Annotated in this window: 47 protein-coding genes, 1 tRNA gene, 1 other RNA gene and 3 pseudogenes (2 of these 52 running past the window's edge); 11 read left to right on the plus strand and 41 right to left on the minus strand. The window is 40.3% G+C overall.

The annotated features are described in order from the left end of the window. From qoxB to ACCB35_RS18935, 4 genes are all read right to left on the minus strand, one after another. Nucleotides 1-472: the 5' portion of a cytochrome aa3 quinol oxidase subunit I gene (gene qoxB, locus ACCB35_RS18920; RefSeq protein WP_374054856.1), read on the minus strand. Its footprint begins 1,493 nt before the window's first position; 472 of the gene's 1,965 nt are visible here — the first part of the coding sequence; its start codon is at nt 470-472; its stop codon lies beyond the left edge, outside the window. Nucleotides 473-488: 16 nt separating this feature from the next. Beyond that, nucleotides 489-1,541 (minus strand): cytochrome aa3 quinol oxidase subunit II, encoded by a 1,053-nt coding sequence (qoxA, locus tag ACCB35_RS18925; RefSeq protein ID WP_374054857.1) that lies wholly within the window; start codon nt 1,539-1,541, stop codon nt 489-491. 363 nt (nt 1,542-1,904) lie between these two features. Next, nucleotides 1,905-2,732 carry a DUF2935 domain-containing protein gene (locus ACCB35_RS18930; RefSeq protein ID WP_374054858.1) on the minus strand — a complete coding sequence of 276 codons (828 nt, stop codon included), beginning with the start codon at nt 2,730-2,732 and terminating at the stop codon, nt 1,905-1,907. A gap of 757 nt (nt 2,733-3,489) precedes the next feature. After that, nucleotides 3,490-4,008: an undecaprenyl-diphosphatase gene (locus ACCB35_RS18935; protein WP_374054859.1), complete on the minus strand. Its 519-nt coding sequence runs from the start codon at nt 4,006-4,008 to the stop codon at nt 3,490-3,492. A 248-nt stretch (nt 4,009-4,256) separates the two neighbouring features. Here ACCB35_RS18935 and ACCB35_RS18940 point away from each other — a divergent pair, with 248 nt between their 5' ends. Continuing rightward, nucleotides 4,257-5,669, plus strand: coding sequence for a sorbosone dehydrogenase family protein (locus tag ACCB35_RS18940; protein WP_374054860.1), 1,413 nt, complete (start codon nt 4,257-4,259; stop codon nt 5,667-5,669). 2 nt (nt 5,670-5,671) lie between these two features. Here ACCB35_RS18940 and ACCB35_RS18945 read toward each other — a convergent pair whose 3' ends face one another. The 6 genes and pseudogenes from ACCB35_RS18945 to ACCB35_RS18970 all read right to left on the minus strand — a co-directional run. Then, nucleotides 5,672-6,232 carry a hypothetical protein gene (locus ACCB35_RS18945; RefSeq protein ID WP_374054861.1) on the minus strand — a complete coding sequence of 187 codons (561 nt, stop codon included), beginning with the start codon at nt 6,230-6,232 and terminating at the stop codon, nt 5,672-5,674. 204 nt (nt 6,233-6,436) lie between these two features. Continuing rightward, on the minus strand, nt 6,437-6,715 hold the full coding sequence (locus ACCB35_RS18950) for a glutaredoxin family protein (RefSeq protein ID WP_374054862.1): 279 nt from the start codon (nt 6,713-6,715) through the stop codon (nt 6,437-6,439). A 28-nt stretch (nt 6,716-6,743) separates the two neighbouring features. Further along, nucleotides 6,744-9,200, minus strand: a complete 2,457-nt coding sequence (locus tag ACCB35_RS18955; RefSeq protein ID WP_374054863.1) for a heavy metal translocating P-type ATPase — start codon at nt 9,198-9,200, stop codon at nt 6,744-6,746. Nucleotides 9,201-9,218: 18 nt separating this feature from the next. Continuing rightward, the gene (locus tag ACCB35_RS18960; RefSeq protein WP_044338265.1) at nt 9,219-9,434 is read right to left on the minus strand and encodes a heavy-metal-associated domain-containing protein; all 216 of its coding nucleotides are present in this window, start codon (nt 9,432-9,434) and stop codon (nt 9,219-9,221) included. A gap of 2 nt (nt 9,435-9,436) precedes the next feature. Continuing rightward, nucleotides 9,437-9,919 carry a CopY/TcrY family copper transport repressor gene (locus ACCB35_RS18965; protein ID WP_374054864.1) on the minus strand — a complete coding sequence of 161 codons (483 nt, stop codon included), beginning with the start codon at nt 9,917-9,919 and terminating at the stop codon, nt 9,437-9,439. A 221-nt stretch (nt 9,920-10,140) separates the two neighbouring features. Continuing rightward, nucleotides 10,141-10,257, minus strand: a pseudogene (locus ACCB35_RS18970) (DUF1541 domain-containing protein); the annotation flags it as partial. A 149-nt stretch (nt 10,258-10,406) separates the two neighbouring features. Between ACCB35_RS18970 and ACCB35_RS18975 the strand changes: the two are divergent. Both ACCB35_RS18975 and ACCB35_RS18980 read left to right on the plus strand, forming a co-directional pair. Further along, nucleotides 10,407-10,525 (plus strand): annotated as a pseudogene (locus tag ACCB35_RS18975) (DNA-binding response regulator); the annotation flags it as partial. A 17-nt stretch (nt 10,526-10,542) separates the two neighbouring features. Next, complete coding sequence (locus ACCB35_RS18980; protein ID WP_374054865.1) at nt 10,543-11,463, plus strand: F510_1955 family glycosylhydrolase; 921 nt, start codon at nt 10,543-10,545, stop codon at nt 11,461-11,463. A 51-nt stretch (nt 11,464-11,514) separates the two neighbouring features. Here ACCB35_RS18980 and ACCB35_RS18985 read toward each other — a convergent pair. The 18 genes and pseudogenes from ACCB35_RS18985 to ACCB35_RS19070 all read right to left on the minus strand — a co-directional run. Continuing rightward, nucleotides 11,515-11,740 (minus strand): annotated as a pseudogene (locus ACCB35_RS18985) (four-helix bundle copper-binding protein); the annotation flags it as partial. Nucleotides 11,741-11,877: 137 nt separating this feature from the next. Beyond that, entirely contained in the window at nt 11,878-13,356 is a 1,479-nt protein-coding gene (locus ACCB35_RS18990) for an MATE family efflux transporter (protein WP_374054866.1), read from the minus strand. Between the two features lie 368 nt (nt 13,357-13,724). Then, nucleotides 13,725-14,088: a transfer-messenger RNA gene (gene ssrA / locus ACCB35_RS18995) on the minus strand. A 150-nt stretch (nt 14,089-14,238) separates the two neighbouring features. Continuing rightward, nucleotides 14,239-14,709: an SsrA-binding protein SmpB gene (smpB, locus tag ACCB35_RS19000; RefSeq protein WP_044338267.1), complete on the minus strand. Its 471-nt coding sequence runs from the start codon at nt 14,707-14,709 to the stop codon at nt 14,239-14,241. Between the two features lie 120 nt (nt 14,710-14,829). Beyond that, nucleotides 14,830-17,175 (minus strand): ribonuclease R, encoded by a 2,346-nt coding sequence (gene rnr, locus ACCB35_RS19005; RefSeq protein WP_374054867.1) that lies wholly within the window; start codon nt 17,173-17,175, stop codon nt 14,830-14,832. Between the two features lie 27 nt (nt 17,176-17,202). Further along, entirely contained in the window at nt 17,203-17,949 is a 747-nt protein-coding gene (locus ACCB35_RS19010) for a carboxylesterase (protein WP_044338269.1), read from the minus strand. A gap of 363 nt (nt 17,950-18,312) precedes the next feature. After that, nucleotides 18,313-18,540 (minus strand): preprotein translocase subunit SecG, encoded by a 228-nt coding sequence (gene secG / locus ACCB35_RS19015; protein WP_044338270.1) that lies wholly within the window; start codon nt 18,538-18,540, stop codon nt 18,313-18,315. A 521-nt stretch (nt 18,541-19,061) separates the two neighbouring features. After that, the gene (gene eno / locus ACCB35_RS19020; RefSeq protein WP_044338271.1) at nt 19,062-20,354 is read right to left on the minus strand and encodes a phosphopyruvate hydratase; all 1,293 of its coding nucleotides are present in this window, start codon (nt 20,352-20,354) and stop codon (nt 19,062-19,064) included. Between the two features lie 13 nt (nt 20,355-20,367). Next, nucleotides 20,368-21,903 carry a 2,3-bisphosphoglycerate-independent phosphoglycerate mutase gene (gene gpmI / locus ACCB35_RS19025; protein WP_374054868.1) on the minus strand — a complete coding sequence of 512 codons (1,536 nt, stop codon included), beginning with the start codon at nt 21,901-21,903 and terminating at the stop codon, nt 20,368-20,370. Beyond that, nucleotides 21,896-22,660 carry a triose-phosphate isomerase gene (gene tpiA, locus ACCB35_RS19030; RefSeq protein WP_044338273.1) on the minus strand — a complete coding sequence of 255 codons (765 nt, stop codon included), beginning with the start codon at nt 22,658-22,660 and terminating at the stop codon, nt 21,896-21,898. The genes gpmI and tpiA overlap by 8 nt, the downstream gene beginning before the upstream one ends. A gap of 63 nt (nt 22,661-22,723) precedes the next feature. Continuing rightward, on the minus strand, nt 22,724-23,908 hold the full coding sequence (pgk, locus tag ACCB35_RS19035) for a phosphoglycerate kinase (RefSeq protein ID WP_044338274.1): 1,185 nt from the start codon (nt 23,906-23,908) through the stop codon (nt 22,724-22,726). A gap of 182 nt (nt 23,909-24,090) precedes the next feature. Further along, the gene (gene gap, locus ACCB35_RS19040; protein WP_044338275.1) at nt 24,091-25,098 is read right to left on the minus strand and encodes a type I glyceraldehyde-3-phosphate dehydrogenase; all 1,008 of its coding nucleotides are present in this window, start codon (nt 25,096-25,098) and stop codon (nt 24,091-24,093) included. Between the two features lie 55 nt (nt 25,099-25,153). After that, nucleotides 25,154-26,173 (minus strand): sugar-binding transcriptional regulator, encoded by a 1,020-nt coding sequence (locus ACCB35_RS19045; protein WP_374054869.1) that lies wholly within the window; start codon nt 26,171-26,173, stop codon nt 25,154-25,156. A 149-nt stretch (nt 26,174-26,322) separates the two neighbouring features. Then, nucleotides 26,323-26,568 carry a glutaredoxin family protein gene (locus ACCB35_RS19050; RefSeq protein WP_374054870.1) on the minus strand — a complete coding sequence of 82 codons (246 nt, stop codon included), beginning with the start codon at nt 26,566-26,568 and terminating at the stop codon, nt 26,323-26,325. Nucleotides 26,569-26,689: 121 nt separating this feature from the next. Continuing rightward, the gene (rpoN, locus tag ACCB35_RS19055) at nt 26,690-28,030 is read right to left on the minus strand and encodes an RNA polymerase factor sigma-54 (protein ID WP_374054871.1); all 1,341 of its coding nucleotides are present in this window, start codon (nt 28,028-28,030) and stop codon (nt 26,690-26,692) included. Between the two features lie 611 nt (nt 28,031-28,641). Beyond that, nucleotides 28,642-29,397, minus strand: a complete 756-nt coding sequence (locus tag ACCB35_RS19060) for a zinc-ribbon domain-containing protein (RefSeq protein ID WP_374054872.1) — start codon at nt 29,395-29,397, stop codon at nt 28,642-28,644. Nucleotides 29,398-29,478: 81 nt separating this feature from the next. Beyond that, nucleotides 29,479-29,982, minus strand: coding sequence for a hypothetical protein (locus ACCB35_RS19065; RefSeq protein ID WP_374054873.1), 504 nt, complete (start codon nt 29,980-29,982; stop codon nt 29,479-29,481). Between the two features lie 136 nt (nt 29,983-30,118). After that, complete coding sequence (locus ACCB35_RS19070; protein ID WP_374054874.1) at nt 30,119-30,943, minus strand: winged helix-turn-helix domain-containing protein; 825 nt, start codon at nt 30,941-30,943, stop codon at nt 30,119-30,121. 288 nt (nt 30,944-31,231) lie between these two features. Between ACCB35_RS19070 and ACCB35_RS19075 the strand changes: the two genes are divergently transcribed. Then, on the plus strand, nt 31,232-32,356 hold the full coding sequence (locus tag ACCB35_RS19075; protein ID WP_374054875.1) for a protein kinase family protein: 1,125 nt from the start codon (nt 31,232-31,234) through the stop codon (nt 32,354-32,356). A gap of 121 nt (nt 32,357-32,477) precedes the next feature. Here the strand turns inward: ACCB35_RS19075 and ACCB35_RS19080 are convergent, their stop codons facing one another. From ACCB35_RS19080 to hsdR, 3 genes are all read right to left on the minus strand, one after another. Further along, a complete protein-coding gene (locus ACCB35_RS19080) occupies nt 32,478-33,947 on the minus strand; it encodes a restriction endonuclease subunit S (RefSeq protein WP_374054876.1) in 1,470 nt (489 codons plus the stop codon). A gap of 20 nt (nt 33,948-33,967) precedes the next feature. After that, on the minus strand, nt 33,968-35,398 hold the full coding sequence (locus ACCB35_RS19085; protein WP_374054877.1) for an N-6 DNA methylase: 1,431 nt from the start codon (nt 35,396-35,398) through the stop codon (nt 33,968-33,970). An 84-nt stretch (nt 35,399-35,482) separates the two neighbouring features. Beyond that, a complete protein-coding gene (gene hsdR / locus ACCB35_RS19090; RefSeq protein WP_374054878.1) occupies nt 35,483-38,689 on the minus strand; it encodes a type I restriction-modification system endonuclease in 3,207 nt (1,068 codons plus the stop codon). A gap of 906 nt (nt 38,690-39,595) precedes the next feature. Here hsdR and ACCB35_RS19095 point away from each other — a divergent pair. Next, a complete protein-coding gene (locus ACCB35_RS19095; protein ID WP_374054879.1) occupies nt 39,596-40,912 on the plus strand; it encodes a hypothetical protein in 1,317 nt (438 codons plus the stop codon). Between the two features lie 46 nt (nt 40,913-40,958). Here the strand turns inward: ACCB35_RS19095 and ACCB35_RS19100 are convergent, their stop codons facing one another. Beyond that, entirely contained in the window at nt 40,959-42,434 is a 1,476-nt protein-coding gene (locus ACCB35_RS19100) for a DNA/RNA helicase domain-containing protein (RefSeq protein WP_374054880.1), read from the minus strand. Nucleotides 42,435-42,786: 352 nt separating this feature from the next. Between ACCB35_RS19100 and ACCB35_RS19105 the strand changes: the two genes are divergently transcribed. The 5 genes from ACCB35_RS19105 to ACCB35_RS19125 all read left to right on the plus strand — a co-directional run bounded on the left by ACCB35_RS19105 (nt 42,787) and on the right by ACCB35_RS19125 (nt 44,273). Next, nucleotides 42,787-43,023 carry a hypothetical protein gene (locus ACCB35_RS19105; protein ID WP_374054881.1) on the plus strand — a complete coding sequence of 79 codons (237 nt, stop codon included), beginning with the start codon at nt 42,787-42,789 and terminating at the stop codon, nt 43,021-43,023. Nucleotides 43,024-43,050: 27 nt separating this feature from the next. Beyond that, complete coding sequence (locus tag ACCB35_RS19110) at nt 43,051-43,236, plus strand: hypothetical protein (RefSeq protein ID WP_374054882.1); 186 nt, start codon at nt 43,051-43,053, stop codon at nt 43,234-43,236. 16 nt (nt 43,237-43,252) lie between these two features. Then, nucleotides 43,253-43,393, plus strand: a complete 141-nt coding sequence (locus tag ACCB35_RS19115) for a hypothetical protein (protein WP_374054883.1) — start codon at nt 43,253-43,255, stop codon at nt 43,391-43,393. 114 nt (nt 43,394-43,507) lie between these two features. Further along, nucleotides 43,508-43,777: a hypothetical protein gene (locus ACCB35_RS19120; RefSeq protein WP_374054884.1), complete on the plus strand. Its 270-nt coding sequence runs from the start codon at nt 43,508-43,510 to the stop codon at nt 43,775-43,777. Nucleotides 43,778-44,048: 271 nt separating this feature from the next. Next, nucleotides 44,049-44,273 (plus strand): hypothetical protein, encoded by a 225-nt coding sequence (locus ACCB35_RS19125; RefSeq protein WP_374054885.1) that lies wholly within the window; start codon nt 44,049-44,051, stop codon nt 44,271-44,273. Between the two features lie 148 nt (nt 44,274-44,421). Here ACCB35_RS19125 and ACCB35_RS19130 read toward each other — a convergent pair whose 3' ends face one another. From ACCB35_RS19130 to ACCB35_RS19140, 3 genes are all read right to left on the minus strand, one after another. Next, on the minus strand, nt 44,422-45,132 hold the full coding sequence (locus ACCB35_RS19130) for a hypothetical protein (protein WP_374054886.1): 711 nt from the start codon (nt 45,130-45,132) through the stop codon (nt 44,422-44,424). A gap of 177 nt (nt 45,133-45,309) precedes the next feature. Continuing rightward, entirely contained in the window at nt 45,310-46,245 is a 936-nt protein-coding gene (locus tag ACCB35_RS19135) for a tyrosine-type recombinase/integrase (protein ID WP_374054887.1), read from the minus strand. Between the two features lie 174 nt (nt 46,246-46,419). Continuing rightward, nucleotides 46,420-46,491: transfer RNA gene (locus ACCB35_RS19140), tRNA-Arg, on the minus strand. Nucleotides 46,492-47,092: 601 nt separating this feature from the next. Between ACCB35_RS19140 and clpP the strand changes: the two genes are divergently transcribed. Then, nucleotides 47,093-47,689: an ATP-dependent Clp endopeptidase proteolytic subunit ClpP gene (clpP, locus tag ACCB35_RS19145; RefSeq protein ID WP_098352025.1), complete on the plus strand. Its 597-nt coding sequence runs from the start codon at nt 47,093-47,095 to the stop codon at nt 47,687-47,689. Between the two features lie 103 nt (nt 47,690-47,792). Here the strand turns inward: clpP and ACCB35_RS19150 are convergent, their stop codons facing one another. The 6 genes in view from ACCB35_RS19150 to ACCB35_RS19175 are tightly spaced (at most 26 nt apart) and all read right to left on the minus strand, a layout consistent with a single transcriptional unit that may run on beyond the window. Continuing rightward, complete coding sequence (locus ACCB35_RS19150) at nt 47,793-50,669, minus strand: ATP-binding protein (RefSeq protein WP_374054888.1); 2,877 nt, start codon at nt 50,667-50,669, stop codon at nt 47,793-47,795. Continuing rightward, the gene (locus tag ACCB35_RS19155) at nt 50,653-51,027 is read right to left on the minus strand and encodes a response regulator transcription factor (protein WP_374054889.1); all 375 of its coding nucleotides are present in this window, start codon (nt 51,025-51,027) and stop codon (nt 50,653-50,655) included. The genes ACCB35_RS19150 and ACCB35_RS19155 overlap by 17 nt, the downstream gene beginning before the upstream one ends. A 3-nt stretch (nt 51,028-51,030) precedes the next feature. Beyond that, a complete protein-coding gene (locus ACCB35_RS19160) occupies nt 51,031-54,264 on the minus strand; it encodes a hypothetical protein (protein WP_374054890.1) in 3,234 nt (1,077 codons plus the stop codon). After that, nucleotides 54,261-55,643, minus strand: coding sequence for a glycosyltransferase (locus ACCB35_RS19165; protein ID WP_374057076.1), 1,383 nt, complete (start codon nt 55,641-55,643; stop codon nt 54,261-54,263). Before ACCB35_RS19165 ends, ACCB35_RS19160 begins: the two co-directional genes overlap by 4 nt. A 26-nt stretch (nt 55,644-55,669) precedes the next feature. Further along, entirely contained in the window at nt 55,670-56,713 is a 1,044-nt protein-coding gene (locus ACCB35_RS19170; protein ID WP_374054891.1) for a HEAT repeat domain-containing protein, read from the minus strand. Further along, nucleotides 56,714-57,671 carry the 3' portion of a diguanylate cyclase gene (locus ACCB35_RS19175; RefSeq protein WP_374054892.1) on the minus strand. Its footprint extends 644 nt past the window's final position, so 958 of the gene's 1,602 nt are visible here — the last part of the coding sequence; its start codon lies off the right edge, out of view — the gene reads right to left on this strand; its stop codon occupies nt 56,714-56,716.

Below are 57,671 nucleotides of genomic sequence, written 5' to 3' on the forward strand. Positions count from 1 at the left end.
ATACGAAAGACATATTGAAGAGGATCGCCCCAAACATGAATGACCAGAAGCTCAGGTTATTCAAGAATGGGAATGCAACGTCCCTTGCACCGATTTGTAGAGGGACTACGACGTTCATTAGTCCAAGTAAAAATGGCATCGCCATGAATAAAATCATGATCGTACCATGAGTCGTGAAAATTTCATTATAGTGCTGTGATGATAAAAATTCATTATTAGGCACCGTCAATTGCGCCCTCATTAAAAGCGCGTCCACTCCTCCGCGGAAGAGCATGATCAATGCAGCAATGATATACATGATCCCGATTTTTTTATGATCAACACTCGTGATCCAGTCATTCCACAGCCATTTCCATTTTTTAAAGTACGTAAGGGTCGCAACGATCCCAATAACGGTGAAAACGATGGAAATGTTGGCTCCAAGAATCAACGGATCATTGAGTATTAAATTATCTTTAATAAAATCAAACATCTAGTGTCCTCCTTTCTTAGTGCTCATGTCCTGCGTTATTTTCATGGTCTTTATGCTCTTCTTCGTCATGGTCTTCATGATCTTTCATTCCATCATGGTCTTCATGGTTATCATGATCATCCATGTCTCCGTGATCACCATGATTTCCATGACTTGACTCAGCATTTTTATCCGCACCATGTGAAGATGCCTCCACACCATATTTCTCTCTGATCGCCATGGCATATTCAGAGTTCTTTCCATGGTCAACAAAGGCTAAATGAGTGGATGAAAAGGTCATTTTATCAACCGTGTCAGGCAGCATTAGTTTTTCATATGTTTCTTCGGTTAATTTTGGCTCATTCTCCTGAGCATCTTGAACCCACTCTTCATACTTCTCTTCTTCTAACGCAACAAAATCAAACTTTTGGTGTGTCATTCCTTCACCAGTGAAGTTTGAGTTTCTTCCATCATAAGTACCCGGCTCATCAGCCTGTAAGTATAAATCATTCACCATTCCAGGCATCCCATAAATCTGTCCGCCGATTTGCGGCACCCAGAAGGAAGCCATGGAATCTGCAGCCGTCACCTTGAACAAAATGGGATGATCTTCCGGTACATTGACATAATTCACTGTCTCAATACCTTCCTCTGGATAACTGAAGATCCATTTCCAATCGGCAGCAGTCGCATGGATCACAATCGGATCTTTATGAGCAGTTGCTTTAGGAGCTTCCTTTAGTTCATATAATGCCTTTGTATTTGGGATAGACAAGGCGATAACAATCAGTACAGGAATAAGCGTCCATATAATTTCTAATTTCGTACTCCCGTGCATTTCGGGCTTGTAATCACTATCCTTTTTACTGCTTCGATATTTTAGGAGAATAACAGTAAAGAAGGAAAGAACGACAACCATGATGCCAAGCATATAGTAGATTGACAGCATGATCAGATCTTTCTGCAAGGCCCCAACCGGCCCTTTCGGATCGAGAATGATCATTTCACTACCCGAACTGAATATAATGATGAAAAATAATGAAACCAGACTGATCAAGACAATCAAGTATGGCTTGAATTTATTGAACATAGGGAAATCACCCTCCTTTATGTCGGATTTATCACTGTAGACCTATACTATCAAATTCTATTAAAAGGTACCCTTGTTTCACTAAACTTTAAACAGATTTTCGAAATTTCGTCGAAGTTTATTCACAGAACGGTAACAATGTTGGAAAGAATTGCTCGGGAGACAAAAAAATAACTCTCAAAATTATTCAACAATAATTTTGAGAGCGTTTTATGGACTGATTATTTAGAAAAATAACGTTTTACCCGATTATTCCTACTGCCATTCACCTTCCATTAATTCATTCGTATCCATGAACCTTTCCCGCTAAACATGAATGAATTCCTTTATACCGATAAACTTTCAAGTATCCCCTGCCATCTATTATAAATAGGCGGCTCTTTTTAATGAGCAAGTCCCTGCTGCCTCCTTGAGCTTTGGAGAATAATAGCTGAGCTTTTTAATAAAATAACAGGTTTCTGGAAAATGATGCTCTAAAAAACGGAGAGTGGTTTTATTCAGCAGTTTTTTCTTATTGTATTTCATGACCATCCCAGAGATATACTGACTCATTTCCAATGTCGTTTGACCAACTTCATAGGCAAATTCCCTCTGCCTGGCGAAGCCAGGTTGCTTAAATCTGAGATATCCTTTCAGATGCCGGTTTTGAATGATATATGCTTGATATTGGTTAATATAAGCCTCCGCCTGCCTGCTCGCGTTAATTTCAATGGGATCGAGTACGTTTTGAAATAACACGGCGTGCCCCAGCTGATCTTCAAGCCATAAATCCATCAAATCCACCAACGGAAGCGGCTCCGGCTCTTCCGCCTTCTTCAGATACTCTAAAAGCCGCAAGTATTCCTGGTTTTCTGCAAGCGTGCCATTTAGGTAGGTAGGGGATAAATTAAGATTCACTTTATTATCGATCCTTAACGATTGCAGCATGCCTTCAAAATCAAAATAGCCTTTGGCCACTGGCCAAACTTTATTTGAAAACCGGACCATGGTTTCATCCCGATGGTCTGCTGTACGCGGCACACGGTTCAATAGGTCGATTAGCCCCCCAAATAGTTGTATATACTGCTGTGAAACATCCACATACTCTGCTTCAGCTGCAGATAAGTGGTCCCTGATGAAATAAGCATGGTCCTGTAATACTTCAAGCCAGAATAAGTGCTCCTCCCATGTCGTGATCATTAGATTAGCCACATCTTTACCTCCTTTTTATTATTTATATATTTAATCAGGAGTTAAAAAAGAAGGACTTCATATAGATTAAAGAACGCGCACGAAGATACATAAGTTTTTCATAAAAAAGGAAGAATATTTACCACTATGATGTAAAGGATGTCCTTCTATGAAGAATAGGAAACAAATGATTACGTTAATGACCTTGCTCCCCTGGCTGTCCCTTCCACTTCTGCGCAAAAAAACGTTAAAAAGATTTCTACCCGGCACACTATTTATGTGCGTATATTTAGTAGCAGAGGGCATATTAGCTACCCGGAGGAAATGGTGGTGGTTCCCTTTTTCCATAAAACCGAATGTATTGGCTGAACTGCCATTGATTCTAGGTCCCTTTTTTGTTGGATCATTTTGGATTTTCAAATACACCTACGGGAAGTTCATGTTCTATTTTCTAGTTAATTTGATTGTTGTTTCTTTCTTCACCATCTTCATGTTGAATTGGTTCAAGAGAATCGGATATGTCACCCTGATCAGGTTTACAAGGATACAACTGTCCTTACTCTTTTTATTAAAATCGGTATTGATGTATGGATTTCAGTATTTTTATGAAAAAGTTTTTTCAAAGAGGAGGAAAAAGGAGGACCAAGTGGAAGTTTATAGGTCACCCTGTGGTCCCCGCAGGAAAAAAACCTCTCAACGTAAGAGAACGATGAGAGGTTTTTTCTGCCGTTGCTATTTTCGTATATTTTATTTTCACGCCATTGAAATGAATCTACACTCAGTGCTGTATTCTTTCATCCATAAATTTTCCAGTAGTTTTACCCACAACCATGCTGGTCATGGAGGCCATAATGGCACTTCCGATAATATCAGATGGATAATGATGTCCCAGCCAAATGCGGGAAAAACCTGTCAACACAGATAATACCCACATGATCGAACCAAGGAAACGATCATAAAGAATAATGGACATAGAAACGGCACATGCCAGCAAGGTATGCTTACTTGGAAATGAAGAATCCGTTTTTGAGGGAATTAGTATGCCGACCCTTCGTTTGGCAAATGGACGCGGTTTAAAGTAGAATATATTAACCAAAGTGTGAAGAAACAAAGTAATCCCCGAAGATACCACGGCATTCCAAGACACCCTTCTATAATGTTCATTTCGAAACCACATGAGTATCAAAACAAGTATAAACACATAACGAATCTTTTTTGATAAAAAGATCATCAGCACATCAACCGGGGCCGAGCGTCCAGAAAGCAGGTTGATTGCCCTGAATAGTTTATAGTCCATAAGTATACCTCCATTTATAGATACCAATACAATTCCCTTTTAAATCGTGATGTATGTAATAATCCGTATATGAATTCATTTTTATTGATTTAAAACCAATTCATAAAGACAGTAGTCAATACCTGTTCACAGCATCACCAGTAAACATGTGTTGTAAACCGCTCCAAATGCCTCCTGATTTTGTACTAATAGACGGTCCAAATCATATTCTTATAATAAGAAAACAATAATAAGGAGGGCAAAGTCAGTTGATAAAAGTAAAAGTTGGTTTACAGCCCATCGTAAGTAAGATCAATTTACCCACTGTTTTGAAAACGGCTATACTCCCGGGTGACTCAAAGGAAAGACTATTTATCGCAACCCAGGTTGGGGAAATCTTTTACATAAGAAATGGAGTGATCAGGACCTTTATAGATATACGCTCACGAATTCTAAAATTGGGTGTTTCCGGGCGTGGATATGATGAACGGGGATTACTGGGGCTGGCGTTTCATCCAGATTTTACTTATAACGGTCTCTTTTATCTTCATTATTCAGCCGCCGGAACAGAGGGATCAGGTGCTCTTTCTGATTCTTTTAAGCCTGACCCGTGTGATTCTGCAACATTAAACCTAAGGTGGAGAAACAGAGAAAAGCAATATGATCATATTGATACGATCGAAGAATGGATGTTACAGTCGAATGGAAAACACAGGAAACGTCGGACATTGCTTAATTTAAGAAGACCATTTTATAATCATAATGGGTTCAATAGTTTAAATTTCTCACCCGAAACAGGTAAACTTGTTTTAACAACCGGAGATGGCGGGTCTGGTTATGATCCATTTAACTTAAGCCAGGGCAACCTGGAAATAGCTGGTAAAATAATTGAAATTGATGTAAGTAAGGATACACCCATCAATGAACCGCCCATTGTCACTCGTTTCAATGAACTTCCTACATCTATTCAGGAAACGCTAACTGTAATGGCCAAGGGGGTTCGCAATATACCAGGTATTTCCTTTCAAAGATATTATAATCAATATATTAAATATGCGGGAAATGTCGGACAGAATCTGGTCGAGTCGATTTTCTCATTTGTTCATTATCAACCACTACAGGTTACTCAGCTAGTTCAAGCGTCTTCCATGAACTTCAAATATGACAAAGAAGGTTTTATTAACTTTGGCTGGCGGGGCTGGGAAGGTGATTTTCCTGCTTCGATTATAGGAGCCTGCCCACAAAATCCTGACTTGGATGAGAAAACCATTGCCTTTTACAATGAAGCTGTAACACTTTCAGGGAACCGACTTCATCCATTGACTAGTTATTTTCATAAAGACACCAGACCCGATACGTTTGAAGGAACCGCACTTACAGGAGTCCAGCCTTATATGGGGAAACGAATCCCTGGGTTAACAGGAAGCGTTGTGTTCACCGATCTTGCCCGGAAAGGTTCCACCCCTCAGGTTAGAGGGGCTTTAGCTTACACCACTGTAAGGCGAAATGGTAAACCAAATGAGTTTAGTGTGATACAGACCGATTATGAGTTTGGGTCTCAATCCGCCTATTATGTTAATTTGGGGACGAATCTGAAGCAAACAAGATTATATTTAGGGGTTTATCGCTCTACGAATGTGACTGACCTTAACCAAGGCACTGTTTTTGAAATCATTCCATAATCCTAAATAATCATCCTCTTTAATCTTTTATAAAGGATTAAAGCCAATTCAACCCATAACCAACTATAAAGAAAAGCAAATAAAAATATAATTCCCGTTGTAAGAAATGAAAAGGAACCAGGGGATGCCGGCCCTAATACGGGGAAGCCAAGAATAAATAGCAGACTCATAATTCCTACCATTAAAAGAATGGCACCTGTAGCAACGATACTTATTCTCTCCCCAAAAAAGTGAAAAGCCCCCCCTATACCTATTCCTAATAATCCTGTTGTAAAAGGGTATACAATTAGTTCAGTTGGCTGCAGGATGAATAACAACATCATTGTTAGAAAATAGGATATCATCCCAAATGGAATGGAAAAAATGGAACACAACAGAATAGGTGCAGTGGCAAGCGGACTTATTAAATATCCTATACCTGGTAAAATGCCGCCAGCAGCCTGCAGGATAGCAGCAATACAGGAAAAAATAGACACTAAACTGAACTTCATCGTTTTTTTATGATTTTTGAATATTCGTTGAGATGAACGAACGTCATCAGAAACAGGTTTAAAATCATTCACCTTTCCACCCCACTCAAATTGGTATCAGTTACCCTACATACTATTTACCATTTATTAGAGGCGGAACTATTATTAATGATCTATCTATTTCTCATCTTAGCATCGGTTTGTGGAGGAAAAAAGCTGTTACGTAATAATAATTTGATTTCCTTTGCAAAAAAAAAGCCAGGCCATATTGGCCCGCTTTATAGTTGACTATTATTTTCATTTTCCTAACCATTTCTTGATTTCCTCTTTATTGTTTTCAAATCCAATAAAATTCTTTACAAGCTTTTTCTTACCGAATAGTCCTCTCTTGTAAAAGGCAAAGGATGGAACCACCCTTGAGCCAGAAATCTCTCTAAGGTCTTTTTCAAACCTTTCCTCTTCGCCTACATTTTTATGAACATAGTCAATGTTATGTCCGCTCAAGTATTCTTTAGCAGCTTGACAATCAGAACAGGTCGGACGGGTATAAAGCTCTAATATAAGGTTGTTACCCATTTGTATCCTCTGCTCCTTTCTTATAGAACTAAACTCCTGATGGTTTGAAGCCTTTCAGGCGAAGGGCGTTCAGCAACACGGATACGGAGCTGAAGCTCATCGCTGCTCCTGCGATCATAGGATTTAGTAAGGGGCCTCCAAACAGATACAGGATTCCCATCGCAATTGGAATACCTAGGATATTATAACCAAACGCCCAGAAAAGGTTCTGCTTGATGTTCTTTATGGTCGCTTTACTTAGTTCGACGGCTGTCGGTACGTCCATGAGGTCACTTCTCATCAGGACGATGTCTGCCGACTCCATCGCCACGTCTGTACCTGAGCCGATGGCAATCCCGATATCAGCTTGCGCAAGGGCGGGTGCATCGTTTATTCCGTCTCCGACCATCGCCACTTTCCTGCCCTCTCCCTGAAGCTTCTTGACTTCATTGGCTTTGTCTTCAGGCAGTACTTCACTCAGCACGCGGTCGATTCCGACTTCTCTCGCAATGGCTTCCGCGGTCCGCTTATTGTCTCCCGTGATCATTGCCACCTGGAGTCCCATTCTGTGAAGCTTTTCAATCGCTTGAACACTTGTTTCTTTCACCGTATCGGCTACTGCAATGATGCCCGCGATTTCCTCTTCGATGGCGATGTACATCGGTGTTTTACCCTCGGCAGCGAGCCGGTCCGATACTTCTGCCAATTCACCGACTTCGACTCCATTTTCATCCATCAGCTTGCGGTTTCCAAGCAACAGATCGTCTCCGTCTACCGTCACTTCGATTCCCTGGCCCGTAATGGCATCAAAAAAGTCAGTCTTGCGGAGGGAGAGTCCTCTTTCCTCTGCCTCCCGGACAATCGCTTCTCCAAGAGGATGCTCAGATCCTTTTTCAGCTGAAGCAGCAAGAATCAGGAGTTCTTCTTCTGAAATGAATTCTGACGTGACGATATCCGTCACCACCGGCTTTCCTTCTGTAATGGTGCCGGTTTTATCGAATACGATGGTTTCGATTTTATGTGTCGTTTCAAGGGCACCACCGCTTTTAATCAACACGCCATTTTCCGCACCTTTCCCTGTACCGACCATAATCGCCGTTGGTGTCGCGAGTCCCAGCGCACAAGGACAGGCGATGACGAGAATAGAAATCGCGATCGTAAAGGCGAAAAGACCTGATTCCCCTGCTATATACCAGGCGAGTCCGGAAAGAATGGAAAGAACGATGACGATAGGAACAAAATAACCTGAAATGATATCCGCCATTTTGGCAATCGGGGCTTTTGAACCCTGAGCCTCTTCGACCAGCTTGATGATTTGTGATAATGCCGTATCCTTACCGACTTTGGTTGCCTCGTATCGGATGGTGCCATTTTTATTAATGCTTGCACCGATGACGTTCGAGCCACTCGTTTTCTCAACAGGGATACTTTCCCCTGTCAGCATCGCTTCATCGACGGAGGTCTTTCCTTCAGTCACCACTCCATCGACGGGGATTTTTTCACCCGGCTTTACGATGATGTTGTCTCCGACTGCCACTTCTTCCACCGAAATCTCGACTTCTTCTCCATCTCTTACGACAGTCGCTGTTTTAGGGGCGAGCCCCATCAGCTTCTTGATGGCTTCAGACGTTTTCCCTTTCGATAGAGCCTCAAAATATTTCCCCAATGTAATGAGGGTGAGGATGACGGCTGCCGATTCGAAATAGAGGTTCTCTGCATAGCCTTCACTGCCTGCTATGATCATGATGGTAGCGAATAAGCTGTAAAAAAAGGCAGCCCCTGTCCCCAGTGCAACCAGTGAATCCATATTGGGATGTCGTTTGACAAGTGTCTTAAAGCCAACGCTGAAAAAAGGTTTTCCCATCATCATGACGGGAACCGTAAGAACCAGTTGAAGTAAGGCAAATCCAGACGGGTTAACCATCGGATCGATGGCCTCGGGTAGAGGCATCCCAAACATATGCCCCATGGAAACCAGCAGCAGGGGAACTGTGAAGACGGCTGAAACCCAGAAGCGTTTCCACATCGTCTTGATGTGCTGCTCTTTCTTATCCCTGTCTTCGTCCACTGTATCTTCTGCGTCAGCGTCCTCGTGCGCTTCGTACCCGGCATCTGAGACCGCACCCTTGATATCGGACACGGTGACGACGGCAGGATCGTACTCAATGACCATTTTCTCTGTCGCCATATTGACATTCGATTCTTTGACTCCATCGAGCTTTCTTGTTGCCTTTTCCACGGATTGCACACAGGATGCACAGGTCATGCCAGTCACGCTGAACGTCTTTTTTTCCATTTCAGAGACCGCTTTGTAACCTGCATCATCCACTGCTTTCTTGATCTCTTCAAGTGAAAGTTCATTTTCATCATAGGTGATATTCAATTTCTCCGTTGCAAGGTTTACGCTTGCTTGTTGAACACCGGGCAATTTCTTTGTTGCTTTCTCAACGGCCTGGGAACATGAGGCACAGGTCATCCCTTCGATGCTTACTGTTTTGTCCGTCATTGTGCCAACCACCTTTTATTATTTACTTGGTTGTGTTGCATATCCCGCATCGGAAACGGCTTTACTCAAGCTCTCAGGAGATTGCTTCGATTCATCATACTTCACCTTTGCCGCTCCATTTTCGAGATCCACTTTTGCTTTTTCCACTCCATCCAGACCATTCAGGACCGTTTCTACCTTTTTTACACAATTTCCACATGTCATTCCAGATACGTTCAATAAAGTTTTTTCCATTGTTAAAACACTCCTCTATTTTTTAAATGATGGCATTTCATGCCGGGATCTTTCTTGCATGTACACTGTCCGGGTACGCAATTGCATGCGATCTCATCAACAGCATCTTTTTTCTTCGTTTGTAGAACTTGTTGGAGCAAGGCAATGTCATCATGACTCAGCGTTGCTTCTTCAATCAAATCGGCAATCGTTTTGCCGACTGCCCTGCTGCATATATGAGTGAATAATCCTGACTTCAGTGTCTTTAGGCTTTCTTCCTCACTGACTCCCGCCCTGTAAATGAACCGGTTGCCGATTTTCTCAGTTGTCAGCATTCCTTTTTTGACCAGACGCCCAATAAAGGTTTTCGTCGTTGCCGGCTTCCACTCTTTCTTTTCCCGCAGGACGGCGCTTATTTCCTTACTGGTCACTTCTTTGAGCGTCCAGACGACTCTCATGACTTCCCATTCAGAATCCGTGATTTCCGGTTTTTCTTCTTCGGGCAATGAACCCCCCTCCTATCTGTTTACATTTGTAATCGATTTACATTTACAGTTTACAACTGTAATCGTTTTTGGTCAACTGATTTGTTCTGTATTTTTTAAAATGGGCAGTTATTGGACGATTAGATAACATTTTTATTCTGTACCACTTGTTAAATTCTATAAACGTATTTACCTGTTGGCCGTTATAAAAAAGAGATGAGCCTATTGCCATCTCTTTTTTATTATGCAATTGGTGATAATTCGCTTTCTGTGGCCCACTTATGGTTCTTTATTTTTTCTCCTCCTGTGGGTAAAGTGAAGTCCACCATATAGGCGTCCATTTCTTCTACTGTATGAATCTACGGAGAACATAAGGATAAATGTCATATTTTCGTGACATATACAAAAACTAAATCCTGTCTTGATTCTGTCCCGTCAAATCAGTCATTATGCACACATTTTTCATATTTTCCCGTTACACTGGTAATAGAAATCATAAATTTCTGGAGACCATTTCTTCGACTCCCATATCAGCAATCTGAGGGATAAATTGAAAAAGCCGGATTCCCGATCGAACATCATTTAAAAACCATACGGGGGATTGGGTATCAGTGGAAAATATATTGAAGAAAGCAGGAGAAACAATGAAACAGATCAAAACATTTTTACTAGTATCTTTATTAGGCATCATGGTATCTGGCTGCTCTGCATCAATTGAGGAATATTCCTACGTCAAATCGGAAGATGCGACCATCGACCACATCCACGGAATCGGGTACCCAAATAATAAAGGCGAATTGGTGATTGCTACTCATGATGGGCTAATGAAATACAAAGATTCCACTTGGTACGAAACCAATATCAATAAACACGATTATATGGGCTTCCAGCCGTATAAAGATGGATTTTATTCCAGCGGACACCCGGAAGAGGGGTCAAAACTAAAAAACCCACTGGGATTGGTCAAAAGTACGGATGGCGGCAAGTCATTAAACAAGTTGGCATTCTATGGCGAAACCGACTTTCATTATCTCGGTGCAGGTTACCAGTCCCAGGCCCTTTATGCGATTAACCAAGAGCCTAATTCGGAGATGGATACAGGGCTTTACCGCACCATGAATGATGGGGAAAATTGGGAAAAGGCCGATATGAAAGGGTTTGACTCTACTTCAATCGGAAATATTGCGGTTCACCCTTCAAAGAAAGAGATGCTGGCCATCTCCAGTAAGGATGGGGTATTTGTATCACAAGATGGCGGAGACTCCTTTATAAAAGTGGAGAATACTCAAACGACAACCAGCATCTACTTAACTGAAAAGGCAGGGCTTTTCTCCAGTATTGCAGAAGGAAAGATACAATTATATAAGCTGGATCTTGACTCAAACAAAATTCAACTCTACCCCACTCCAGAACTATCTCAAGATAATCCGATCATGTATATCTCATCTAACCCTGAACGCTCTGATGAGTGGACGGTCGTGACCTATAACAATGATATCTACCAAACGACTAATAATGGGGAGACATGGGATGAAGTTGTAGATGAAGGAAAGGTTACAAAGTAGGATATTTCATAAGGAGTGGAGACCATTCGAATTGTTTCCACTCCTTTTTGTTTACGCGATTTTCATACACTCTTCTGCACAATTGAAACATGCATCGGCACATTTCTGGCAGTGATTATCGTGATCATGTTTCTTTCATTCTTCCCCCCATGTTTCACAAATAAATACCAGCACACACCTGGGCGATTTCCGCTACAAAGGGGGTTCCCCTTACTAAGGATTGTTCTAAGTATGCACATATATCTGCACATTCGCAGTCCAAACGGATACACACTTTAATCATGTTGAAATCATAAACACAGGGTATACATAGAAAATTTAAAGTGCAGGACGAATTGTACATTTTAGATGGCGAAGGACATCACTAAATCCTGAAATAGAAAAAAGATGGAGAGAAAAATTGCTCCATCTTTTTTAGTAGTTATTCACACAACCTGACATACTTTCCTTCGTCGTTTGAGGATGGCAATGAGATTCTGGATCTTCCTCCGGCTCTACTTTCACCACAATCCACTTGTCACGATGAAATTGTACGGTTAGTACGACGGCTCGAAAAGCAATATCCAGACCTATGGCTATCCAGACACCAAGCAGCCCCCACTCCAACTGTACCCCTAACACATAAACAAGTAACGTTCGGATAGCCCACATACCGATTCCTGTTAAATACATCGGAAATTTTGTATTATTCGCTCCTTGAAATGCACCTGTTAAAATAAGGACAACCGCCAAAAATGGCTGAAACACTCCTGAGACCTTCAATGCTGTTCCAATGTTCCCAATCACTACTTTGTCTTCTGTAAATAAACTGCCAGCCGATCCGCCTAAGCTAAATAATATGATCCCGAAGACCGTCATACTTCCTATCGCTAAATACATACACAATTTTGCATATGTTTTCGCATCATCAAATCTTCCGGCTCCCACCTGCTGACCAACCAGAATCGTTGCTGCTGTGGCAAACCCAAACCCGATCATGTAAGAAAAGACTTCGATATTACCTGCAATCTGATGGGCTGCGAATACATTTGTCCCAAGAGCGACAACAAATCCAAAGTAAACAATTTGACCTGCCCTCATGATCAATCGCTCTCCTGCTGCGGGAGTCCCTAGGATGAACAGTTCTTTTAGATGAACAGAATCTACTTTCCAATACTCTTTTTTGAACGTTAATGAAGTATTTTTTTGAATATAACCGAATAGGATAAAGGTTCCCAGAACACGGGCAAGGACAGTAGCACTTGCTGCTCCGATTATCCCCATTTCAGGTATAAACCAAAACCCAAAGATTAACACATAATCCAGTACCGCATTCACTATGTTGATGACAATACTCGTTTTCATCGGTGACTTTGTGTCGCCCGCCCCCCTGAGAATGGCACTCAAAACGAACATAAGCGCCATAAATACAGATGGGATCGCAACAATCCTAAAATATGTCACCCCCGCATCCAGTACATTGTTATCAATCCCCATTAATTTAAGCAATGGCTCTGCAAACAAAATGGTAATGATTCCTGTGATTAGACCAATTACTATCGTAACAATGATCGATTGCTGAGCAATGTGTCGGGCTTTCTCTATTTTTTGGGCACCTATAAAGTTAGCAATATATACATTAGCAGCTACGCCAAGTGCCATGAATAGAGCAAAATAGATGGCCAGTATAGCATTTGTTACCCCTACAGCCGAAACTTGTATTAACCCCAACTTAGAAACAAAGTACGTATCTACAAAACCTAAAATAGTCTGGAAAAAGTTCTCCACAACTGCGGGCAGTGCGAGTAGAAGAATCAGCTTTATCTTTTTTCCAGTAGTATCTGCTTCATCAACATTTTTACCTTTAATATGTGTTGTCAGTATCGTCCCTCCTAGCATCTTTATATACGACACTTATATCTTTCCCGAAAAATATGAAGAAATTATGCAAACAAAAAGACGCTCATATTTATTGATGAGCGCCCTCTTGAAAATTGTATATTTTAGTTTGGCTGGCCCCCAATAGGACATGCCCATGCCTAGGTCCATCGGGTAACGATTTTAAACGGAAAGTACAGTCCAGATCACTTAAAACAAAAGGTATTGAAGAAGAGTTTTTCAAAATTATAATATTTAAAGATAATTCCTTCTGACTAATAATGAAATAAAAAAACCATGTTTTATGCTAAAAAGCAAAAACATGGTTACACTTGTATTACAAAGAGGATACATACAAGGATCCTCATATGATTTTATAAAATAAAAACCACCAAATATGTATTTGGTGGAGACGGTGGGAATCGAACCCACGTCCAGAAACATCGCCACTTAAGCGTCTACGAGCGTAGTCGATATATTCGCAAGTTCACTGCAGCTTCTGCCTATCGACGGGCGTCCGTGCAGCTAGTCTGATTAGTCTCTTCCTTTGTCCTCAGACGGTGGACTCCGGCGTAGCCTACTAAGAGTGAGTCCCTTACCCTACCACATAGGCGATGGAGGGAGGAACAGCTAAAGCGCTATTACGCAGCTAAAGCTAAGTTATTGTTAGTTTTGCCAGTTATTATTGGCTTTGACGTTTTATCGTGGACGATCCCCACGGCTCGCAACCTAAGCTCGAACTATCCCTGTCGAATCCGTAACGTCCCCATGATAGAAAGGGAAGAACGGGAAAGAATAAGTTCAGCGTGTAAGTCACTTATTCAATTGTTCTTACAGCCACAAAATTACCTCGCGACATCTACTAGTATAACAAATCCTGAGATAATTGCAAATGCCAGATTCCGGAAATCTGTATAGTTACATTCCTTTTTGGCGCTGAGCCAGTTCTCTCTGGATAGAGCGGTTGGCTTCTTTTCGTTTTAAATCTTCACGTTTATCATACTTCTTCTTACCACGGGCAAGGCCGATCAGAAGCTTAGCTACACCATTTTTGATGTATAGCTTTAATGGAACGATACTATATCCTGCTTCCTTCGAATCACCGATTAATTTATTTATTTGCTTTTTATGGAGCAGCAGCTTACGTGTTCTGAGAGGTTCGTGATTAAATCGATTTCCCTGTTCATAAGGACTGATATGCATATTGTGAACGAAAATCTCTCCATTTTGAACACGGGCAAAGGAATCCTTCAAATTCACGCGGCCGCCCCGGATCGCTTTAATCTCGGTCCCTTGCAGTACTAGACCCGCCTCATATGTTTCTTCTACGGCATAGTCATGACGGGCTTTCTTATTTTGGGCAATGAGCTTGCCTTCTCCCTTTGGCATTGGAATCCCCTCTTTTTCTTTCTAGCGTTTAATGTTTATTATCTCATAACTCCAGGAAAAATTGTACCGAAACACTTGGAAAAGAAGAGGAGCAAAGGATATCCCATTGCTCCTGAACCTTTATTTCTTCTTTTTACGTTTGCTTCGAGGCGCGTTTTCAAAATGTTTCTTATTCGTCTTTTTCTTCTTGTTGTTTTTCGGTGGACGCGTTGACCACTCTCCGTCTTTTTTACGGTTTGAGGATCGATTCGATTTAGAGCGGTCTGAAGATTTCCCATTGTCTGTTCTGAATGAGCGGACACGGTCTTCGCGCTCCTTACGATTGTTCTTCATGCCTACGATTTCAAAGTCGATGGAACGCTCATCCTTATTGACGCTCACGACACGAACAGTAATCTCATCTCCAATTCGGAATACGTTTGCCGTTCTTTCACCGATCATGGCGAGATGACGTTCATCAAATCGGTAGTAGTCATCGGTCATATAACTCACATGAACAAGACCTTCAATCGTGTTAGGTAATTCGACAAACAGTCCGAAGTTCGTAACGGAACTGATGATACCGTCGTATTCCTCTCCCACTTTGTCTTCCATGTATTCTGCTTTTTTCAGTTCATCGGTTTCACGCTCTGCATCCACTGCACGACGCTCACGACTTGATGTGTGCTCAGCGATGTGGCCCATTTGAGCGCCCCATTTTTCACGGGTTGCCTGATCAAGTTTTCCTTCGATCAAATAGGTTCTGATCAAACGGTGGACAATTAAGTCAGGATAACGACGGATCGGTGATGTGAAATGAGTGTAGAACTCTGTCGCCAGTCCGAAGTGGCCCAGACTTTCAGGGTCATATTTCGCCTGCTGCATGGAACGAAGCATCATTGTTGATACAACCATTTCCTCAGGTTCACCCTGTACGTCTTCGACAATCTCCTGAAGGGCACGAGGATGGATGGAATTGGCTGTTCCTTTTACGATTAAACCGAAATTGGTAATGAACTCGAAAAAACGCTGAAGCTTATCTTCTTTGGGATCTTCATGGATACGATAGATGAACGGCACTTCCATCCAGTGGAAATGTTCGGCAACCGTTTCATTTGCCACCAGCATGAACTCTTCGATCAGCTTTTCTGCGACCGAACGTTCACGAAGCACCACATCCGTCGGTTCTCCTTCTTCATTGACAAGCACTTTCGCTTCTTTAAAATCGAAGTCGATGGCTCCACGCTTCATGCGTTTCGTACGAAGAACCTGTGCCAAATCTTCCATTTCCTCGAACATCGGTACCAAAGGCTCGTATTTTTTACGAAGTTCTTCATCTTTATCGACAAGGATTTTGTTTACATCTGAATACGTCATTCGTTCTGTCGTTTTTATGACGCTTTGGAAGATTTCGTGTTTCACGACATCGCCATCAGGTGAAATTTCCATATCACAGGATAAAGTTAATCGATCGACCTTGGGATTAAGTGAGCAGATACCATTCGATAATCGGTGAGGGATCATTGGGATGACCCGGTCTACCAAGTATACAGATGTACCTCTATCAAAAGCTTCCTGATCAATCGGAGAGCTTTCTTTTACATAGTACGTTACGTCCGCAATATGTACCCCAAGCTTATAGTTTCCATTATCAAGCTTTGTTACCGTTACCGCATCATCAAGATCCTTGGCATCAGCACCATCGATGGTGACGATTGTCTGATCCCGCAGGTCTTTTCGGTTTGGAATTTCTGATTCGTCTATTTCACTTGGCACATTATTCGCCTGATCCATGACTTCTTCAGGAAACTCAACGTCAATTCCATGTTTATGGATGATCGAAAGAATATCGACTCCCGGATCATTTTTGTGACCCAGGATTTCAATGACTTCACCCTCTGCACTCTTGCGCCCTTCAGGATAGGAAGTTAATTTCACTACTACTTTATGTCCTTCCGTTGCACCCATTTGAGCAGATTTCGGGATAAAGATATCACTCGCAAACTTCTTATCATCCGGAATGACGAATCCGAAATGTTTACTTTCCGTAAACGTACCAACCATTTGATCCACACCGCGCTCTACGATTCTCACGACGGTTCCTTCTCTTCGGGAACCTGAAGAAGAAGTAGACACTCTTACTAACACAATATCACCATGCATGGCGTTATTCGTTTCATTAGGAGGGATAAAGATATCGTCCATACCTGATTCTTCCGGTATCACAAACGCAAATCCTTTTGCATGAGCGGATACTTTCCCTCTTACCAGATTCATTTTGTCGGGCAGGCCATAACGGTTGCTTCTAGTGCGAACGACTAACCCTTTCTCTTCCATTACGACAAGAGCTTTTACGAAATCCTTGAAGTTCGTGGACCCTTCTATTCCGAATGCTTCTTCAAGCTCCTGTACCGTCAATGGCTTGTATGCTTCTTCCTTCATGTAGGAAAGGAGCCTATCCACATGCTCTTTAATATTTTCGTCCATGACAATCCCTCCTGATCATCGAATTCATCAAACCGTCCAGTCCAATTTCTCTAAGAAACCGTAGACGTCTTCATGAAGCTGTTCTTTTTCTTTATCTAATGTAATGACATGACCGGACTCTTCGTACCACTTGATATCTTTCTCATCCGACTCCACGTTGTCATAGATGATATTCGCAGAATCTGTATTGATCATATGGTCATGCCTTGCCTGTACTACAAACGTCGGTGAATAGATCATATCCACGTTTTCACGCACATCTGCAATCAACTCCTGCAGGGCCTTCAATGTATTCATCGGCGTTTTCTTGAACTCTTCTATTTCTTTTTCAATTTGTTCTTCCGGTTTTCCTTCAAATTTCTTAAATTCACGGGCGTATTCCACTACCCCTTTATACATCACGTCTTCACTTTTTATATACATTGGCGCACACATAGGGACAATACCCTTTACAGGTACAGTGTAACCTAATTTAAGAGAAAATACCCCTCCGAGCGAAAGGCCCGCGACGGCAATCTCTTCGTACCCTTTGCTCTTTAAATGTTCGTATCCGTCCATGACGTCCTTCCACCAATCTTCTGGACCCGTGTGGACCAGTTCTTCAGGGGGAACACCATGTCCCTTATAGTGAGGGGCGTGGGAAGAATATCCTTTCTTTTCTAAATAACGTCCAAGCATTCGTACATCGGCGGAATTTCCGGTGAATCCGTGAAGCAATAGTACGGCACGGGGACCTGCTTCAAAAGTGAATGGTTTTGGTAATGCGGTTTTCATGACTAATAACTCCTTTTATCTCATTTTAAACAAACGTTTGATTAGTTGTTAAAAACCTTGGTTTCAAGGTCCTCAGCATGTTAAACGGTTGTTTAAATGATTTCTTTATGTAATCAGATTTTAGTGGTTTTTTTATTAAACAAACGTTTGATTAGTAGCTGGAAAGCTTGATTTCATAGGCTTCGTTCAGTTAAACGATCGTTTAGTCCACTCTTCTTCTCTATTTTTAGCAAACATTGGACAGACAATCCAATAATTCGCTTGAAAACTAAGTTTCTTTTCACGCATAGAGGGATCACTCCGCTACACCACTTGCATGATAAATAAAAAAACCTGACCTTAATGATCAGGTTTTTGTACGTATTAGATAGCTACGATGGCAATGGTTAGTACGAAGAATAGTACTGATAATACGATTGTGATTCTGTGTAGTACTAAGTCGATACCACGAGCTTTTTGTTTTCCGAAAAGTTGTTCTGCACCACCAGAGATGGCCCCTGAAAGTCCAGCACTTTTACCTGACTGAAGTAATACAATGGCGATAAGTGCGATTGATACGATAATAAGTAAAGTGACGAGTATTGTGTGCATGAGTCCCACCTCCTGATACGAACATAACATTACTACTAGTTTACCATAGGGATTATGCAGTGGACAAGGTAATATTGTTTGAATTGTGGGAAAGAGTTGGTTAGGGATGAAAGTGCGCGTCGATGTGTATAGAGACGCGATGTACATTTTTCATTTAGAATTAACTGTTAATTTGCCGGATTTTAGGCTATTTCGGCCGGATTATTATCGAAAACGGCTGGATTCTTTCACATTTCGGCTGGATTTTAAGCCAAATCGGCCGGATTATTGCCAAAACCGGCTGGATCTTCATTGTCAAAGCACCTCAAAAAGTCCCTGAGGCCGGTCTTATCCGTAAAAAATCATTTAAAACCGAGTACGTCACCACTGCAACTTTCTTTTCTGCTTGTCACACCCCTTTTTAGCTAAAAACCCTTTAATCGTAACGCGAATTGGCAAACAGGGTATTTATAAAAATGAGAAGTCATACCAAAAAAGCAGCCCCATCCAAAGACGGGGCTGCCTTTCTTCAATCACTTCAATTAGCGATTAACGTTATAGAATGTTTTCGCTCCAAGATATTGAGCTGTGTGAGCCAATTGATCTTCGATGCGAAGAAGTTGGTTGTATTTCGCTACGCGGTCTGTACGTGATGGAGCACCCGTTTTGATTTGACCAGCGTTTGTTGCTACTGCGATGTCAGCAATTGTGCTGTCTTCTGTTTCACCAGAACGGTGAGAGATGACTGCTGTGTAACCAGCGCGCTTCGCCATTTCGATTGCATCGAATGTTTCAGTCAGTGTACCGATTTGGTTCACTTTGATCAGGATTGAGTTACCGATACCTTGCTCGATACCTTGAGAAAGCTTAGTCGTGTTTGTAACGAATAAGTCATCCCCAACTAGTTGAACTTTCTTACCGATACGCTCAGTCAGAAGTTTGAAACCATCCCAGTCGTTTTCGTCAAGACCGTCTTCGATTGAAACGATTGGATATTTGTTACACATTTCTTCATACCAATCAACCATTTCTGCAGATGAACGAACAACGCCTTCTCCAGAAAGGTGGTATTTACCGTCTTCTTTGTTGTAGATTTCAGAAGCTGCAACGTCCATAGCAAGAAGAACTTCTTCTCCTGGCTTGTAACCAGCTTTTTCGATTGCTTCAATAATTGTAGAAAGTGCTTCTTCGTTAGACTTAAGGTTTGGAGCGAATCCACCTTCGTCACCTACTGCAGTGTTGTAGCCTTTACCTTTAAGAACTGATTTCAGGCTGTGGAAGATTTCAGTACCCATGCGCAGACCTTCTTTAAATGTAGAAGCTCCTACAGGCATGATCATGAATTCCTGGATGTCTACGTTGTTGTCAGCGTGCTCTCCACCGTTAACGATGTTCATCATTGGCACTGGAAGCTGCTTCGCGTTGAATCCACCAAGGTATTGGTATAATTCCACTCCGAAGAAGTCAGCAGCTGCACGAGCTACAGCCATGGATACACCAAGGATAGCATTTGCACCTAGTTTACCTTTGTTTTCTGTACCGTCAAGAGCGATCATTGCCTGGTCGATTGCTACTTGCTCAGTGATGTCATAACCGATCAGTTCTTCAGCGATTTCGTTGTTTACGTTATCAACTGCTTTTTGTACCCCTTTACCAAGGTAGCGGCCTTTTTCACCGTCACGAAGTTCAACTGCTTCGTATTCACCTGTTGAAGCTCCAGATGGAACTAGTGCGCGTCCGAAAGCACCTGATTGTGTGTAAACTTCTACTTCAATTGTTGGGTTACCGCGTGAATCCAATACTTCACGAGCGTATACGTCTGTAATAAATGGCATTTAGAATCTCTCCTTATTTTTTAATTAGTGATTTTCCAGTCATTTCAGCTGGTTGATTGACATTTAATAAATCTAGCATGGTTGGAGCAAGGTCTCCCAGTATTCCTCCGTCACGAAGTTCGATTCCTTCTTTCGTAACGATGACAGGGACAGGGTTCGTAGTGTGTGCCGTCATAGGGGTGCCCTCTTCGGTCAAAACTTCATCTGCATTCCCGTGGTCCGCTGTGATGATGGCCGTTCCACCTTTTTCAGTGATGAGGTCAATAATCTTCCCTAGACACTCATCCACTGTTTCCACGGCTTTGATCGTTGGCTCAAGCATTCCTGAGTGTCCAACCATATCCGGGTTTGCGAAGTTCAGGATAATTGCATCCTGACGGTCTTCACGGATTTCTTCAAGTAAAGCATCCGTTACTTCATAGGCACTCATTTCAGGTTTTAAGTCATACGTTGCCACTTTAGGAGAATCGATGAGAATTCGTTTTTCTCCCGGGAATTCATCTTCACGGCCACCGCTCATAAAGAAGGTGACGTGAGGATACTTCTCCGTCTCGGCGATACGCAATTGTTTCAGTCCGTTTTGAGAAAGGACTTCCCCTAATGTATTATCAAGATTTGTCGGTTTGAATGCAACAAATCCATCAACTGTTTCACTGAATCGTGTTAAACAGACAAAGTGAAGATTCTTCGGATGCTTCTCTCCACGCTCAAAAGAACGGAAGTCTGCATTCGCAAATGTATTTGAGATTTGGATTGCACGGTCCGGACGGAAGTTGTAAAAGATGACAGCATCCTCGTCTTTGATTGTTGCTACCGGCTCTCCGTTTTCTTTTGTCATAACAGATGGAATGACGAATTCATCGTAGATTCCATTTTCGTAAGAATCGTTCACAAGTTCCATCGGATCATGATAGCTTGGGCCTTCACCGTACACCATGGCACGGTAAGATTTTTCTACACGTTCCCAGCGCTTGTCACGGTCCATGGAATAGTAACGACCAGAAATCGTCGCAAATTGACCCACGCCGATTTCTTTCATTTTGGCTTCAGCATCCTGGATGTATCCTTTCGCTGTTTGCGGTCCAACGTCACGTCCATCAAGGAAAGCATGAACATATACATTTTTAATGCCTTCTTTTGCTGCTAAACCAAGAAGAGCATAAAGATGTTCAATGTGACTATGGACCCCTCCATCAGAAAGAAGTCCAAAGATATGAAGATTCGTTCCTTTTGCTTTCGCATGGTTGATCGCATCCAGGAAAGTGGCATTGGTTTCAAATTCACCTTCACGAATCGCTAAATTCACACGTGTTAAGCTTTGGTACACGATACGTCCGGCACCAATATTTAAGTGACCCACTTCGGAGTTCCCCATTTGTCCTTCAGGTAGTCCTACCGCTTCGCCACTTGCAGTTAATTGATTATGAGGGTACTGATTCCACAAACGATCAAAGTTCGGCTTGTTCGCTTGGGCAACAGCGTTTCCTTCTTTTGTGTTACGGCAAGCAAAACCATCTAAGATGATTAACGCTACTGGTGACTTACTCATGTGTGCTTGCCCCTTCTAAAAGCTGCAAGAAGCTTTGTGGTTCAAGGCTTGCTCCACCCACAAGGGCTCCATCGATATCCGATTGGGCCATGTATTCTTTGATGTTGCCAGGTTTTACGCTACCGCCGTATTGAATTCTCACTGCGTCTGCTGCTTCTTGAGAAAATTCTCCTGAAACCACTTGACGGATATGAGCACATACTTCGTTCGCATCTTCCGCTGTAGATGATTTACCTGTTCCGATTGCCCAAATTGGTTCATAAGCAATGACAGTATGTTTCACTTGATCTGCCGATAGGCCGGCAAGTGCTTTTTTCACTTGGTTACCAACAAGTTCTTTTGTTTCATTATTTTCACGTTGCTCTAATGTTTCACCTACACAAACGATCGGCGTTAATCCATGTTTGAAAGCAGCAAGTGTCTTCTGATTCACAGACTCGTCTGTTTCATTGAACATTTCACGACGCTCAGAGTGTCCAAGGATGACATATTGTACGCCTAAGTCAGTAAGGGCTACAGGACTCACTTCTCCTGTGAACGCTCCGTTTTCTTCAAAGTGCATGTTTTGAGCACCAATTGCCACTTTTGAATCCTTTGTTAAATGGACCAGGCTTTCTAAAAATAGGGCTGGTGAACAAATGACAGAATCAACCACTTCTTGATCAGGTACAAGTCCTTTTACTTCTTCAGTAAAGGATTTAGCTTCTCCAAGCGTTTTGTTCATTTTCCAGTTACCTGCAATAATCGGTTTACGCATTGTACTCATCCTTTCTGTTCTTTTAAATCGTTTCAGCAAAATTGTTGGTCTTTGATGAAGCGATTATTTATCGTTAAGAGCCACTACTCCAGGAAGTTCTTTTCCTTCCATGAATTCGAGTGATGCTCCACCACCTGTAGAAATATGACTCATCTTGTCAGCATAACCGAATTTCTCAACGGCTGCTGCCGAGTCACCGCCACCGATAACAGAATATGTATCTGTTGCATCGGCTAACGCCTCCGCTACGGCTTTCGTTCCGTTTGCAAATGTTTCTAATTCGAATACACCCATCGGTCCGTTCCAGATAACAAGCTTAGAGCTTTTGATCGTATCCTGGAATAACGCTCTAGTCTTAGGTCCGATATCAAGTGCTTCCCAATCAGAAGGAATCGAGTCGATATCCACTTCCTTCGTATTTGCATCATTTGAGAAGTCATCAGCAACGACTACATCAACAGGCATAAGGAATTTAACACCTTTATCTTCTGCTTTTTTCATGAATTGCTTGGCTAAATCAATTTTATCTTCTTCAAGAAGGGATTTTCCTACCTCATGGCCTTGGGCTTTCACGAATGTGTAAGCAAGTCCTCCACCAATGATCAGGTTGTCCACTTTGTCTAATAGGTTGTCAATGACACCGATTTTGTCTTTTACTTTTGCTCCACCGACGATGGCTGTGAATGGGCGTTCAGGGTTGGATAGAGCCTTTCCTAATACATCCAGCTCTTTCTCCATCAGTAGGCCTGCTACAGCCGGAAGGTGCTTTGCCACTCCTTCAGTAGAAGCATGTGCACGGTGGGCAGCACCGAATGCATCGTTCACATAAAGGTCTGCAAGGGCTGCGAATTCTTTCGCAAGCTCAGGATCATTCTTTGTTTCCCCAGGGTAGAAGCGAACGTTTTCCAGTACAAGAACGTCACCTTCAGACATGTCGCCGATCTTTGATTGAACAGCTTCACCATACGCTTCATCTGCTTTGGCTACGTTTTTCCCAAGAAGTTCGGAAAGTCGTTCAGCCACAGGTGTTAAACGCAGCTCTTCCACCACTTCACCTTTCGGACGGCCTAAGTGACTAGCCAGAATGACCTTCGCTCCGCCATCTACTAAGTACTTGATTGTAGGGAGAGCAGCTTGAATACGGGTTTCATCTGTGATCTTGCCTTCTGACATCGGTACGTTGAAGTCCACACGGCAAAATACGCGTTTCCCTCTTACATCGACATCTTTAATCGACTTTTTGTTCATCGTAAAAGGCCTCCTTTAGTTTTCAATTTCTACATCTTTTTCAAAAAAATAGAAATAGCAATAAGAAAAGGGAGAGGGGAATCTTCCCCGCTCCCCTTCACCACATCTTCATTATAGATGGTGGGACAAAATTTATCCATCAATCACCATGCTAATGATGTCAATTTACAAAACTTTATGGATTAAAGTCCTTTTGAAGCGATATAACCAGCTAGGTCTACTACACGGTTAGAGTATCCGCTCTCGTTATCGTACCAAGAGATCACTTTTACCATGTTGTCTTCTAGAACCATTGTAGAAAGTGCATCGATTGTAGAAGAAGCCGGGCTACCGTTGTAGTCAGTTGATACTAAAGGCTCTTCGCTGTAAGCAAGGATTCCTTTAAGATCGCCTTCAGCAGCTTCTTTAAGTGCTGCATTCACATCTTCAGCCGTTACGTTCTTATCAAGTTCAGCAACCAAGTCTACTAGAGAAACGTTTGGAGTTGGAACACGAACCGCTCCACCGTTCAGTTTCCCTTTAAGCTCAGGAAGAACTAGAGATACAGCCTTCGCAGCACCAGTAGTTGTTGGAATCATGTTCTCAGCAGCTGCACGTGCACGACGGTAATCTTTATGTGGTAAGTCTAAGATTTGTTGGTCGTTTGTGTAAGAGTGGATTGTTGTCATCATTCCACGCTTGATTCCGAATTTATCGTTAAGAACTTTCGCGAATGGCGCTAAGCAGTTCGTTGTACAAGATGCGTTTGAGATAACATCGTGGCTAGCCGCGTCGTATTTATCTTCGTTAACACCCATAACCACTGTGATATCTTCATCAGATGCAGGAGCAGAGATGATGACTTTCTTCGCACCAGCTTCGATGTGTTTCGCAGCGTCAGCACGCTTTGTGAAACGTCCAGTAGATTCAACAACGATATCTACACCAAGATCTCCCCAACCAAGTTGAGCAGGATCGCGCTCAGCGAGTACCTTTACTTTTTTACCGCCGACTACAAGGTAGTCACCGTCAACAGTTACTTTCTCTTGAAGAGTTCCGTGAACTGTATCATATTGTAAAAGGTGAGCAAGCATGTTTGCATCAGTTAAGTCATTAACTGCCACTACCTCTACGTCGTTATTTTTAAGTGCTGCACGGAATACATTACGTCCGATACGTCCAAATCCGTTAATACCAATTTTTGTTGCCATGAATAATTTCCTCCTTTAGATAGTTAAGGATGATTTTTTTATATTTCAAAAGGGCTTACCCTTTTAAAAGCTCTCTTGCTGCTCCCTCATCCGTGATGAGCACGGTTTTCTTAGGAGCACTCTTCATATACGCCCGAATCGCTTTCGCTTTCGAGCTGCCGCCAGCGACGGCGATGACGCTTTCGATGTGACTTAAATCTTCTAATTGCAAGCCGATCGTTGGCACCTTATGTACCACTTCACCCGCTTCGTTAAAATAATAACCAAATGCCTCACCGACAGCATGACCATCTGTGATCTTCTCAAAGTCTTCATCAGTGGTCTTTCGTCTTTCAGCCATCGTGATAGCATCTCCAATCCCATGGAGAACCATGTTAGCCGATTTGATCAAATTCAAAACTTCTTTGATCATCGGTTCTTTCAAGAAGGATTTGTATACTTCTTTACTAACCTGATCCGGCACATATAAAACACGATGTCGCGTTCTCGTATGCTCAGCCATCTTGGCACATATGGTGTTAGCCTGGTTTTTAACATCTTCCCCGATTCCACCCCGAGCAGGAACAAACAAGGTTTCTTCAGAGAAATCAGGTGTCAGCCTTTCTGCCACGGCTGCCATCGTCGAACCTCCAGTCACAGCGATGATAGTATTTCCTTTCAGGCGACGTTTCATACTAGAAGCTGATGCACGCCCTAATTCTTCTTTTACCCAAGGAGACTCATCACTATTCCCAGGAACGATTACAATTTCATGAAGATTAAGTAAAGATTTTAATTCCCGCTCCATTACGTTGATTCCAGAAACCTCTCTCATCATGCTTTCCAGGTTCTCCAAAAGCTGAATACCATCCTCCGTCATGATCATGCCAGAGGTCTTGATATCAATGAGATCTTGGTTGTTAAGGAACTCCACTTCGCTTCTCAGTACACGTTCGGTCAGGCCCATGTTCTGAGCAAGACTTCTGCGTCCGACAGGCTGCATGAACCGGATGGAACGAAGAATTTGATGCCTTTTTTGCATAACTTCAAGCAGGTCAGGTAATAATCGCTTTTGTATGTCAATTAAAGATTCCATAGATAAAAGCTCCTTCAAATGAAGTGCGTGGTTATGTTGGACTACAAAAGTCCCGCATAGACATATTATGTCCCACTACCTCCAAAAAAAATTCATCCCTGCTTTCAAAGTTCATTTTATCAGGGTATGAATCGTAATTCAACTAGAAACTATCGGGTTTTTTCATGTAAACGCTTGCTGAGCGTAAAATAATCAATTTGCCCATACTGGAGGATTTCCCCGCCCAGTTCCACGACAGGGATCATGAGTCCGAAACGTTCTGTCAGTTCATCACTTTCCTCGATGTCGATCTCATTCATCTCGAAGCCCAGTTCATCCTGGAGGAGCTTTAAGGTGATTTTTGCGTCTTCGCATAATCCGCATTGGGTGCGTGTGTAGAAAATGACTTGGTTCATGTACTTCCCTCACTTTATACTAGGTTGTGTTGGTGGGTCCGGTCAGTGATTTTGTCCGGTGCCATTGTCCGGTGCCAGGCACCAAACTCACTTTTAGTGCCTGGCACCAACAGAAACCGTTTTATTCATACCTCTTCCTCATCGTCGAAGAAGTGATGCCCATTTGATCACGGTATTTGGCAATTGTCCTTCTAGACACATCGTAGCCTTTATCCAATAGTATATTGACAATTTTCTGGTCTGATAGCGGCTTTTTCTTGTCTTCTTCATCAATCAGCTTTTGTAGCTCATTTTTCACCGTCCGCGCGGAAGCCGCTTCGGAATCCTCGAGACGTACCGATTTAATTGCCGAAGTGAAGAAATACTTCAATTCGAAGATTCCATACGGCGTCTGCATATACTTCCCCTTCACGGCGCGGCTAATGGTGGATTCATGAACATCGATTTCATCGGCCACCTGCTTTAATGTCAAAGGCTGGATGGCCGATGGACCTTTTTGAAAGAAGGCCTTCTGCTTTTCAACGAGCATCTTCCCCACCTTGAGGATCGTTTGCTTTCGCTGTCTTAAACTCTGCAACAACCACTGGAAGTCCTGCTCCTTTTCCTGGAGATAGGACTGGACTTCCTTATCAGGGTGATGCTTCAAGAAATCCGTGTACTCTTCATTATATGAGACGTTGACGGTTGTGCCATCATACAACGACACGGTCACGGTATTCCCATCGATCACATTCACGACCAGTTCAGGAATAATGTATTCAGCGATTTGCTGAGAATATTTTGAGCCGGGTCTCGGATTGCAATGCTGGATGAAATCAGCCGCCTGCTGGATGTCTTTCAGCTCAACCCCAAGTTCCTTTGCGATTGCTTTCCACTTCTTTTCGGCAAAAGCTTGAAAATGGTTGTCTACAATCATGGTAACCAGAGAGGGAACATCTGCCTTCTTCTGCAGCTGAAGGGAAAGACACTCCTGCAGACTCCTTGCTCCTATCCCTGCCGGTTCCAATTCCTGCAATCTATTAATATAGTGATCAAGTTGAGCCCTTTCCAGACCATGTGTTTGAAGGAAAGATTCTTCGTCCACCCTCAAATATCCATTGTCATCCAGGCTGTATATTAATTCTTCCATTACCTTTCGATCAAAGGAAGTAAGCGATTTCAAATTTAATTGAACAGATAACGCATCCGCAAGAGTCCTCTTCGGCACGGATACATATTCATACCAATCCACCGTATCTTCATGATTGCCTGAATTTCGTTTATAAGTATAAGGTTCTCGTTGATGGAGGGGGTCTAGCTTAGGCGGTTCTAATTGTATAAGGGGATTCTCTAATTGCTTAGCTTCTAAATAAGCATTCAGTTCCATCGTAGAATATTGGAGGATGGTGATGGCTTGAGAAAGCTGTTGCGTCATTTGAAGTTTCAGTTGTTGATTTTGAAATAGTCCTGCTTTCAAATTCATGATTATTAACCTCCCATTTATCTATTCTACAATAAAATCGGTTGTTCGTTAATGGGAATTCGCTGGTAGTTGGTGGATGTGTACAATTATATAATTCTTTCCTTCATAACTTTACGGAGAGAGCGGTAGTTGATTTCCGCTGCAGGTGCTCGCTTTCCGCGGGGCGGGCGGTGAGCCTCCTCGGCTGCGCCTGCGGGGTCTCACCTGTCCCGCTATTCCCGCAGGAGTCGAGCACCTTCCGCTCCAATCAACGGTCGTGGTGTAGATCTTCTTACATCATAATAACAACTCTTATTAATATTATTCACAGTTTATAATCAGTAGAATTAATAGAATCCACAAAAAAAGACCTCATGCCTGCTGATAACTCAACAAACACAAGGTCTCTGGTACGCCCTCGGAGGGAATCGAACCCCCATTTTAAGAACCGGAATCTTACGTGCTATCCGTTGCACCGTTGAGCAGAATAAACATCTGTATCCATTGGCACATAAGGGCTGAAGGGCATTCATCTGAAATTCATTGCGTGTTATTTACCTCAAATACGAACCTATGTTGCACCCATAATAAGAAATATCATGTTCTTTGTCAATAGAAAAAGAAGTAGCAAATCACACTACTTCTTTGTACTTTCTCCATTCGATTAAAAATCTTTGTACTGCAATTACAGGATCATGTTCACGATAATCCACCAAAATATAATATCCATTTGCTTCAGCATATCTTTGCTTACATTGATCTATCTTCTTTTGATCATCAACAGATCGAGTGAAAGCATCCTGAAAGTGTTGTTTACCATGAACCTCGATATACACGTTGTATTTAGGTAGGTAAAAGTCAAACCTGCGTATTTTTCCATTAAGACTTACAGGGTATTCTGCTAGATATTTGACTTTCATCTTCCTCAAGATATTCCCAATTGCCTTTTCCCCTGTTGAACTCGTACACTCAGGACAACTCGTTTGATTAGTTGTACGAGTATTTATTGACGTTTGCCATTTATGACCTTGTTCACATTCCCAATACGCTTTATACCTGCTGCCTTTTTTATAATCACTTGGTGATCCTTCATTTCTTTCATAATCCCATTCAGATGCTATCTCTGGATATTTCTCTGCCAATGAATTGCAATACGTACATTCAAAATTTTTATGAAAACCATTTTTATTGTTATTTAGTTTCGTGTAACTGTTGGCAGATTTTACTTCTTTATCGCTTTGTAATTTTCCGCATTCACAACAACGCAAATAAATTTTTGTTTTTGATCCATATGAAATTTTCTTCATAGGCAAATTAGCGTTATCCCCTTCATTATAATAACGTCCCAAATCTGGTCTTACTTTTAGTAATGAAGTAATTTTCTTCACTATACTAACCCCTTTTTCATTTGAAAAATCGCAAGTAATAAAATAAACCGCCAACGTTAATGCTGACGGTAATTATCTTAATCACAAGAAATTCACTATTTTATTTTCATCAAACTTCAATTTGTCGTATTCAATTTCGCTGATTAAATCATATTTAGACATAAAAAAATCTAACTCACTATCTGATAATGGTTCCACAAATTTTCGCCTCTTTACCGCAAGTTCTTGTGTTGCGTATGCTAAAAATTCATTTGCTTTCTTTATTTTTCGGATTGATTCTTTTATTTCTAATATTGCATCCATGGGATTTTCAAAGGCTTTACCTGATCCAATATTATAATTGCTTTTTTTTCTGCGTTTATGACACATGAAACTAATATTTTTATAAAGTGGTGTCAATTTGAAGGTATAACGATCTGTTTCATCTTCAAAATTTGTATAAAAGGCTAATTTATCAGAATCAATTGAAACTCCATAAGAGCCCTCTTCAAACTCGATATTAAAACATGCTGCTAATTCGTTATATTTTTTTGTCACTACTTGTTGATGTTCTTTAATTGCATTTTCAATTTTTTTGTTTAACATAATAATTCCTCCATTTTCTTATGATTACAAGGTTATTATATTGAGAAATATAAAAAAGTAAGGAGGAAAATAGAAGTTATTCAAATATACTGATTACATAAAAAAAGACCGTTATTAACGGTCTTTTTACATTGTTTTATTTAGCGTTTAGGTTAATGCAATTTTTCACAATTTCATTTTCGAGATTATATTTTAAAAGGAGATCCACAAGTGTATCTCCATCTATCAGTTCTATATTGATATCTATTTTCAGACTCTTTAATTTATTAACAGCACGGATAACATCGCCCGTATATCTGGTAGTTGTAAAATAATACCCCTGTTTCGATTCCCTTAAAACGAGCGCTCCTATAAAATCACGTAAATTACCTACTGCTACAGGTCTACTCATTTTGCATTTGGATTCGAAGCAAATTGTTTCATCATTAATTCCTAACTTGATAAAACCGTCTATGCCTCCATCGTTATTCTGAGGTGTAAATACAACCTTTTTAAAATCCACTTTTAGTATGTTGGATAAAACCAACCCTGAAATATATTCAAAAAAGTTTGGATCATTTTCATTTATTTCTCGTATTTTGTGTAAATACTCTTCTGTTGTGTATGGTGATCCTTGAACTATCTTTTCTTTTCCAAGCTTGCCATTCTTTTTAAGGTCGTTTATTAAGCTGTTTGAGATTTTCTTGGGATTTAATTCTAATAACTCTTTCGCCAATTCAGTCGTTTTATACGGGCTAACTTTTGCAAAGATCAATCCAGCCTCAATTAATCTTTTCTTTGAAAAACTTACTTGTGAATAGAACTTATTAGATCCACTAGGAACTCGTTCATTCATGGCTTCTTCAGTCAAATTAAATTCCTGACTCAATGCTTCCACCGCATCTTTCACTCGATAAACTGAACCGCTATTGATTAGTTTTAAAAACGGTAAGTGTATCTCATCATACATAGGTAATCTCATCTACAACATCCTTCCGATTTTTTTATTTTGAAATCGAAGTTTATTGTGTAATTGTCATAAGTATACCCCATTAAAAGTTTCTCAGATACACATAAAAAGATAAAAATATCCAAACAGATCGGACAGAATAGTTACTTATAAAATCAGTATTTTATTATCCATAACTTTAAGTACGAGCATGTTGAAAACAAATGTAGAAACGGTATTTGCTATATTAATCTACTTTTCTACAAATCGAGGAATTTATGTTAAAATAATACAAAAAGATTAGAATGGAAGGGTAGATAAATGGTCAAACCAGGTACCGTAGTTGAATTTGATAAGAAAAAGCAATTTGTGCATGTTAAGGATCTTGGTCAAGGAGGAACTGGGGATACGCATCTCTTTAAAGATGAAACTACTGACATGTTTTTTGCATTTAAAAAGTACGCACCGAAAGACCCTAACCACAAAGATGAACATTATAAACGTTTTGTCGATGAGATAAAAATATTATTTACATTATCTCACCCTAACATTGTAAGAGTTTATAACTACTATTTATACCCTGAAAGTAAATTAGGATATCTTCAAATGGAGTTTATTGACGGGGTTTCAATTGATGAATTTGATCCTTTTTGGAGAGACTGGTCAGAAATTTTCACTGAGACAATACTTGCATTTGAATATCTAGAATCTAATAACATATTGCATAGGGATATAAGACCTGCAAACATTATGATAGATAAATATGAGAATGTTAAAGTCATTGATTTTGGTTTTGGGAAAAAATTGTTAGGCCAAGATAAGGATGGGCGAAGTGTCTTTTTAAACTGGCCTGTAACACAGTTACCAAACGAAACTGCTGATGAAGGCATATACAACCATCAAAGTGAGATTTACTTTTTGGGGAAATTGTTTAGTAACATTATTGGGGATAATATTCCAAATTTTAAATTTAAGCATATAATTGATAAGATGATTCAATTAGATCCTAGTGAAAGATATGCAAAGTTTGAGGATATTTCTGTTGATATTTCCCAAGGAGTACTCGCAATAAACTTTACAGAAGAAGAGAAAAATTTATATAGGAGTTTTGCAGAAGTACTTTCAAGGTATATAGTAAGCCATACAAATGAATACGAGCCTGTTAGAGATCCAAGTATAATAATAAATCGATTATCTACCCTTGTACGAAATAGTTTTCTGGAAGCATATATCCAGGATAATCAACAACTAATAAATTGTTTTATTAATAACAATTATACTTTTAGACAAATAAATGACATACCCCTTTCACTAGTTACTGATTTTTATCAATTTATACAAGGATTAAGGCCTTATAAACAAAAGATAGTAATAGATAATATCGACGTGAGATTATCTAATATAGGAATAGAAATAGATATTAACGAGGATGATTTACCGTTCTAATACAAAACATTTCACAAGAATCATTCGCTTTGATAATAAGGACCGCTGGGTCCTTTTGTTTTTTAATATAATTTATTTATTCACAAAAAAAGATCGCCTATTAAAGCGATCTTTAAAATCCTTATTTTACTTGCTCTTGGAGTATTTCTTTTAACAACTCAATTGCATTTTCTTCTGCTGGATCGTTTGTCCCAAGTTCTCCACGGAAAGCTTTGGTAAGGATAGATTGTTTCAATCTTTCCGTTTTTTGATTAAGCCCATTTAAAATCTCAATAGATTCATTATGACGAATAAATATTTTATTCAATATACTAACTATTTTTTCCTGTTCTTCTAATGATGGTAAAGGGATAGGGAGATTTATTAGTTGATCAAGGTGAAGATTTTTTATTGCACTTCCTTTAACAAACTCACCACCAAAGTCATAGTTCACTAATAATTCAATCATATACTCAATAAAACGTGGATTAATCGACAACCCTGCTAATTTAATTAACGCTACAGAGACAAATAGGGAGAACTCATTATCTATATCGACAACTGCGGTTCTTCCGATAGTCCCACTTTTAGTAATTAACAAATCGCCTTTTTGAGGGTAGCATCTTTTTATTAATTCACTATGTTCTTCATAAGATATAAATTTTGTATTATCAAAATTAATCTTATTACCTTTTATGTCCTTAACAGATAAGAAAGGAATGCCCGAATCAATATATTTTGGAGTATGGTGAGCCCCATCAACAATCTTAGTAGAAATATTCCCCAATCTAACCCAAATCCAACTAGGTGGGATTTGAAACGGAACGTTATCTTCCCTTATTTCCATTATTTTATTTTTTCTACTTCTACTTTTAGGTAAGGATTGTATTATTTTTTCTCTCTGTTCATTAATTATGGTTAAAAGAGTTTCACCTGACCTAACTTTCGATTTATTATTTCTCCAGTCAATTGTCATCTCTCCTCGTAACGCTTTCTCTAGTATAGAGGCGCGACGAATCTCAAATGTTTCCTTTGCTTCTTCAATTAACTGTTTCGCTTCATCAACTTTATGTAGAAGAAGTTCTACTTTTTCAGCGATACGCTTTTGTTCATTTAGAGGTGGCAAAGGAAAAGACAAAGGGTTAATATCTTTGTTATTAATCTGAGGTACACTTGAACCATTATTTAACTTAGCTAAATCAACTGTCAAGAACCAATAATAAAGATACTTAACACAAATGCTTTTAGGAGAGATAACTGCCATTATATTAAGATCACATAGGATTTCACTCATCACTAACCTTTTCTTATTTGTTAGTATTGCTCCCCCTCTTTTGGGAAATATCACACTTCTAGGAGGAATTATTGAGGATTGATATTTAATTTTAGAAGATACATATTTACTAGCAACCCTAATTTCTTCTTGATTCTCATTTAAATTCATGTCGGCAACTTTTATATACGCTAATTCACCATTCTCTTGTTCTTCAATCTTATTAATTGATTTTCCACTTTTTAATGTAAATAAATTCCCTAACTTTCCCCATACCCAATTTTCTGGTACTTCATATGGTTCTTCTAATGTCATAGTTTCTTTCAATAATTCATCCATCTTGTTCTTTTGGTGGTTACTCACTGTTCAACCACCTCAAGCTCATCAACTGCTCGAAGTTCTTCAACAACTTCATTTAACATATCCATCGCTCGTTGAAGTTTAGCAATTGCATCTTCTGCCGATTCAATCGGGTCTGGTAGATTTTCATAAGAAGATAGTGACTCATCTGCAATCAGCCCAATATCTAAACTATCATCTTTCTTAGCAATTTCTTCACGAGTAAACTTGTTCCATCTTTCATCCTTAACTTTTGATCGGTCTTCAGACACATACGCTTTCATAAAATTTTCAAAGTGCGCCATAGTAAGTTGATTACGTTTGCCGAATGAAGGCATATTGGTGCGTAAGTCATACACCCAAGTCTCTTTTGTATTACCTTGATCTGTTTTACTTCTTGTAAAGAACAATACATTTGTTTTAACACCTTGGGCATAAAAGATTCCTGTAGGAAGACGTAAGATTGTGTGCAAGTTACATTTGTTCATTAAATCACGGCGAATTTGAACACCTGCCCCATCAGCAAATAGCACATTATCAGGTATGACAACAGCAGCTCGAGCATTACCATCATCTTTTAAGGCATTATATATTAATTGCAAGAAGTTCAGTTGCTTATTTGATGTCTCAAATGTTAAGTCATCTCGGGATACTCGCTCCCCTCCTTTTTTGGTACCAAAGGGAGGATTTGTCAGGATGACATCAAAGTTCTTCATCCATTTACCATTATTAGATAAAGAATCACCATTCTCCAAACGACCTTCCATATTATGAAGCAACGCATTCATTAACGCTAAACGATGTGTTCCTTGCACGAGTTCCATTCCAGTAAATGCTTCCTTCTTTTGAAACTCGGCTTCTTGGGGGTCAAGATCAAAATAATCATCTGTTTTATTTTTCAAATATTGATCGGCTGATATCATAAAACCCAATGTTCCAGCTGCCGGATCATTACATCGTTCTCCAACTTTAGGATCTACAAGTTGCACGATTAAATCGATCAGTACACGAGGAGTAAAGTATTGACCTGCTCCTGATTTTGTTTCACTAGCGTTCTTTTCAAGCAAACCTTCATAAAGGTTTCCTAAACCTTCTTCTTTTGCGTTATACCAATCAAGACCGTCAATAGATTTAATGATTTTTTCCAAGTTCTTTGGCTCTGTAATACTCGTAGAAGCATCACTATAAATTTGACGAAGACGATCATTGTCACTGTTTCCTAATTCGAGTAACAACCTTTGATAAAAAGTCTTAAGGTCTACACCTTCTTTTTCTAAGAGGTCATCCCACCGATATCCTTCAGGTATTACACTTTCAGTTTGTTGTTCCTTCATCATTTTCAAGAATAATATATATGTTAACTCTGTTACATATTGCTGATATGTAATTCCATCATCACGTAGCACATTACATAAATTCCATAATTTCTGAACGATTTCTTGGTTGTTCATTTCTATTCCTCCAAACATTACTTTAAATAATTTAACGACCTTCCAATTATAACGCAGAAGTGCCCCAATTAAGAGGCACAAAATTTAACTGATATATAAACTATCATTTATGGTGGTTACCACTTGATCGATGTAATCACCGAACTCTTTCCTTAACGTTTTATAACCACCACGACTTAAGAATGGCTCTTCAGAAAAAGCATCTTGAGGAGTTGGTGCTAAAACTGGCACCTGAATTAACTGCTTTTCAATTCGTTCCAACCATTTCTTCTGTCTAGGAGTCCAGTCATTTAACGAATAGACTTTCTGCATCGCATTTTTTATACGGGTATCGTGATCTACCAGTGCTTCACCCAATGCAGCTTGTCGGATAAAACTGATGATATCAGCCGCAATATCCTGATTCCTTGTTTGTTTCCAAGCGGTTTGTAAATGATTCTGCTTATATCCTTTAGTTTCTAAGATAGTAATTAATTCTCGGAGATCTTTTCGAGTAAGATTCTTAGGACGGGTACACACGAGTTGAAGAGCAGGAATCTCATTAATATTTTCTTTAATAAATTGAACGAAACCATCTAAATAGTCTTCTGGTCGGTTGTTACCTTCTCCATAACCTCGATCAACACCTGTGACTTTATCCTCTTTTTTAGAGATATAGCGCTTCTCACCTTTGGCACGGAAAGTTTCGACAAATTCAAATAGAACAGAGTCTTTCTTTGCTTCTTTACAAGAATATGATTGAACTCCTTTAACCCAGTCATCTAAACTCTTACCGTTAGATAACTCCTCGAATTTTTGCTTTCCTTCTTCATTGAACTTTTGTTTTCTACGCTGAATCTTCGCAACTAATTGATCTCGGTAAAATGCTTCTTCCTCCTCTGTTGAAGCATTTGAAAGTGATTCATGTAGTTGACCTATAGTATAGTTTTGTTGCTTTACGACAGGTTTCATTTCTGTATAACTCTGTAACTTATCATAGATGCCTACAGCATCAAATACATTGAAATGAGTCTTCCCGATGTCAGGACATAAGCGAGTAGCACGACCAAGCATTTGATCATAAAGGATACGTGATTGAATACGTCTTAAGAATACCAAGTTCGTAATTGTAGGCACATCAATCCCAGTTGTAAGTAAATCAACAGTTACAACGATATTAGGTAGACGTTCATTTTTAAACCGCTTAATCGTTTCCGAGGGTTTGTATATATAGCCTGTAATTTTAACAATCGCATCATCTTCAACCTCGTCACCACGCTCCTTGAATGCCTCTTTTAATAATCGAACGATTAAATCGGCATGTTGATCCGTGGCTGCAAAAATAAGAGTCTTTTCCTTACTCGTTGGATCAATATAATCCGTCAGTTTGTTCAAAACGGCTCGATTGAATGGTTCAGTAATTACTTTTTTATTAAATTGTTCAACTTCAAAACGTACCGTATCTTCCATTTTTTCTAACTGGATTTCAGCACTATCAACATCGAATACTTCTACTTCTTCATCTTTATCAAAACTAATACCTGCTTCTGAAAGCTCTGTTTTAAATAGATATGGAGGTTCATGGTCTACAAGGAAACCATCTAAAACTGCTTCGCTATACGAATATTTAAAGATAGGCATTCCAAAGATATCAGTTGTATGCAAAGCAGGTGTCGCTGTAAGACCTAAGCAAGCTGCATCAAAGTAATCAATAACTCGTCTATATTGACTTATATAATCATTTTGGTCTCTAAAGATTAACTCTTCTTCTGACATTTCTCTGTCATTTGTGTAACCCCTATGTGCTTCATCAACAATGATAAAGTCATATTGACCTATACTCGGTAAGTTCTCACCATCACTATAAAACAGCCTTTTAACCATCCCTTGTACTGTAGCAATATGTACTCTTGTTTCAAGTTCAGGTGATATATCGTCTAATGATTTAACATTATAAGTATCAGAAAATGAATATCCTTCAATCTTCGTGTCTTTCAGAGCATCGTCTGTTTGTGTACCTAAAGAACTTCGATCTACTAAGAACAGAATACGACGACACTTTTTAGACTTAATTAAACGATACATAAGTGCTATGGCAGTTCGAGTCTTACCTGTACCTGTCGCCATTGCAACTAGCATTTTTCTTTGACCACTTTTTAATGCTTCTTCTGTGGCTAGTACAGCCTTTTGTTGATAAGTTCGCAACCCAAACTTCGTTATTGATTCTTCCTCAAGTCGTTTATCTGCATCTTCATCATCTTGACTTAGGAGAAGTTGTAGGTCAGCAGGTGAATGCCACCCTTCCAATGGACGAGCATGTTCCAATGGTTTACGTGAATCCCAAAACCAAATACCTGAATGCTCTTTAAGTTGTTTGAGATATGGCCTACCATTCGTTGCATACAGAAATGGAACTTTATAATCTCCCGTAGTTGGCGTGATCGTTTCTGTTCCATGTTTAATAACATTTTTCGCATATGTTTTAGTTTGACTTTCCAATATGCCAGGAATGTTCTTTCTTTGTGCTTTAGCCTCAATAACTCCCACTAATTGAAGACCTACGAATAGCGCATAGTCGACTCTGCCACCGTCTACTTTCCATTCAGAAATTGCCATGTTTCTATTTTTTTCAGGCATTGTTCGCTTAGTTTGATTATTCAGTTGGTTGGTGTCTGCCTCCCACCCAGCGGAGCGTAGTTTTTCATCAATTATGGCACGTGTTTCCGGTTCTGATAATTGTTGTCTACGCAAGAAGTTTTTTGATATTTTTTTACGCTCAATCTTAACATTTTCATTTTCTCCTTCAGCTTTCTGGAGTGTATCTTCCAACTGTTTTTCTAGTTCTTTAACTTTTTCTTCATACTCTTGCTGAAGTTTATCTATATCTACGTTTGTTTTTTCTTTTGGTTCAATGTACTCGGGTGCTTGAAAGTTCCAATCTCCATATACTTCCATAAACCATGTAGATAAACGAAATGCTAATTTAAGAAGCGCTTTTGCTTCTTCTATTTTGCCGAAGTCTGCTTCGTGAGACGCTTTATTACCCTTAAGACGAAGTGCTTCAAAAATATCAAGTAACTCAGGTTCAATCAGTCTTTCTCGTCGTAACTTATTGATCCGATCTACTTGCCTTGTATCATATGTTTCTCTAATATTTTCAGAAGCAAAAATGAATTTTGTTATTGTTTCCCCAAACAGGCGAAGTTTCATCAAGGTTGTATGTGGGTCTTGATATACATTGTTCTCGGCTGTTTCTCCTAGGTTTGCTAGTACATCCCATTTTCCACGAAAAAATGAAAAGTTACTATCCATTGTTTATCACCGTTTCCCAAAAGATTTCATGTGTCCATTATACTATAAATTTACAATTAACCGTTGGGTCGAACCTTAATTCATCAAAAAAAGGGTTAAAAAACGATGGTTTTCTTATAGATTTCCGTTAAAAAATGAGTGATTTTTGATAGATATTTTGTGAATTTCTAAAGTATTAGGGGGAAAACTGGGAGAAGGAAACCATCAGTGGTGCATGTTTGCTCGATTTCTCGTAAAAAATATCTATCAAATTTCCATGTATTTTCCGAAATCTCAGAGATGGGGAAAAATTTTTTTTGCACCAACCAGAACCGAGTCCTTCCACCTTATATCAAAAAAAAAATTTGGGGTAGGGGGGTATAGACGAAAATATTTAATAAAGCATTCTTATTCATCCTGATCCATATTGAATATCTATTCTCAAAACCATCGAGACTTTCATATCGTTCCTCAAAAATACAATAGTAATTAATGTATTATCAATACTTATTAACCCCCCGCTGAAAGCGGAAAAGACAACAGGCGAACAAAAAGCGCATGCTTTTTTTCGCTGACGAGCGTTAAGCGAGTCATAACTATTTAATGTTGTAATTGATCATTTACTTTGTTGGCCTTCGGCGAGGCTCGCAACAGCCTTCGCCTGGTCAAGCTGTCGCTTGCCCTTCCTTCGGTGCAAGCACCTCAGGTGCAGTTTCATGTTGTTTTCCTTTTAATACTATTCTTTATAAGGACCTACCTCACCATCGTTGGTGCTATAAGATATTTGCTGAATTTTATCCCATTTTTCGTACTTTTTGGGATAAAAAATATTATTCATAAAAAGATAAATACCTTTCAGATTCCTCCTTACACTGAAAATTACTTCAATAAAATAGTAGTGTGATAAAAATTAGGAGGAATTTAAGAATGGAAACAATTATAAACATCGTAGATGCCATATGTGGGGCAGGTAAAACTTCATGGGCGATTCAAAGATTAAATGAAGTAAAAAATATTGGATTCGGTACGGATGAACGAACAGATAAAAAGTATATCTATGTTACTCCATACCTTGATGAAGTCGCTCGTCTAAGGAATGATACAAAAGCAGACTTTTATGAACCTGATCCACAAAAGGGAAAAGGGTCTAAACTAAAGCATCTAAAAATGATGGTCGAACTCGGATTAAATATTATAACGACCCACGAAATCTTCAAGCGTTTAGATGAAGAGACTTTGAACCACATTGAAGCAGAAGGCTATACATTAATAATGGATGAGGCTGCTCAAGTCATTGAGTCCATCAATGACATTTCTGATGAAGATATCGAATATTTATTGAGGTTTAAGTCCATAGAGATTGGCGATCTTGGTAAAGTAAAATGGATCGATGAAGAATACGGGAAAAGAGAAAATAGCAGGTACCGTGATATTAAAATTATGGCTGATAACGGAACGCTGTACATTCAAAATGACCAAGCGTTCTATTGGACGATGAACGTGAGGGCTTTTGAGGTATTCGATGAAGTATATATCCTTACTTACCTTTTTGATGCTCAGATGCAAAAATACTATTACGATATGTTTGATGTAAAATACAAAAAACATAGTGTATTAAACAATCAAGGCAGGTATGAGCTTGTAAAATACAACCCTTTACTTGAACGAAGAGAAGAACTATACAATCTATTGGCAATATACGAGGGGAAGTTAAATTACAACTTCGATCATCGAGAAGATGATGCCAATTCAAAAGAATTAAAGAAGATAAGAAATAACCAACTTTCGGGTACATGGTTGGAAGATAGAGCATCCGAGGATGAGATAAAAAAGTTAAATAAAAACCTTTTAAACTTTTTCCTGAATCATTGTGATGTACCAGTGAACAGGTTGTACTGGACGACCTTAAGTCGAATTGCTCCTGCCTTTGCAAACAAAAAATGCAAATATAATAGAAAGGGAGACCGTATTAAGGATAATTTCTTACCATTTAATGCACGTGCCACTAATACCTATGCAGATCGAACTGCAATGGCATTTGTATATAATCGATTCATGAATCCCAATGACAAGAAATTCTTCACTTCCCGTGGAGTCGAAGTAAACGAAGACCTGCTGGCAGTATCTGATCTTATTCAATTCTTATTCAGGGGTTGTATTAGGAATGGAGAAAGGATGAACTGCTACATTCCTTCCTATCGAATGCGAGAATTACTAAGAAAATGGGCGAATTATGAAATATAAACAAAGCAGCCGTAAGATTATGACTTACGGCGATTTTTTTATACGATTACCCCGTTATTTCCATACATTTTTTTAGTAGTGTTTCATTATTAACAATAACTAAATTTAACTTTTTCCTGGTCCTTGTTAATATCTGAAACAACATTTTTGTTGGGTGATAATAAGATCTCCAATCCCCAATTAACTTCCCTTCATCGTTGTAACTAAAGGAATTTCCAATAATCGCAATAACGTTATCATATTCTTGTCCTATTACTGAGTGAGCATTTTCATCAGCGTTAACAAAGATATTGTCAAGGGAGGTTCGTTTATAACTTGATAAAGTATAGTTTATGGCAGTCCATCCATTTAATTTCAATGAATGAATATAACCCTTTGCATTTTCAATATCTGAAAAATACTGTATATCAATATTTGAATATGTTTGCTGAGGGTTTTGTTTAGAAAGATCAAATAGATTTTTTATAAAAGCAGTAATTTCTGTGTTGGTTCGAATTTTCTCTGTGAGTTTAAACGTTTTGTTAACAACCGATTCCAATTTACCTGGTATATTATTGCGTATCTCGTCTGCATGTAGACACTGTTTGGGATCATAAGAAAAAATACAAGTCGTTTGATTCCCTTTAACATTCTCAATAATATCTTCTAATTGTCTTTTATAAATTCTCTGAACTTCATCAATAATTATTAAATCGTATTCTTCAGCGAGTACGCTTTTGTAATGTTTAATAGGTACTATATTCCACGAATAGTTATTGATGAGTCTACTATGTCCATTATTCAATCTACCACAGTGAATCAGTGCGACCTTTTTCCCCTCTTCTGTATACTTTTTTGCCATATCGTATATAAGTAATGTTTTCCCTGTACCTGCTGCACCCTCAATAGAAAATAACTTATTTTCTGACTTTGAACTAATCGCCATTAACTCGTCTTTAACTGAGTCTTGATGTGTTGTTAAAAAGTATTCATTGGCCATAAATCTTTCAGTTGAATTAAATGGAGAGACCAAGTAATTAGACGGATCGAATAAGTTATTGATATTATCGACTTCTAAAATGTCTTGTTTTGAAAGAAGAACTATCAACTTATCGAACTCAACTTCAATTAAAGAACTTTCTTTCTCCAAAAAATACAGTACTTCTTCTTCTACTACATATGTGAAATTAAAAACTTCTTTTTCTAAAGCATTGAGATAGTACCTATTCTTTAAGAGTTGTTTATGAATTTTATCACCAGTGTTTTTTTTCTTCAATTCAATGTTGACCGTATAATTGGAACCTAATCTGATAAGATCAAATTCTTTCCCGATTTGATTAATAGTGAACCCAACATAAAATTCATTGAAAATTTTTCTTTTTTCGGTAGTAGATTTTATATTTTCTACTAATGAACTGATATCATCTACTTCAGATAATTTAATATTTACTCCCATTTTTGTTAAATAATCTTCAAATGTACCTTCAGACAAATCCTCTTTTGCATTTATCAAGGACAATAGGTTCATAGGTTTAATTGACATCAAATTTCCCCTTTTTCATGTAATAACCGCTAATCAATGACCATTTTAACAAGTGGTTTTAGAAAAATCTACCAAAATACTTTTCGCCCATACTTCGCCACAGTTCATTTTTTAACGGTTTGTAGTACATCCCCATTAGATAGTGATTTTCATTGAATCTAGGTAGTGGCAAATGATTTTGCCTCACCTATACGAGTTAAAATCAACCATTAAACAAAACGAACAATAAATTAAAAATTTGACTTATAGTTCGGTTTTTCAAGAAAACACGATTGATTAATCTGCTTTCCTTATGATAAAATTTATAAAACAGAAAATTCAGTCATTAAAACCGAATTTCAGGAGGTTTGTTATGAATGACAAAATGATCGAACTTGCAATTGCAATACTTAAAGAGACAATCCTAAATAAAGAAGGTATCAGCGATAGAAATCACCTAAGAATGCTAGAAAATTTCCTGGATATAGGGTTATTTTCTGATATATATGTGGTTACATCAGAAATAAAAAGACAAAAAGCCGAATTGCTATTACCTTACCTTAGAGTATTTGACAGTAAGAATACTGAACGTGTGGAAGCATTAATGTAACTATAAGAATAGAAATGAGGGGAATATATGGGGAAAAAATTAATTTACAAGAAAACACTTGCTATGGATCTTGTAAAAAAAGGACATGACATTGATTACACCGCAAAGAACAGGAACAATGGAAAGTATCAAGTTTATTTCTTCGAGGATTCTCCAACTCTCCGCAAGGATCTTGCAGAACTAACAGGACATAGATATGAAGAAAAGGTATAATGTCCTATTACTCGGTGTGTCTTCTATTCTGCTGATCCTTGGATATGTGTTTTTATTTTTGACTGCTATCCCCTATGACGAAGAGCAAGAAAGGATAGCAGCGAAGAACAAAGAACGGGCCGAAATCCGAAAAGAAATGTATGAAAAGAAAGATTAGATGTCCTTTGAGACATCTTTTTTATTTTTTTCATTTTTCACCTGACAATTTAAAAAGACTCAATATAATACGTATTGTAAGTAAAACAAAACAACTTAACAGGAGGAATTAATTATGAAAAAACAAGAATTCATTAATAAAGCAGTAAATTTAGGAGTAACTTATGGCGAAGCATTTTGGCTCGAGGTAATTTACAGCAAAGATGATGACAAGGTAACACTCGAAGATAATCTTATGCTAGGGGATTGCATAGCAACTCTTGAAACAGATCCAGACGAAACTGGCGATTTAATTGATCTTTGCGAGGAATACGCATTTCGAGTAAATCAATCAAAAAAAGAAGGTACTTACACGGAAGAGCAAGATTACTATCCTCAATTTTAATAAATTAAGGAAGTCGAGTAAATCAATGACTGACAATACCTTGTGACTACTTTACAAAAGACATTGACCAATTTAGGAGTGGTCATAAAAACAAATATATCAGAAAAGTGGATCATTATAAGAATGGTCTCTTTTCTGAAAATATGGAAATACGAACAGAAGTTAAATAAAGGTGTATGTATTTACCTTAAAATATCCACAAAAATATTAGGAACAAAAAGGAAATTATCTAAATGTGTCGAAATAGGTATTTAGGAGGTGATAATCAAACATGGAAAAAAATGATATATTAATAAGCAAAACTCTTTCTGAAGCAATTAAAGGACAGGTTGAAAACAAAGCACTCCTTGAATTATTGAAAGACAAAGGAATCGTTACTCAAAAGGAGTATGATCAAAAGTTCATTGAAGTCCGTGACAAAATCAACACAACAAGTAGCGCATCGTCTTTAGGTATTAGCGTTGAAGAGTTCAGGGATCTTATGCAGAGTATTTAATTAACGAAATATGTGTCACCTGAACCATTAGCATTGATTTGCTGGTGGTTTTATTTGTGTATACAAGGTATACCTATCCCAAACGTCTTCTCACCGTACAACACATGCCATGATGGTTAAGGATGAACCCAGTTTTGATTATTAATATTTAATTATTCTTGTCTATTAATACCTCATAGAAGTCCTGTAGCCTCTTATTTTTATATGTACGGGTGCCATTCCTGAAGGAAATATGGTTTAAGATATTATTTAATGCTCCCCGTAAATATCCAATAAAATTTTTTATTCCACTTCTATTCTTAACCTCCTCCAATACCTTGTTAAATACACTTTTGTTAATACCTTGCTTTTTATATTCAAGGTATAAGTCAAAAATTTTATCGGATTGATTAACCCTGTTAACATTATTAATAGTATTAGTATTATTATCTTTAGTGATTGATACTAATTGATTAGTAGTTAATCTAGAAGTGTTTTCAGCCATTTCAACGGGTTCGTTGATCCTTTCATCGAGCTCCGTTTTATCACCGTTTGACAAGTCGTTTGACGCTATTACAGGAACGAATGTAAATACCAATGAAGCAAACCTTTCTTCACAATTACGATTCTGTGTAATTTCGATAATATCAGCACATTTTTCTTTTATTTTCTTTAGATTTCTAGATATCGTACTTGCTGTTACTCCTGCCTTCTTGGCCAGTGTACTGTTCTTTTGTGATACTGTTAAGGAGTTTTTGGCGAATGCCTGTTGTGAAATTGCTTCAATGATTTTAAATAAGGTCGTTCCTCTTCTTGCATTAAGCCGATTTAACATTTGTTTCTGTAATCTATTGATTTCACCTTTGTAATTATTCATCATTCACTTCTCCTTTAATTCAAGGAGATATCATGCTAATATGAACATGACAACTCCTCGTGAGTTTGTTGGGGAAACGAACGGTAGAGCGCCAACTCTATGATCCGTTCGTTTTTATTTCATCGTAACACAGAACAAACGTTCTCTGAAGAGAGCTCCGAAAAATATTTTCGATTATTTTTAATCAATCCCTTGCTCTACTGCATCTTCAAGATCTGTACCGTAAATTTCTACATACCTTTTCAATATTTCAAGTGATTGATGACCTGTTAACCTTTGTAAAACGAACAAGTTTGTACCTGCTTCTACCTTTAATCGACAAAACGTCCTTCTAAAAGCATGAGGACTTACGGATACTTCTTTTTGAACATTGGTTTTCTTGCCATAATGCTTCAATCGTTCTTGAATTGTTCTCTGATTAATCGGCTGATCCTCCACATTGATGAATAACATGTCATGATCTAATACGCCTCTTTCATCAATATATGCTCTTAATACTTTCTTCAGATGATTAGTGAGTGGGATTCTTCGAGCAAATCGATTTTTGGCCCGTTGAACGTTAATCGCACCCTTACCATCAAATGTTACGTCTTGAACCCGTAGTGACGTCAGCTCGGTCAATCTTACGCCTGTATGGGCAAACGTCAACATAAGGGATAAATCACGCAACCCGACGAACGTAGTGACATCTGGGGCGTTTAATAAACGTTTAAGTTGCCCTTTACTAAAAGTCGGACCTACTTCATGACGCTTTCTCAATTGTTGAATGCCATCGAAAGGGTTTGAATCAATATACTTCTTCCTTAAGCAGAAGTTGAAGAATGTTCTCCCTGCTCGTAAACGTGAATTAATGGTATTAATTGCCCTCCCTAGACTTTGCTGATACTCCACAAAATCTTCAATATGACTGGTTTGTACTTGCCTTACATTTTTTAAAGGAGCATCTACTTCTGAGAATCCTCTCCTCATCTGCTTTAATTCCTTTTCGTAAAATTTCACAGTTTCAGAAGAGAGACCTTTAATCTTACAATGTCTAAAAAATTCTTCTGCTGCTTCTTCGTATGAAGTATCCTGTTTATCTTCAGAAATAGATTGAAAGGTTTGTTTGGCTAGCATACTAGAGACAGATTTTCTTCGTTTGATGGGAATCACTCCTAAAATTATTTATAGGAACGATTTGAGGTATGCGTGGTGCTTTTCGTGGTATTTATGAATGAACTGTACCAATTAAAAATGAGTATAAAAAAACCATCACGTTTGTAAAAACGCAATGGTTTCAGTAGTTTGGTACGCCCTCGGAGGGAATCGAACCCCCATTTTAAGAACCGGAATCTTACGTGCTATCCGTTGCACCACGAGGGCATGAAATGAATAACCGTCACGAATATATATTATAAGCCAGAAAATGCTTGTTTGCAATATTTTTATTCTTTAAGCCCTAACCTCATAAATAGTTGGTTCTTAAAGACGTAAATGTTGATTGGAGTTCCTTTGTAAATAGTTTGATTTGCATTAGAATCTATTTTTCTGTTTGTCTACCCTTATAATTAGTCATTCATAAAATAGAATCACAGAGTGGATTGAAGCGGAAGGCAATTGACTCCTGCGGGTAATAGAGGAAAAGTCGAGACCCCACAGGGCAGCGCCCGAGGAGGCTCGACTTCCTCCCCGCGGAAAGCACTTGCCTGCAGCGGAAAGGAACGGTCTTTGTTTTCACGCCGTAACTTATCAAAAGGTGGCTCCATTTATTTTTAAAGGAAATAAACTTCTACTACAACCATAAACTTTACAAACACTCTCCCGTTTAAAAAAGGAATGAATGGGTATCATGTAGAAAGGATTTATATACAGGATAATAAAGGAATCGTTTAGTTTGACCTTTATTGACCATGGGTGTATGATAACAGTACAAAGTGAATAAGTAACTCTAACAAATAAAAAGGATTTCTAAGGAGGAACCAGGATGAATTTAATTCCTACAGTAATTGAACAAACAAACCGCGGTGAACGTGCCTATGACATTTATTCACGTTTATTGAAAGACCGTGTCATCATGCTTGGAAGCGGAATCGATGACAATGTGGCGAACTCCATAGTAGCACAACTTCTTTTCCTTGAATCTGAAAACCCGGAGAAGGATATATCGATCTACATAAACTCTCCTGGCGGAAGCATCACGGCAGGTATGGCAATCTACGATACAATCCAATACATCAAACCTGATGTACAGACGATCTGTATCGGTATGGCTGCTTCAATGGGTGCGTTCCTTCTTGCAGCTGGTGCAAAAGGCAAACGCTTAGCCCTTCCAAACGCTGAAGTGATGATTCACCAACCACTTGGTGGAGCACAAGGTCAGGCGACGGAAATCGAAATTGCAGCGAAGCGCATTCTATTCCTTCGCGAAAAGCTGAATCAGATCTTGGCTGATCGCACTGGTCAACCACTTGAAGTGATTTCCAAAGATACAGATCGTGATAACTTCATGACAGCGGAAAGAGCGCTTGAATATGGATTGATCGATCGCATCATCACTCGGAACGATATGAACAACAAATAATGATTTTTAAAGCCCTTCGCGACAAGTTGCGAAGGGCTTTTTTGCTGGGTAACCAGTTATAATCCAATTAATAGAGGCTTCCGTTGCCGAAAGCCTCCCTACTTTATTTTTTATCCGCCTTCTTCTCACAAACGGGTATCAAGATTTCACCGTTCATCCCTTTTTTCAATAAAAGGTGCAGGATGGTTTTGGATAGCCTGCTTGGATGGTATGGTTTGACGAGGTAGTCATTGGCCCCAAGCGTTAACCCCTTTTCTTTCTCATCCAAAGCCGAGGATACGATGATCGGGACTTGAGAGAGATGTTTATCCTCTTTCATCTTCTCAAGGACATCCCATCCGGACATGTTTCCTTCAAGCATGATATCCAGAACGACGGCATCCGGTTTCTCTTCCTTCATTTTGGTTAAGGCTTCGCTTCCCAAGGAGGTATGCTGCACCTTGAAGCCACTGTCGGAAAGTTCGGCTTTGAGTAAAGATGCCAGATTGATATCATCTTCAATGACGATGATATTCATGCCATCCCCGCCATGTTCATCATCCTTGAAGGTTTCGATCGTTACGATCGGCAAGCGGATGGTGAACACACTCCCTTTTCCTTCCTCGGATGTCACTGTGATCTTCCCTTCATGGGTTTCGATGATTTCCTTTACGATCGTCAGACCCAAACCGGTCCCGCCGATCCTTCTTTGATCAGAATTATCGACACGATAAAACTTGGTGAACAGGTTGGGAATGGCTTCCGGTGGAATTCCAAGACCTTCATCACGGATTTCAATGCTGATGCATTCTTCCCCTTCACGGAACATGACTGTGATGGCCCCTCCGTCAGGGGAGTACTTGATGGCATTACTGATTAAATTGGTAAATGCCTGGGCAAGCTTATCCCGATCACCCAGTACGATTGTACAGTCTGTCTCCCTGGCAATATTAAAGGAATGATGGGGAGCATTCACCTTTTGGGTATCAATTACCTGCTGCATGATCGGTACGACATCTTCAAATCTCCTCTCGAAGGTCTGTCGCCCCGATTCCATACGCTGGACATCCAGGAAGTCATTGATCAGTGACGTCAGTCTTTTCGCTTCCTGGTAAATCGTCGTTAAGTATTTCTTCGTTCTTTCGGGCTTTAATTCTTTTGTCAGCATCAATTCCGTAAAGCCAAGCACACTTGACAGCGGAGTGCGAAGTTCGTGACTGACTGTGCTGACGAATTCCGATTTCATTTGATCGACTTCGAATTCTTTTGTGATATTCCTATGAACGAATATGGTGCCGATCTGCTCATCCCCACGATAGAGGGATTCGGAGTATACCTGGAAGACCTCTTTACTGTCCGACAGTCGGTAAATAAGAAGATGTTTCCCGGTCTTTCCTCCCTTCACAATCGACTCATAATACTCATGCAGCTTCTCTTTGTCTTCGACCTGGGCAATCAGTGCCTGCTTCCAGGTGTGATAGCATGACTGTTGAAGTTCGTCTATTTCACCCTCGATCAAGGCAGACAATTTCGTATTCATCAATAAGTTGTTTCCGTCTTTATCGATGAGCTGTATCCCCTCTTGAATATTATTGAGAATATCCTGCGTTAACTGACGATTTGTCTCACTCTCTTCAAACAGGGTGATCTTCTGCAGGGAAATTGAAATTTGCTTTGCAAGGCTCATGTACTCCACCAATTCATGCTTATTGAAATCATTGCCGAACCGGCTGAATACCATGATGGCTTCCACTTTTCGATCAGCTGAAAGCACAGGTAAAAATAGATCATATGAGTACAGGGTTTCTTCATGGTACCCCTTCTCTGCCTGTGTCATTTCCCTTTTGAGGGAGAAGGGTTCTCTCGAATCGAATAATCGCTGGTGAATCCCGTTATAGATATACGTTAAAAACTGGGCAGCCCCGTTTTTGGAAATACCGAACGAAGCACTGGACTTCTGTTCATCCATAAGGACAATCATCCCACGGGAGGCCCCCATCACATGACTCATGCTTTCGACGATGCTCTGCAGTACCTCTTGCTTGTTCAAGGAGCTTGATATCCCATGAATGAATTCGTTTCTGCGTTCCAGCTGTGCCTCCCTGTTCTTCGTCATATTCAGGAGGTGCTCAAGCTCAGATTGCTGTGATTCCAGCTCATCCTGCTGCGCCTGCAGTTCTTCATTCTGGGCAAGGAGATGCTCTTCCTTCTCCTGGATTTTATAGATCATCTTTTCAAAGGCCCGTGACATCTTACCGATTTCATCTTTTCTTTTATTGTTAAACGCCCAATTCTGGTATGCATCGCTCTCTGCAATTTGCTCTGCTGCTGAAGCCACTTGATCGAGAGGATGACCGATTTGCTTGGCGATCATTCTCATTAACCTCATCAGAACGAGAAGCATCAGAAAGACAAAGACAATGAAAGCTGTCTGACTTAGAGACTCTTTCCGTTTCACCTCATCATAAGCACTTCGTTTACTTTGTTCGATAGAGTCTGCATACCCGTTCAGCTGGGTCTGGAATGTTTCGATCCTGGCTGTGGCACCACTGGCCGAAGCCTCTTTCACAGCCTCTATATCCCCCTTTTCAAAACTGTCAATGATAGGTGGGACCAATTCCTTAAAGTATAGGTTGGAAAACTCCTCCACATCTTTCACGAATAGCTGATCTTCAGGTTCCATTTGTAATTCCTTTAACTTACTCAACGTATCATTCACTTTTTTCTCTTGGTTAAAGATACTCTCTTTGAATTCCTTCCTTCCAAAGGCGATGTATCCCCTCGCATCAAAGAAAGCCTTTTGAAAATCTCTATCCAATTGTTCAGCTACGTCTTCTTTTTGGTTTAGCCCGTCTCTTTGTACCTGATAGTCATTAGCAATCGTCTGATCATATACATACAAAAATGCCGCACCAATGAAAAAGATGACAATAAAGCCGCTCATCAACCCGATGAACTGATTTCGTAAACTTGTTTGAAAAAACTCATTGATCTTCTTCATTCAAAATATCCTCGATCCGCTGAACAAGCTCTGCCGGACTGTACGGTTTGGCAATGAAATAGTCGGCTCCCGATTTCAAAACAAGATCTTTATCCGTCTGCTGGCTCTTTGCAGACACCATCATGATCTTTACCGTGCTTTTACCGGGTGAATTTCTCACCTTTTCGATTACTTCCAGACCAGTCAGCAATGGCATCATATAATCGAGGAGAATGAGATCATAGTCATTTTCCATGATGTGATCGATCGCTTCCTGACCGTCTGCCGCTTCATCCAGCTCATGCCCTTCGTCTTCCAGTGTGTCCACCATCAACATCCGAAGGACTGCTTCATCTTCCGCAATCAATATTCTCGCCATGTGTTATTCCCCTTCTTTCTCAAAAGCTTTATTCATTTCGTAGTAGGTCTGCTTCAATCTCTCATGGGAGGTCGGCTGGTCCCATGTTTCCCAGTTGTATGGATAAAACTCTGCAGGATCGATAAACCCATTTTCATTCCGTTCAGGGTATGAAAATACCTTTTCTCCATTCGTTTCAAATAGACCGATTTTGATAGAATCAAGGCTGATGGAGCTTTGGATACCTTTTTCCGTCCAGAAATCCCCCATTGCTTCTTTCAGGCTTGGGTCCTTTATATTCAGCAGCTGCCAAGGTATACGGATCTCATATTGCCCTTTTGAGGAGTCAGCACTGATATCCGTCAAGGAATCATACGCTTCATCCTGAGGATTCGAGGTACCGAACTGGAGAATACCGGTTTCATAGAATTGAAACGGGATGTTTTCTCCTTCAACCTCCAGCGATTTGTTCAGCGTCAGCCGGATTGGGTGGTACTTGCCGTTATCTTTCACTTTGGCATATTTCTCTTCCTCGATCATGTGGAGGACGTGCCCGTAGTGATAGTAATGAGTATCGTAATAGCTGTCTATCCACAATCTGGCTTCTTTAGTTCCCTTAATATGCAGTGCAAAGTCTACACCTTTTGTAGACACACCCTTCATATCAGGTAGCGTGGATTGCCCCTGATCCCCAATCGTATCAAAGAGCAGATAGGTATCTTTCCCTTCTTCTATGCGGTCAGAATCTACACGAACATATACAAATCGCTCGTCACTCGTCACATACATGCTGTGCCCGTCTTTGTCGAAAGCCGGTTGGATTCCATTGAAGGACCAGTCTTCCCCTCGCCCATCCACATGGATCATGCTGCTTTTACTAGCCCCAGGGTCGAAGCTCACCATTCCAAACTGCTGCTCATTCGTCTGGGCATTCTGCCAGAAAGGGCGTCTATCCGGGTTGTCATAATCCATCGTATTCCACGTCCGTTTGAACCATTCATCCTGCCAGGCGAACACCATTCCCCCCGCCATTTTTTCTTCCACGATATCTTCGAATAATTTCCTGTCGATTTCACCCTGCTCTTTTTCTGAATGATGTCCCTGATCCATCCCGTAGACGTTTTTGTGAGTGAGTCCCCTGGACCCCGGTACACCGAATTCCGCCACTAATAAAGGCATGGAGTGGGCTTTCTTCATATCATTCAGATAGCCTGCATAATTGTTTTTTTCTCCCCGTTGATCAATATAGTCGACATACTTCTGTTCGTAGTTTAGAAAATCCGGGTAATACGGATAGATATGATAGGAAGCAAATAGACCTGTTTTCAATTTACCCGTTCCCTTCATGACGTTCGGGTCCACCGACACCATGTCTTCTTTCTCCAGTGGTTCACTCGGATGATCCAGCAGATCAGTCGTGACCCAGTTCGTGAAGCTCACCGGTCTTTGCCACTGATACGTATCGGTTTCATATTTGATTCCTTCGTTCATTCTTTCCGTCAGCCATATCTCGAACGGCTGCGCCTTTTCGGTTCTTATATATTCGCCCTTGAAGTCCTGGAGTCCTTTATGCTTTTCATTTGTTGCAAGGACCACTTCGGGATCCCACTCGACTCCGAAGATCCAGCCAAGAACATAAGGTGATATATCGGAGGTGTACGCTCCGGACGCATGACCTTTTCTCTCAGGAATCTCAGCGTTCCCATGAACGATATCGATGGTCTTTTTGATTTCCGACGCAAATTCGTCCGTGTTCTCTTTCGCAAACGCATCTTGGGACTTCAAGAATATCTCTTCATTGACCCATACCCCATGGAATAAATACAGAGGCTCTTCCGCCATCTGATTATACTCGTAAAAGGCTTCATAAAATTCTGGAGGATGGATGGTATAAATCCGGAGGGAATTGGCTTTCATCGCTCCGATCTGCTTGAACCACCTCATGTATTCTTCTTTGGAAATGGCCGTTTCACCGGGAAAAGAACCCGGTCTTGCGATCCCCATGTTCACCCCTTTGATGAGGAGATCTTCCCACTTCCCGTCCTTCTTTACCTGAATATAATCAGTGCCTGTCTTTCCTGCCAGCTTCAGACCCTTCTCATTGGTGATTTCGACGGTTTTCTTCTTCTTCGTGTCATCATCCATTTGGATATCCTTCAAGATAGCCGTCATCATCGGAGTATAGGCTTTCCAGTAAAACTGGGATGAATCATCGGGTTTCGATGATCCCGTCCACTTTCTCCAGGATGAAAACCCGACCGTCTGATAAAGACCCGGCACATCTGCCTGATCCGCATAATCCCCGCTAAAATAGTAAGTGTCGTATTGACGGTTCTGACCGTGGACGACAGCTGGGAATGTCACCGGCAGATTCAAGGCTTTCATGGTATCCTTACCGCTCTTTGACAATGACAGCGTGTAGTCAGCCACGACCTCATCGGGGTTGATTGCTTCGACAATATCGAACCAATAGGAATAAGGGGTGCTGATTTTTTCACCGATCAACTTTTCACCATCAGGAGTAGTGGAAAAAACCACTCCCTTATCCCCGATGTCTTCATTATCCAGTACCACCAGACGATCATTTTCGTCCACCAGTACATAGCCTGGACCCTTAAAATCATAGGTCTTTTCATACTGTTTTTCATAATTACCCCTCACCCATTGAGGCACTTCACTGTTTTCCAGCTCAGGGAAATACCTTCCAATCCAGCCGGACCACTCCAGATTGAAAAGGGAATAGAATTTCTTGCGCGTTGCTTCCTCAGTAGGCTGCGCCATGGAATTGAATTCGGCGATCAATGTTTTTCCATCCTTCACCGCCATGTCCTTTAATGCGTCCATATCCTGGTCGGTCAAGCCTCCATAAAGCTTGGTGGACCGCTTGCCTGATAGATTCTTATTATGAAACTCTTCTTCATACACCCCATACGTATCGGCTATGTAGACCGCATCATATTGGTCTGTGGAGGAAGGGAAGTTCTTTATATTGTAGGTTTGGTCCTTTTTCGGCACAAATCCTATATAGTCTTTCTTCAGGTCGTACCTTTCCCCGTTGGATTGGACATATTTCTGTTGATTCAAGAGCCACATTAATCCCTTATGTTCCCTGTATGTCGTATCAGGTACCGTTTTATTGATGATCAACAGGTCCAAATCTTTATCTCCCTTCACCTGCCAAAGCCAAAACGGGGCAGAGATCAAGAGGACAATACCGACGATGAACAAAACAAACCAATAAGATTTCAGCTTTCTCATTTTGAAACTCCTTTTCTCGCCATTTCTCCCCATCCCCTCTTTTTGCGGAGCACGTCTAGTATCCCTTCACATCGCCAGAGTACGGTCAATGGACGGTACCATAGCGTCTCGGTCAATGAATAAGCAAAAAGCCGCCCGATATCGGATGGTTTCGGGAACTTTCTAACTGACCATTCTTCAAGAAGGACAGCGGCCATGGACAATACCGATCCATAGAGGATGGATAACAAGAATAATAGAATGGCAAATTCCAGATAAACGCCGCCCAGGAAGATGGAGAAGATCATGATGACGTATCCCATCAATTCAACGACAGGTCCCAGGAATTCTATGATTAAGAAATATGGCATGGACACCATCCCGATCGAACCATACTTCGGGTTGAACAGGAGCTTACGGTGGATCCAGAGGCTTTCAAATAGTCCCCGGTGCCATCTGCTGCGTTGACGCCTCAGGTATTTCAATGACTCAGGTGCTTCCGTCCAGCTGACGGGGTCGGGAACATAGACAATCTTTTTATTCGCCTTTTGCTCCTTCACATACCGGTGAAGCCTGACAACGAGCTCCATGTCCTCTCCTACGGTATGGGAGTATCCGCCGGCATCTACGACCCAGCGCTTCGAGAAGACACCGAATGCACCGGAAACGATCAATAATAGGTTATGTCTGCTCAAACCGATCCTACCCATCAGGAAGGCCCTTAAATATTCGATCACCTGCATGACGACAAGGGGTGAACGGGACAGACCGACCTTCACGATTTCCCCGCTTTCTATATTACAACCGTTGGCAATACGGATACTTCCACCCGACGCGATGACTTCCCCATCTGATTCAACAATCGGTTTCATCACTTTCAGGAAAGCCGTTCTCTCAAGCACCGAATCCCCATCGATGGAACAGAAATAAGGGAAGTTCGATACGTTGATCCCGGCGTTCAAAGCATCAGCCTTCCCTCCGTTTTCCTTGTCGATGACCAGGAGGTTATTATACAGTTTCGATTGATATACTCCCCTCACCGGCTGTGTGTCCAACTGCTTACGGATGACCCACTTGATTTTCACCAATTGAAACGCTTCGATGAGCTTCTCCAGTGAATCATCGGTGGAACCGTCGTTGATGATGATGATTTCGTATTCAGGATACTCTATGCTCAGGAGTGACCTCACCGTTGCCATGATCCCCACTGACTCATTGTATGCCGGAACCAATATGGACACAGGCTTCGTTTGGTGCAGATGCATAAGCTCCTCGTACGGTTCCCATTCATCAAGGCCATAGGTTTTCCTTAATTGAAACAGGGAAATCACGAGGAGAATCGTATAGAAAGAGATTACGAGTATCATATAAATGAGCACAAGCCATCCAATGATCATCATGATATTTCCCCACTCTATCGTTATATTCACGAAACCGTCCCCCTCTCAAGCCACTGCGCTGCCATATCCCTTGCATATTCATCCTCTGCATGGACAGCTATTTCCCCTAACACATCTTTACCATTCTTAAGACGGAGAAGGGATTGAGCTGCCCCGGACCTGACATAAAAGGACGGGTCGCTCATAAGTTCCAGTAAATATGGGGTCAGTTCCGGGGAACGGATGTACTCGCATGCTTTAATGGCCATTAACCGTTCCTGCCACGAATCTGCTCGTAAGTGAACGGAAAGTTCCGGTATATCAAGATAAAATTCCATCCCCACCACTGCCTTCAACGCACGGACCCGGAGCTCAGTTGAGTCTCCTGACAATAACTGCTGCAGGAAAGCAATATGCTCCATTCTATTCTTCACGCCGATTGAATCGATGAGGGCATATTTCATCACATCAGGAAGTTCGTCAAAGGCGTGGACCAATGGCTGGAACTGATCTCTCCCGAATGACTGAAACAGCAGGCTGTACTCAAATTCCGTCAGCTCATGCAAAGGATCTGTCAGTCGGGGCAGCAGATCACGTTCATTGAAGAGCACATCTATTTTCAATAATTGGATCTCTTCCGATTTACTGATGGATCGGGATTCACGAAGTTCTCTCAATGGCTCTCTCATACTACTCATTCTGAAATCCTGTATCCAATAAAGAGCATTCATCCGGATACTCCATCTTCTGTGCCTCAGCTGAGACAGAATGAACGGCTGGAGATGGTCTTCCGCAAACCCCTGTAGCCTCTTGAGAATGTCTGGTGAGGAGAGAACCTTTGAAAAGCCGGCCAACAGCTCCACCAATGCCCGGGCTTCCAGGGGGGAACTGTTCAGGAATCTCTCATCCTCGACACCTTCATGTAAAAAGTGAAAAAGGGCTAATTGATACTCTTCTTTATACCGCTCGACTTTCGCCCGATTTTTATTAACCATCATCTTCTTTATGATTAAATACAGGCAAAGGCCCGTTAACACAACCAGCAATCCCACAAGCACAACAGAAAAATAAAAAATTTCCTTCGAAAACAATTACCTCATCCTTCTCAGCATTTGCCCCAATCGGGCCTCAAGCTCTAATAATTTAAAAGGCTTAGTCATATAATCATCCGCTCCAAGCTGAAGGGATCTTGAAATGTCCTTTTCACTCTTCCGTGATGTCAGCATAAGGACCTTATATCGATCGGAATCACTTCTTGAACGGATGCGTTCCAACACTTCAAGGCCATCCATCCTTGGCATCACCCCGTCTAAGATGACGAGGCAAGGGTATGCGGCATGCCAGTCGGATTCCACAAAGGCCGCTCCATCGTTGAATGTCTGGATGTCATACTGTGTATGAGTCTCTTCAGGTAGTTTTGATACAATGTCCTTCATCACGGTCCGAATGATCGGATCATCATCCACGATGGCGATCTTGATCGTTTTATGAGGAATATTCTCCCGTGATTTACCATCAATCTTTACGTTATTCCTCCCACTTTCCTTTGCCTCATAAAGGGCCTGATCCGCCAGTTTAAGCCACGTATCAAAGGGCTTCGTCGGATCGGTGATTTCCGCCACACCTGCAGAGAATGTACAGGAAAATGCCTCGTCAGTGCCAAACAATACTTGATTGAACCCCTTACGTATATCATCGACCAAGGTAAACACTTCTTTTACTGAGGTATGTGGGAAAATGATAACAAACTCTTCCCCTCCAAAGCGAAAGACCGTGTCCTGGATTCTCGTTTCGGACTTTAGATGTAAAGCGAATTTCCTCAAAACCTCGTCCCCAACCAGATGACCGTACCGGTCGTTCACTCCTTTGAAATGATCCAGATCCAGGACGGCCACACAATAAGAATCCCCTCTTCGTGCCCATTCACTTTGCACTTGGGCATAAGCCTGCCCCAAGTATTTACGGTTATACACATGCGTCAATTCATCAATCAGCACCAGTTCTTCCATTTGTTTCTTTCGTTCCATCTGCCTTTTCACGCGTACAATA

Source organism: Rossellomorea sp. FM04394, from assembly GCF_041889765.1.
GTDB lineage: Bacteria > Bacillota > Bacilli > Bacillales > Bacillaceae_B > Rossellomorea > Rossellomorea aquimaris_B.

What these genes read in the sequence shown, in the direction of transcription:
- qoxA (WP_374054857.1), bottom strand. Translation starts at nt 1,541, where the DNA reads ATGTTCAATAAATTCAAGCCATACTTGATTGTCTTGATCAGTCTGGTT.
- ACCB35_RS18935 (WP_374054859.1), bottom strand. Translation starts at nt 4,008, where the DNA reads ATGGACTATAAACTATTCAGGGCAATCAACCTGCTTTCTGGACGCTCG.
- ACCB35_RS18950 (WP_374054862.1), bottom strand. Translation starts at nt 6,715, where the DNA reads ATGGGTAACAACCTTATATTAGAGCTTTATACCCGTCCGACCTGTTCT.
- ACCB35_RS18955 (WP_374054863.1), bottom strand. Translation starts at nt 9,200, where the DNA reads ATGACGGACAAAACAGTAAGCATCGAAGGGATGACCTGTGCCTCATGT.
- ACCB35_RS18960 (WP_044338265.1), bottom strand. Translation starts at nt 9,434, where the DNA reads ATGGAAAAAACTTTATTGAACGTATCTGGAATGACATGTGGAAATTGT.
- ACCB35_RS18980 (WP_374054865.1), top strand. Translation starts at nt 10,543, where the DNA reads ATGAAACAGATCAAAACATTTTTACTAGTATCTTTATTAGGCATCATG.
- smpB (WP_044338267.1), bottom strand. Translation starts at nt 14,709, where the DNA reads ATGCCAAAGGGAGAAGGCAAGCTCATTGCCCAAAATAAGAAAGCCCGT.
- rnr (WP_374054867.1), bottom strand. Translation starts at nt 17,175, where the DNA reads ATGGACGAAAATATTAAAGAGCATGTGGATAGGCTCCTTTCCTACATG.
- ACCB35_RS19010 (WP_044338269.1), bottom strand. Translation starts at nt 17,949, where the DNA reads ATGAAAACCGCATTACCAAAACCATTCACTTTTGAAGCAGGTCCCCGT.
- secG (WP_044338270.1), bottom strand. Translation starts at nt 18,540, where the DNA reads ATGCACACAATACTCGTCACTTTACTTATTATCGTATCAATCGCACTT.
- eno (WP_044338271.1), bottom strand. Translation starts at nt 20,354, where the DNA reads ATGCCATTTATTACAGACGTATACGCTCGTGAAGTATTGGATTCACGC.
- gpmI (WP_374054868.1), bottom strand. Translation starts at nt 21,903, where the DNA reads ATGAGTAAGTCACCAGTAGCGTTAATCATCTTAGATGGTTTTGCTTGC.
- tpiA (WP_044338273.1), bottom strand. Translation starts at nt 22,660, where the DNA reads ATGCGTAAACCGATTATTGCAGGTAACTGGAAAATGAACAAAACGCTT.
- pgk (WP_044338274.1), bottom strand. Translation starts at nt 23,908, where the DNA reads ATGAACAAAAAGTCGATTAAAGATGTCGATGTAAGAGGGAAACGCGTA.
- gap (WP_044338275.1), bottom strand. Translation starts at nt 25,098, where the DNA reads ATGGCAACAAAAATTGGTATTAACGGATTTGGACGTATCGGACGTAAT.
- ACCB35_RS19045 (WP_374054869.1), bottom strand. Translation starts at nt 26,173, where the DNA reads ATGGAATCTTTAATTGACATACAAAAGCGATTATTACCTGACCTGCTT.
- ACCB35_RS19050 (WP_374054870.1), bottom strand. Translation starts at nt 26,568, where the DNA reads ATGAACCAAGTCATTTTCTACACACGCACCCAATGCGGATTATGCGAA.
- rpoN (WP_374054871.1), bottom strand. Translation starts at nt 28,030, where the DNA reads ATGAATTTGAAAGCAGGACTATTTCAAAATCAACAACTGAAACTTCAA.
- ACCB35_RS19065 (WP_374054873.1), bottom strand. Translation starts at nt 29,982, where the DNA reads ATGTTAAACAAAAAAATTGAAAATGCAATTAAAGAACATCAACAAGTA.
- ACCB35_RS19070 (WP_374054874.1), bottom strand. Translation starts at nt 30,943, where the DNA reads ATGAGATTACCTATGTATGATGAGATACACTTACCGTTTTTAAAACTA.
- ACCB35_RS19075 (WP_374054875.1), top strand. Translation starts at nt 31,232, where the DNA reads ATGGTCAAACCAGGTACCGTAGTTGAATTTGATAAGAAAAAGCAATTT.
- ACCB35_RS19080 (WP_374054876.1), bottom strand. Translation starts at nt 33,947, where the DNA reads ATGGATGAATTATTGAAAGAAACTATGACATTAGAAGAACCATATGAA.
- ACCB35_RS19085 (WP_374054877.1), bottom strand. Translation starts at nt 35,398, where the DNA reads ATGAACAACCAAGAAATCGTTCAGAAATTATGGAATTTATGTAATGTG.
- hsdR (WP_374054878.1), bottom strand. Translation starts at nt 38,689, where the DNA reads ATGGATAGTAACTTTTCATTTTTTCGTGGAAAATGGGATGTACTAGCA.
- ACCB35_RS19095 (WP_374054879.1), top strand. Translation starts at nt 39,596, where the DNA reads ATGGAAACAATTATAAACATCGTAGATGCCATATGTGGGGCAGGTAAA.
- ACCB35_RS19100 (WP_374054880.1), bottom strand. Translation starts at nt 42,434, where the DNA reads ATGTCAATTAAACCTATGAACCTATTGTCCTTGATAAATGCAAAAGAG.
- ACCB35_RS19105 (WP_374054881.1), top strand. Translation starts at nt 42,787, where the DNA reads ATGAATGACAAAATGATCGAACTTGCAATTGCAATACTTAAAGAGACA.
- ACCB35_RS19110 (WP_374054882.1), top strand. Translation starts at nt 43,051, where the DNA reads ATGGGGAAAAAATTAATTTACAAGAAAACACTTGCTATGGATCTTGTA.
- ACCB35_RS19120 (WP_374054884.1), top strand. Translation starts at nt 43,508, where the DNA reads ATGAAAAAACAAGAATTCATTAATAAAGCAGTAAATTTAGGAGTAACT.
- ACCB35_RS19125 (WP_374054885.1), top strand. Translation starts at nt 44,049, where the DNA reads ATGGAAAAAAATGATATATTAATAAGCAAAACTCTTTCTGAAGCAATT.
- ACCB35_RS19130 (WP_374054886.1), bottom strand. Translation starts at nt 45,132, where the DNA reads ATGATGAATAATTACAAAGGTGAAATCAATAGATTACAGAAACAAATG.
- ACCB35_RS19135 (WP_374054887.1), bottom strand. Translation starts at nt 46,245, where the DNA reads ATGCTAGCCAAACAAACCTTTCAATCTATTTCTGAAGATAAACAGGAT.
- clpP (WP_098352025.1), top strand. Translation starts at nt 47,093, where the DNA reads ATGAATTTAATTCCTACAGTAATTGAACAAACAAACCGCGGTGAACGT.
- ACCB35_RS19150 (WP_374054888.1), bottom strand. Translation starts at nt 50,669, where the DNA reads ATGAAGAAGATCAATGAGTTTTTTCAAACAAGTTTACGAAATCAGTTC.
- ACCB35_RS19155 (WP_374054889.1), bottom strand. Translation starts at nt 51,027, where the DNA reads ATGGCGAGAATATTGATTGCGGAAGATGAAGCAGTCCTTCGGATGTTG.
- ACCB35_RS19160 (WP_374054890.1), bottom strand. Translation starts at nt 54,264, where the DNA reads ATGAGAAAGCTGAAATCTTATTGGTTTGTTTTGTTCATCGTCGGTATT.
- ACCB35_RS19165 (WP_374057076.1), bottom strand. Translation starts at nt 55,643, where the DNA reads ATGATGATCATTGGATGGCTTGTGCTCATTTATATGATACTCGTAATC.